The sequence below is a fragment of the Halobacteriovorax vibrionivorans genome (genome assembly GCF_003346865.1).
In the GTDB taxonomy this organism is placed as follows: Bacteria; Bdellovibrionota; Bacteriovoracia; order Bacteriovoracales; family Bacteriovoracaceae; genus Halobacteriovorax_A; species Halobacteriovorax_A vibrionivorans.
Genome location: NZ_QDKL01000003.1, coordinates 749,728 through 791,820, shown reverse-complemented (window position 1 = coordinate 791,820; position 42,093 = coordinate 749,728). Strand labels below are relative to the sequence as shown.

General features: G+C 35.0%; 47 protein-coding genes and 1 tRNA gene (1 of these 48 only partly in view). 26 read left to right on the top strand and 22 right to left on the bottom strand.

The features are described from left to right. Positions 1 to 342: 342 nt before the first annotated feature. Positions 343 to 756: a hypothetical protein gene (locus tag DAY19_RS14485; protein ID WP_115363716.1), complete on the top strand. Its 414-nt coding sequence runs from the start codon at positions 343 to 345 to the stop codon at positions 754 to 756. Between the two features lie 381 nt (positions 757 to 1,137). Here DAY19_RS14485 and DAY19_RS14480 read toward each other — a convergent pair whose 3' ends face one another. The 10 genes from DAY19_RS14480 to DAY19_RS14435 form a co-directional block, all read right to left on the bottom strand. Beyond that, the gene (locus DAY19_RS14480; RefSeq protein ID WP_115363714.1) at positions 1,138 to 2,010 is read right to left on the bottom strand and encodes a hypothetical protein; all 873 of its coding nucleotides are present in this window, start codon (positions 2,008 to 2,010) and stop codon (positions 1,138 to 1,140) included. 13 nt (positions 2,011 to 2,023) lie between these two features. Next, positions 2,024 to 2,209 carry a hypothetical protein gene (locus tag DAY19_RS14475; RefSeq protein WP_115363712.1) on the bottom strand — a complete coding sequence of 62 codons (186 nt, stop codon included), beginning with the start codon at positions 2,207 to 2,209 and terminating at the stop codon, positions 2,024 to 2,026. A gap of 170 nt (positions 2,210 to 2,379) precedes the next feature. Next, positions 2,380 to 3,495 (bottom strand): tyrosine-type recombinase/integrase, encoded by a 1,116-nt coding sequence (locus DAY19_RS14470; protein WP_115363710.1) that lies wholly within the window; start codon positions 3,493 to 3,495, stop codon positions 2,380 to 2,382. A gap of 14 nt (positions 3,496 to 3,509) precedes the next feature. After that, positions 3,510 to 3,773: a helix-turn-helix domain-containing protein gene (locus tag DAY19_RS14465; protein ID WP_158536925.1), complete on the bottom strand. Its 264-nt coding sequence runs from the start codon at positions 3,771 to 3,773 to the stop codon at positions 3,510 to 3,512. A 12-nt stretch (positions 3,774 to 3,785) separates the two neighbouring features. Then, positions 3,786 to 3,989 carry a helix-turn-helix domain-containing protein gene (locus DAY19_RS14460; protein ID WP_115363706.1) on the bottom strand — a complete coding sequence of 68 codons (204 nt, stop codon included), beginning with the start codon at positions 3,987 to 3,989 and terminating at the stop codon, positions 3,786 to 3,788. Then, on the bottom strand, positions 3,982 to 4,341 hold the full coding sequence (locus DAY19_RS14455) for a hypothetical protein (RefSeq protein WP_115363704.1): 360 nt from the start codon (positions 4,339 to 4,341) through the stop codon (positions 3,982 to 3,984). Before DAY19_RS14455 ends, DAY19_RS14460 begins: the two co-directional genes overlap by 8 nt. Before the next feature lie 185 nt (positions 4,342 to 4,526). Next, positions 4,527 to 5,249, bottom strand: coding sequence for a hypothetical protein (locus DAY19_RS14450; protein WP_115363702.1), 723 nt, complete (start codon positions 5,247 to 5,249; stop codon positions 4,527 to 4,529). Positions 5,250 to 5,258: 9 nt separating this feature from the next. Further along, the gene (locus DAY19_RS14445; RefSeq protein WP_115363700.1) at positions 5,259 to 6,677 is read right to left on the bottom strand and encodes a type IV secretory system conjugative DNA transfer family protein; all 1,419 of its coding nucleotides are present in this window, start codon (positions 6,675 to 6,677) and stop codon (positions 5,259 to 5,261) included. Positions 6,678 to 6,731: 54 nt separating this feature from the next. Further along, on the bottom strand, positions 6,732 to 7,292 hold the full coding sequence (locus tag DAY19_RS14440; RefSeq protein WP_115363698.1) for a hypothetical protein: 561 nt from the start codon (positions 7,290 to 7,292) through the stop codon (positions 6,732 to 6,734). After that, on the bottom strand, positions 7,282 to 7,848 hold the full coding sequence (locus tag DAY19_RS14435) for an RNA polymerase sigma factor (RefSeq protein ID WP_133296987.1): 567 nt from the start codon (positions 7,846 to 7,848) through the stop codon (positions 7,282 to 7,284). The genes DAY19_RS14440 and DAY19_RS14435 overlap by 11 nt, the downstream gene beginning before the upstream one ends. A 937-nt stretch (positions 7,849 to 8,785) precedes the next feature. Here DAY19_RS14435 and DAY19_RS14425 point away from each other — a divergent pair. The 6 genes from DAY19_RS14425 (at position 8,786) to DAY19_RS14400 (ending at position 13,491) form a co-directional block, all read left to right on the top strand. After that, positions 8,786 to 9,913: a hypothetical protein gene (locus DAY19_RS14425; protein WP_115363692.1), complete on the top strand. Its 1,128-nt coding sequence runs from the start codon at positions 8,786 to 8,788 to the stop codon at positions 9,911 to 9,913. A gap of 296 nt (positions 9,914 to 10,209) precedes the next feature. Further along, positions 10,210 to 10,482, top strand: coding sequence for a hypothetical protein (locus tag DAY19_RS14420; RefSeq protein WP_133296986.1), 273 nt, complete (start codon positions 10,210 to 10,212; stop codon positions 10,480 to 10,482). A gap of 480 nt (positions 10,483 to 10,962) precedes the next feature. Further along, positions 10,963 to 11,589: a hypothetical protein gene (locus DAY19_RS14415; protein ID WP_115363688.1), complete on the top strand. Its 627-nt coding sequence runs from the start codon at positions 10,963 to 10,965 to the stop codon at positions 11,587 to 11,589. Between the two features lie 8 nt (positions 11,590 to 11,597). Further along, positions 11,598 to 12,248, top strand: a complete 651-nt coding sequence (locus DAY19_RS14410) for an AbiTii domain-containing protein (RefSeq protein WP_115363686.1) — start codon at positions 11,598 to 11,600, stop codon at positions 12,246 to 12,248. 11 nt (positions 12,249 to 12,259) lie between these two features. Next, positions 12,260 to 12,481: a hypothetical protein gene (locus tag DAY19_RS14405; RefSeq protein ID WP_133296985.1), complete on the top strand. Its 222-nt coding sequence runs from the start codon at positions 12,260 to 12,262 to the stop codon at positions 12,479 to 12,481. Positions 12,482 to 12,486: 5 nt separating this feature from the next. Continuing rightward, a complete protein-coding gene (locus tag DAY19_RS14400) occupies positions 12,487 to 13,491 on the top strand; it encodes a hypothetical protein (RefSeq protein ID WP_115363682.1) in 1,005 nt (334 codons plus the stop codon). 22 nt (positions 13,492 to 13,513) lie between these two features. Here DAY19_RS14400 and DAY19_RS14395 read toward each other — a convergent pair whose 3' ends face one another. Together DAY19_RS14395 and DAY19_RS14390 are read right to left on the bottom strand one after the other, a co-directional pair. Continuing rightward, a complete protein-coding gene (locus DAY19_RS14395; RefSeq protein WP_115363680.1) occupies positions 13,514 to 13,948 on the bottom strand; it encodes a hypothetical protein in 435 nt (144 codons plus the stop codon). Beyond that, a complete protein-coding gene (locus DAY19_RS14390) occupies positions 13,945 to 14,424 on the bottom strand; it encodes a hypothetical protein (protein ID WP_133296984.1) in 480 nt (159 codons plus the stop codon). The genes DAY19_RS14395 and DAY19_RS14390 overlap by 4 nt, the downstream gene beginning before the upstream one ends. A 102-nt stretch (positions 14,425 to 14,526) precedes the next feature. Between DAY19_RS14390 and DAY19_RS14385 the strand changes: the two genes are divergently transcribed. From DAY19_RS14385 to DAY19_RS14370, 4 genes are all read left to right on the top strand, one after another. Then, entirely contained in the window at positions 14,527 to 14,895 is a 369-nt protein-coding gene (locus tag DAY19_RS14385; RefSeq protein WP_133296983.1) for a hypothetical protein, read from the top strand. A gap of 82 nt (positions 14,896 to 14,977) precedes the next feature. Beyond that, complete coding sequence (locus tag DAY19_RS14380; RefSeq protein WP_115363674.1) at positions 14,978 to 15,403, top strand: hypothetical protein; 426 nt, start codon at positions 14,978 to 14,980, stop codon at positions 15,401 to 15,403. Positions 15,404 to 15,406: 3 nt separating this feature from the next. Beyond that, the gene (locus DAY19_RS14375; RefSeq protein ID WP_115363672.1) at positions 15,407 to 15,961 is read left to right on the top strand and encodes a hypothetical protein; all 555 of its coding nucleotides are present in this window, start codon (positions 15,407 to 15,409) and stop codon (positions 15,959 to 15,961) included. A gap of 24 nt (positions 15,962 to 15,985) precedes the next feature. Next, positions 15,986 to 16,486, top strand: a complete 501-nt coding sequence (locus DAY19_RS14370) for a hypothetical protein (RefSeq protein WP_115363670.1) — start codon at positions 15,986 to 15,988, stop codon at positions 16,484 to 16,486. A 15-nt stretch (positions 16,487 to 16,501) separates the two neighbouring features. On the opposite strand, the gene DAY19_RS14365 is transcribed toward DAY19_RS14370, so the two are convergent. From DAY19_RS14365 to DAY19_RS14340, 6 genes are all read right to left on the bottom strand, one after another. After that, positions 16,502 to 17,137: a helix-turn-helix transcriptional regulator gene (locus tag DAY19_RS14365; protein WP_115363668.1), complete on the bottom strand. Its 636-nt coding sequence runs from the start codon at positions 17,135 to 17,137 to the stop codon at positions 16,502 to 16,504. A 339-nt stretch (positions 17,138 to 17,476) separates the two neighbouring features. Continuing rightward, positions 17,477 to 17,552 (bottom strand) — tRNA-Ala (locus tag DAY19_RS14360). Between the two features lie 55 nt (positions 17,553 to 17,607). Beyond that, positions 17,608 to 19,809: a hypothetical protein gene (locus DAY19_RS14355; RefSeq protein WP_115363666.1), complete on the bottom strand. Its 2,202-nt coding sequence runs from the start codon at positions 19,807 to 19,809 to the stop codon at positions 17,608 to 17,610. Positions 19,810 to 19,861: 52 nt separating this feature from the next. Then, complete coding sequence (locus tag DAY19_RS14350) at positions 19,862 to 20,473, bottom strand: hypothetical protein (protein WP_115363665.1); 612 nt, start codon at positions 20,471 to 20,473, stop codon at positions 19,862 to 19,864. Between the two features lie 98 nt (positions 20,474 to 20,571). Beyond that, on the bottom strand, positions 20,572 to 21,915 hold the full coding sequence (locus DAY19_RS14345) for a tetratricopeptide repeat protein (protein ID WP_115363663.1): 1,344 nt from the start codon (positions 21,913 to 21,915) through the stop codon (positions 20,572 to 20,574). Next, complete coding sequence (locus DAY19_RS14340; RefSeq protein ID WP_115363660.1) at positions 21,908 to 22,345, bottom strand: hypothetical protein; 438 nt, start codon at positions 22,343 to 22,345, stop codon at positions 21,908 to 21,910. The genes DAY19_RS14345 and DAY19_RS14340 overlap by 8 nt, the downstream gene beginning before the upstream one ends. Positions 22,346 to 22,537: 192 nt before the next feature. Between DAY19_RS14340 and DAY19_RS15350 the strand changes: the two genes are divergently transcribed. Then, the gene (locus DAY19_RS15350; protein WP_199506668.1) at positions 22,538 to 22,795 is read left to right on the top strand and encodes a hypothetical protein; all 258 of its coding nucleotides are present in this window, start codon (positions 22,538 to 22,540) and stop codon (positions 22,793 to 22,795) included. 38 nt (positions 22,796 to 22,833) lie between these two features. On the opposite strand, the gene hisS is transcribed toward DAY19_RS15350, so the two are convergent. Continuing rightward, entirely contained in the window at positions 22,834 to 24,177 is a 1,344-nt protein-coding gene (gene hisS, locus DAY19_RS14330) for a histidine--tRNA ligase (RefSeq protein WP_115363658.1), read from the bottom strand. Positions 24,178 to 24,281: 104 nt separating this feature from the next. Here hisS and DAY19_RS15470 point away from each other — a divergent pair, with 104 nt between their 5' ends. The 7 genes from DAY19_RS15470 to DAY19_RS14295 all read left to right on the top strand — a co-directional run bounded on the left by DAY19_RS15470 (position 24,282) and on the right by DAY19_RS14295 (position 33,011). Continuing rightward, entirely contained in the window at positions 24,282 to 25,241 is a 960-nt protein-coding gene (locus tag DAY19_RS15470) for a M23 family metallopeptidase (protein ID WP_115363656.1), read from the top strand. Then, positions 25,241 to 26,455, top strand: a complete 1,215-nt coding sequence (locus DAY19_RS14320) for a DNA recombination protein RmuC (protein ID WP_115363654.1) — start codon at positions 25,241 to 25,243, stop codon at positions 26,453 to 26,455. Before DAY19_RS15470 ends, DAY19_RS14320 begins: the two co-directional genes overlap by 1 nt. 244 nt (positions 26,456 to 26,699) lie before the next feature. Next, positions 26,700 to 27,164, top strand: a complete 465-nt coding sequence (locus DAY19_RS14315; RefSeq protein ID WP_115363652.1) for a hypothetical protein — start codon at positions 26,700 to 26,702, stop codon at positions 27,162 to 27,164. Between the two features lie 139 nt (positions 27,165 to 27,303). After that, a complete protein-coding gene (locus DAY19_RS14310) occupies positions 27,304 to 28,722 on the top strand; it encodes a hypothetical protein (protein WP_115363650.1) in 1,419 nt (472 codons plus the stop codon). A 28-nt stretch (positions 28,723 to 28,750) separates the two neighbouring features. Further along, the gene (locus DAY19_RS14305; RefSeq protein WP_115363648.1) at positions 28,751 to 31,588 is read left to right on the top strand and encodes a hypothetical protein; all 2,838 of its coding nucleotides are present in this window, start codon (positions 28,751 to 28,753) and stop codon (positions 31,586 to 31,588) included. Next, positions 31,589 to 32,035 carry a hypothetical protein gene (locus DAY19_RS14300; protein ID WP_115363646.1) on the top strand — a complete coding sequence of 149 codons (447 nt, stop codon included), beginning with the start codon at positions 31,589 to 31,591 and terminating at the stop codon, positions 32,033 to 32,035. Position 32,036: 1 nt separating this feature from the next. Further along, entirely contained in the window at positions 32,037 to 33,011 is a 975-nt protein-coding gene (locus tag DAY19_RS14295; protein ID WP_158536924.1) for a PilW family protein, read from the top strand. Here DAY19_RS14295 and DAY19_RS14290 read toward each other — a convergent pair. After that, positions 33,008 to 33,259, bottom strand: coding sequence for a BolA/IbaG family iron-sulfur metabolism protein (locus DAY19_RS14290; protein WP_115363642.1), 252 nt, complete (start codon positions 33,257 to 33,259; stop codon positions 33,008 to 33,010). The genes DAY19_RS14295 and DAY19_RS14290 overlap by 4 nt on opposite strands. Before the next feature lie 13 nt (positions 33,260 to 33,272). Further along, positions 33,273 to 33,671 carry a hypothetical protein gene (locus tag DAY19_RS14285; RefSeq protein ID WP_115363640.1) on the bottom strand — a complete coding sequence of 133 codons (399 nt, stop codon included), beginning with the start codon at positions 33,669 to 33,671 and terminating at the stop codon, positions 33,273 to 33,275. A gap of 111 nt (positions 33,672 to 33,782) precedes the next feature. Here DAY19_RS14285 and DAY19_RS14280 point away from each other — a divergent pair, with 111 nt between their 5' ends. Beyond that, positions 33,783 to 36,683, top strand: coding sequence for a helicase C-terminal domain-containing protein (locus DAY19_RS14280; RefSeq protein ID WP_115363638.1), 2,901 nt, complete (start codon positions 33,783 to 33,785; stop codon positions 36,681 to 36,683). A 6-nt stretch (positions 36,684 to 36,689) separates the two neighbouring features. On the opposite strand, the gene DAY19_RS14275 is transcribed toward DAY19_RS14280, so the two are convergent. Beyond that, positions 36,690 to 37,430: a hypothetical protein gene (locus DAY19_RS14275; RefSeq protein WP_115363636.1), complete on the bottom strand. Its 741-nt coding sequence runs from the start codon at positions 37,428 to 37,430 to the stop codon at positions 36,690 to 36,692. 12 nt (positions 37,431 to 37,442) lie between these two features. Here DAY19_RS14275 and DAY19_RS14270 point away from each other — a divergent pair, with 12 nt between their 5' ends. The 6 genes from DAY19_RS14270 to DAY19_RS14245 all read left to right on the top strand — a co-directional run. Next, positions 37,443 to 37,982 carry a potassium channel family protein gene (locus tag DAY19_RS14270; RefSeq protein ID WP_115363634.1) on the top strand — a complete coding sequence of 180 codons (540 nt, stop codon included), beginning with the start codon at positions 37,443 to 37,445 and terminating at the stop codon, positions 37,980 to 37,982. Next, positions 37,979 to 38,332, top strand: coding sequence for a SirB2 family protein (locus tag DAY19_RS14265; protein WP_115363632.1), 354 nt, complete (start codon positions 37,979 to 37,981; stop codon positions 38,330 to 38,332). The genes DAY19_RS14270 and DAY19_RS14265 overlap by 4 nt, the downstream gene beginning before the upstream one ends. Before the next feature lie 16 nt (positions 38,333 to 38,348). Further along, complete coding sequence (locus DAY19_RS14260) at positions 38,349 to 39,659, top strand: MATE family efflux transporter (RefSeq protein ID WP_115363630.1); 1,311 nt, start codon at positions 38,349 to 38,351, stop codon at positions 39,657 to 39,659. Beyond that, positions 39,656 to 40,318, top strand: coding sequence for a class I SAM-dependent methyltransferase (locus DAY19_RS14255; RefSeq protein WP_115363628.1), 663 nt, complete (start codon positions 39,656 to 39,658; stop codon positions 40,316 to 40,318). Before DAY19_RS14260 ends, DAY19_RS14255 begins: the two co-directional genes overlap by 4 nt. Positions 40,319 to 40,330: 12 nt before the next feature. Beyond that, complete coding sequence (locus tag DAY19_RS14250) at positions 40,331 to 40,813, top strand: YchJ family protein (RefSeq protein ID WP_115363626.1); 483 nt, start codon at positions 40,331 to 40,333, stop codon at positions 40,811 to 40,813. Between the two features lie 172 nt (positions 40,814 to 40,985). Next, positions 40,986 to 42,093, top strand: partial view of a Na(+)-translocating NADH-quinone reductase subunit A gene (locus tag DAY19_RS14245; protein WP_115363624.1) — the 5' portion only. It continues 236 nt past the right edge of the window; only the first 1,108 of its 1,344 coding nucleotides appear in the window; the start codon lies at positions 40,986 to 40,988; its stop codon lies beyond the right edge, outside the window.

Sequence of the window (42,093 nt, the reverse complement as noted above, 5' to 3'; positions counted from 1 at the left end):
ACGCAAGGTCAACGAAAAGTGACCTGGAGCTAAATATTGAAAAGGGGATTTGTTAATATTTTCTGCAAAAATGATACATCGGGGCTTATATGGAAAAAACAGGCTAGCTTTTGATGTTATTTTTTGTAAACCAGACCCTGAAATACTCTGTTTTGCTGACATATATTGCTATTCAGTACAGGGAGAACTTAAGAATTTAGATAATGAGTCTATTTTCAAAAGGCTTTTCGAATTAGTCATAAAATAAAGCACCTAAAACAATTATAAAGTAGTTGCTGTGCACAATAATTGACCAATTAATCTTAATTTCTGATAATAGTTTAAATATTCTTAGGGGGAAAAATGAAAACTATTTTAGTATTACTCATGGCCACTGCAATATATGCATGTCCACAATTTGAATCTCAATATCACTGCGAGAATAACTTTGCCGACTTTAATGTAAACATTGAGGAAGTTATCGTTGACGGTACTCATGCATTCGATGTTCACTTCTCATTTTATACTGATCGAGTTTTCACTGATGGACTAAAGAGAGAATTTTTAACGAATAACTATGTTAATGCTTACACTATGGGAAGTTGTTCTCAGGATACTCTTAGTGAGGTCTTCGCTGGAAAATATAAGAATAAGTATTTTATTGAGATCGTAAGAGATTATATAAAAACTGAAGACGGACTTAAAATTGTAGTTACAAATCTTAAAGATAATGAGCTTATATCAGAAAAAAAGTTTCACTGTCTAACAGTAAAGTAAAAGCGTCAAAAAGCGCTACTAAACACAAACATAAAAAGTTCCAGATGCTTTTCTTAATACAAGATCAACGGAAAGTGACCTAGAGCCATATATTAAAGCGAAATTGTTTTTTGGGAAGTTAGTTAAGAATGTTGGCAAGTTTGCATGGGAGTCGCTCTCGGCCATCCATGGCCTCCGCGACATACCTACATCCTGTAGGCAACCGCCAAGAGCAATTAGATCGCTTACTAATATCCATAAAAACAAAAAAGCCCACTCGTTGAGTGGGCTTTTTTATTTTGGTGGATTTATCTTGGTTTAAGTTAATCCAACAAGTTAAGTAAGGATCATTAACAACAGAGCGAACGTGAGTCACGTCCGGTCATATTGAGAAGAAAAAAGCTATGTATCCTTGTTAAATGCATTTTTTATTGCTTGAGCAACGTTTACTTCTGGCGTTGCTGAGCTCTTTGCTTTGTTAAGCTCTTTTTTTAATTTTTTAAAAGTATCTGAATCAAAGTCTGTGAACTTTTTAGATAAACCAAATACTTTATTTTCAACTATTGTAAAGATATCAGAACTTATTTTTTTTATCTCTACGGAAGAATAGTCTTTTGTTCCAACTCTTCCGTATAGACTCGCAAGTTTCCATGCAAGTTTATCTGAAAATTCACCACTTAATTGGAACTCTGCTAGATCTAAAATAGACTCATAATGAGTGACCTTGACTGGCAGTATCTTTGTTAAGTTTGCAAAAAAGTATTGCTTTTTACTTTTAGGGGGGAGAGAAACGAAGAATGCCCAAGGATGGTTATTTTGCAACAATCTTTCGACCTCCTTCTCAATTGTAACTAAGGCTCTTTCTTTAGAAAAAATATCTACATTAAAGGTACTAGATAGACCGTCGATGTAATCATCTAGATCAATTATGAAGTCATCCTTATTTATTGTTGTAAATCGATCTATAAATTTATCAATAGGCTCAAGCAAACAGAATGTTAAGTGTGGTACCTTTGTGGTTCTATATTTATACTTTTGCGGGAAAGGGCCTTTGTCTAGCTTTCCACCTTTCTTTTCAAACACAAGGTCATTAACTAGGTCACATGATTGTGTAAGTAAAACTGCATATTTTATATTTTTAAAATTAACTTCTGGATAGATTGTTCTAATCGCTCTTTTTCTACCATTTATCTCTAATCTCAGCTTTGAAATTTCAAATATAGTACCCTGTGATAAGTTGTACTTTTCAACCTTTTTTAGTTTATGAGCTTGCATGATCTTGCTCTATTTAAGAATTTATTTGCTGAGCAATTGTATTGATAAATGATTGTTTTTGTTTTTTTGAAAAACTTTGAGTTTCGTTACTGGAAGCTTTTACAAGAATCTTTAAAACATCATTTAAAGCTTCATTATTATGAAACTTCTTAGACTTAGATGCATTTTTTGACTTGTTTTTAACAGACTTTGTCGCCATTTAAACCTCACTGTTTATTAACCTATCGGATTTTCAATAAGTTAACTTTAATTAGTATAGCAGAAATTGACAAAATGGCAATTTCTACATGTAAGTGCTTGAAAATATAAAATGACAGGAAAGAGATTCTTCTCCTTCCTGTATATTTAACCTATTTTAATGAAAGGACGTTAGTTTTTAATCCCTTTTTTAGGAGTCACCCTGAAGTCGTCTGTCACTCCCTTCACATCAACACCCGCCATACGGACGTAGATTTGAAAGGTCTTAAAATCTGACCAGCCTCCCATTTTCATAACCTGAGTAGGTTCAGCTCCAGAGGCCAATACGTGAGTCGCAAAGCAAGCTCTTAGAGTGTGAAAAGTGATGTGCTTTTCAATTCCAATGCGATGTAGGAAGTCTCTTATAACTTTGCCTGCGTTTCCACATCTCCAGCCCGCAGCTCGTGGGAGAACATTTTCAGAATTTGGATCAAGCTTTCTTATCTTTAGAAGGACTTCTTTTAAGTCTTCTGAGATATGTGCGTTTCTCCATTCTGAGTTCTTGGTCGATTTCACACCCTTGATTCGTGAGCTATAGGATTTTGTGATTCGGATAATGTTGTTATCGAAATCAACGTCCTCCCATGTAAGGGCGTATAATTCACCTGATCGCATTCCGGTGAGGAGAGCAACCGCCCAAATGTGACGCCAAGGGTGTTTTCTTATCTCTGCTTCATAAAGAAGTTTTCTAACTTCCTCAAGGGTGAGGATAGGTTTGTACTTATTTTTTTCACTTTCGATAACCAGTCCGTGAACTGGGCTTTTTACAACGTCGGTGATTAAGCCTTCTTCAACTCCCCAAGTCCAAATCTTATTAATCGATCCTTTGATCGCTTTGATTCGACTGAGGCTGTAATTTTCAGAGATAAGATTATTAATGACATAACGGCCATCAGCTCGTCCTAAGTCTTTAATACGTTTATCAAGCCAAGTGTCTGTGTGAATGTAGAGAGTGTTGACGTGATGGATAATTACTGGCCTTGTATATTTCTTTCCGGCCAGTCCATTTCGTGCACTCATTTCCCAGCGATGGGCCAACTCTTTCCAAGTTATGCCTTTCGCCTCGATACTCGCTACAAGTTCAAACACTCGCTTGGTTAGCTTTTTTTCTTCTCGTCTTGCCTGAGCTAATGATTCGATTCCTGCTTTTGATCGCTGGACTCTGACGGTGCAATCCTTACTGCTTCGTTCTTGAATATAAACTCTGTAATAAGTCTTGCCGTCTTTTTCATAACTAGTAATTGCCATATATACCTCCGTTTTTAATAAAAAGAGGTATCCAGTGCTTGATCTAGTTCTACTTTGCGAAAGTAAAGACGACGATGAAATTTACGGGCCCGTAATTGTCCACGGCACACCATCTGTCTAATCGCATCTTTTGACTTTCTTAAGTAGTAAGCTGCTTCGGCCGTTGTTAACCATTCTAAATTGTCAAAGAGCATGGTTGATAGGGGATTATCCCTATCAACTTGCTCAGTATAGCGTTTATAATTATCTTTGTAACCAGCATATTCAAAACTATCCATCATACCCCCTAACTACTTTAAATCTTTCTTTTGTTTCGTTTTACTTTGAAAGTATTCGATGACTTCCTCATAATTAAAGCGGTTATGCTTGCCAAGTTTCACATAAGGAATGTCACTCTTACTTACCCAATAGTAGATTGTATTAATAGGAACACCTAACTTTACTGCCAGCTCTTTACTATTTAACAACGTCACTTCTTTGCCAGAGTTAAGCATCAACAGAAGCTCCCCATGATGTATTACAATATTCTTTCTTAGAAAATTTCATTGAGACACTTAACAGAAGATCATCCAATGATTGATCTTTCCAATTCATATGTTCAAACCATTTAATATTTTTCGGGTGGATATTCGTTAAGAACTTCTCCTTAATTGCTGTTGCAAAGTGCTCAAAGTGATTCGATACTGATCGACCTGTGTAGTTTTCAGCATCGGGGCCAGATAGTACGACGTGATAATGACTAGTATTGTTAAGCTCGAATATTTTGCATGTGCAGGTTGCATTTTGTGCTCGTCCTTTTGTTGTGAATTGCTCTTCTACGATTAGTTTCTTATTTTGTTTTTTCATTTTTTCTCCATGATTCGCGTTTGGAGTCTCGACTTGGTGACCTCTTCCTTCAAGTTTACGTAGTGAGGGAGAGGTCAACAATCGAGACGAAAATAAGCGAATAATTTTAATGTGTTAAATAGGTTTGGAAAAATGCCCTCGACTATATTGGAAGAGCATTACCCATACATTACCTTGAAGCTACCTCATGCTGTTCCAAATAATTCTTTAAGCGTTGTGACCTTATCTTTAAAAAGAACAGGGGAATTCATAATCTCTACTTTGCCTTTGGCCATATCCTTCATGTACATAATGAGGATCTTCTCTTTAGATATTTCTTCTCCTAGTTCATTTAAATACTTTTGGTAGGCATTTAAGATGGACTTCTTATCAGTAATATATAGAACTTGATTAACCAATTTAGAGGATGAGTAGGTTCTAATAATTTCCTTCACTCGATCACTGCTTTTTTGTGTTAACTCAACTTCAATTGCAATATTGAATGATCTTCCAAGTTTTCCTATTAAGAGACTATCGGGAACTCTTTCTAGCAAAGGAAACTTCTCTCTTGTTTGAAAATCAAGGAAGACTTCTTCAATAAAGGGATATGTATTAAACTCTCTTGTGATACTTGTCACAATTGAATCGTGAAACCTGATGTCACGATTTATATTAAGTGTAGATATATTTTTTCCAAGGGCCTTGATAGCTGAAGGCATGAGGTAGATATATTTCTTATTCGTCCAAGTATTAATAAAGCTATCAATAAGAAGATTCTTTTCTAACTTTGAAATAATCTTATAAAAGCCAGAAAGACTTCCGTTGTACTCAGCTTCTTCTTTTAAATCCTTAATACTAAGTATTTTCCACTTCGTTAGAGGATAGAGAACTTCAAAGTAGCTTGGGTTTATATTTTCTAAGTAATTCATAAGTAGCCTTTAGTTAAAGATTGCTCCTGCAAGTTGTGCCTGATCTTTTGTGTCAGGGACTCTTGCTTGAGCTTTAAAGTAGCGAACATTAATTAGATCAATCCTTTTTGGTATTCTTTGAAATAGGACACATTGTCCAACTCTTAGATTTCTTAAAATATTACTATGAACAATAAATTCTTCGACTTCTCTAACTGATCCAGTATTCTGCCGTTGATCATTTTCAACGACGTGAGTTAGTTTATCTTTTCTGATTGTTCCAAAAATACGAGCAAAGAACTCTGTATGAGTAGGGACGACCTGATTAAAGACAAAGATATTATTGGTATTTTCAAATATCTGGGCCGTTAGAATAGGTGATATACGATCAATATCAGCAGGGCCTTGAGTCGCATAAGTAATTTCCATACCAGCTTGGCGACACTTATTCTGTAGATCAATAAAGCCTTCATGTATTGTGCTAGAAAGTTCATCAAAGACAATTGACATTGGATTCCTAAGAGGATCTTTTAGCCCTCTAACCTTATTAGTAAGTGAGTCCTTAGCATGAGTTAAGAGTGCACCAAAGAAGACTTTATTTAAGATATGTCCACTTGAGCTATGTCCCATAGAAGAAATTCCAATATAGATACAAGCATTCTCTACACGAAGCTTATTAAATGTTAGGACATCACTTGATTCATTATTTAAAAGCTCGCCATAAGGTGAGTTATTAATCTTTGTTAATTGATTAATGAGCCCTTTGATATTCTTCTTGTTTTGGTGCTTATTTAACTCAATAACGATGTTCTTAAAAGTTATCGTCGTTTGTGATTTATAAAGAGCTTGCAGGACGTGATCAAGTGCCTCAATTGATTCATTCTTGTAAAATGGTTCTGACCAATCAAGTGCATTGATAATCCTGTCGCTGATGTCATCAAGACTGCCATCAAGTAGGGGATTAAAATAAGACGTCTCATCAGAGATATCTGTGAAGAGATAGAGCTTCTTATCTTGATTTGCACACATATTTCTAAAGTCTCGAATAGATTCAATACTGGCCTTAGGATCAAAGTAAGTGACTGGCTTGCCCGTGGTCAATGCATGATCAATTAATAATTGTAAACATACAGTCTTCCCTGAACCTGTAGAGCCAATTACAGCGGTATGCTTTCCTGTATTAATGTCATTAAGAGGGTAGAGTCTTCTATTATTTATCGAATACCCTAGAAATCTTGAATCATCGGTTGATTTCTTCTTTTTGAGATGTTTTTGATTAATGGGGTTTGATAGGTTGTGACCTAGATACTTTACTCTAATAAATTTAACGGCTTCATTAACTAAAAACGTCATGAGCTTTGTTAATTGTTCAACAAGTATCACCAAAATATCGGCTAATGGCGATACTAGATCAAGTCCTGAATCGTTATTGTTGGAATTTTTAGACAAAGATATCCCTCCTAGTAGAAACTAAGTTTTATTCTGCAAGTTAAATGATTTGATTTACTTTAGTGCTTTAAGCTTTCTCTTATAGTCTTTAATCGATCCCTCAATGTTCTTTGTGACAAGCACCATTAATACTAAAATATAAATAATGCCAGCAACTCTAAAGCCTAAGTGTTCTTCATTAAGCATAAAGACGATGTTGTTTATAACGATTCCTAGAAGTATAGGGTAGAAGAGATAGCGAGAGATTCTAAGCTGTCTTATCCACTCTTTAAGCATTAGTCTTCTCTGGTTTAAGTAGTCATCTAGTGTATTACCGATATCTTGTTTCTTTAACTTTTCTTGAAATCTTATTTCCATTGCTGAAATTAGAGCCACAACAAGTAGTACGGAAACAATTAAAATCGCTTCTAATGTATTCTTGGCAATTAGTATGAAAAAGAATGAGAAACCAACTAATGCTAGAAATCTTAAAATAATAATGTATTTAGACGATTTCTTTCTCTTCTCTTCTTTTTTTACTAAATCATTCAGCATTTCTTCATTGATATTAAGTTCATCTACGTGATTTCTTTCAAAAATATCAATTATGTCATCAAAGCTTTTATTAGTTTTCATCTTCATTTCCTTTTAAAAACTTTTGAACTTCTTTTCTTAGCTTACTTACTGTGTTTGCGATACTTGTTGATTTCATTCCAACAATATCTCCGATCTTCTCGTACTCTTCTCTTAATAGGACTAGATTCATGATTTCTTGATCTCTTGTTGAAAAATTATCAAACATAAACTTTTGAACTGATTTTATTAAGTACTTATCTTCATTATCGACATGCTTGTTCTTTATGAGATGTGTGTCTTCATTAAATTCATCAAAATCTGGAATGGAGGCCTCTTCACGTCGATAAGTACTAATTGCTCTACTGACTACCGTTTTAACCCATCCATTAGGTGATCTAATCTCATTGTTCCAAAAGCGATCGTTTGTAGCTAAAACCTTTAACATGATAGACTGATGAAGGTCTCTTCTCTTCTCTGGATCGTATTCGGAATTATAACAACGATAAGAGATCCATCTGGAGTTCTCTATCATCGCTTTAGTCAAATCCTCATGAACCGGTAATGTCATCTCATCTCCAATAGGTGGTGCTAAGTATATAGACGCAGAAAATCTCATTATATCATCGAAAAGTTACAGAAAACTTTGAATATCTAAGAATATCAATAAGAAGACGCTTGGCGTATTTTATGGAAATAGCTCGTTTGAAAAAATATATAACTCTTTTCTATAGGGTACTTGAAGCTATCGGTCGTAAGGTATTCATATCATTTATCTATTATATTGAGGTGTGTGCATCTGCCCGAAATTATGACGGAGTTTGTTTAAGTTTACTCAACTTTAGGACGAATAGAGCACTACAGAAAAGGAAATTAGAATATGAGACCCCATCCAAGTCCGATAAATGATTTATTGTATAACCCTGATGGTTCAGTTGCCCTCTTGATAGATTTTTTAATTCTATTTGTTATAACACTTCTATATTTTGGACTAGAGTGGCTTTTGGATAAGTTCGAGCAGTTAAATCTTAGATTTAGGTGGATACTATGTATTCCAACTTTTGTTGTGCTAATGATCGCTTCTGGAATGTCTATAAATTTATTCACAAGAGTAAGTCTTTTACTAATATTTAGAGCATTTGAAAATGCTTTTGAAATTTCAAATCTTGCTTCACCTATAATTACAACATTGATTTGTGTGCCTTTTTGTTTCTATTTATTATTTCGTTTAATTCCTAAAGGAAAAATATACTTTTTGGGGGGGATGGAGTATTCTTTCTTCTGCTTTTATTTTACTTTTAAATTTTCAACTCATGAGAAAGGGAGAAGTCGGGGCTCAAGGTATACTTCAAGGAATTGTTTTATTAATTAGTATATTTTTGGGGTTCAGATATTACTATATGCATTTAATAAAAGGGAGTAAGTTTAAGAAGGGCCCTTTGAATTATTATATAGCGCTAGTTAAAAAATAATTTTTTAAGTTTCTTATTATCTATCATGCAGTTATAGCTGTTCATAATACTTATAAATTTTAAATTTAATCGAGGAATTGTAATATGAAGTTAAAGTTAGATTTATTTAAAGGTGAGCCTGTTCCAATTTCTTTATTGCGAGCGAGTGATACAACGATACCAGTTACAGAGATTAATATTGATCACAAGAAGCTAAGTCATTATTTATATTTTGATGAATTTAATTTACTTATTGCAAAAGATCATCAAACTCTTGAAATGCTAGATAGTAATAACAAACAATTTCGTTTTATTGATGGAGGCCTCGGAGACTCGTCTGAAATTCGGAGGGGAAAGTCGAACGCTCTTGGACGTGCTTTTTGTAAAATGATGCTCTCTGAGCATTGGGGAATTAAGTATTACTGGGATGTTGATCGATCCTTGAAGAGTTCTAATTTGCAGCATTCATTTAATATTACTATCAGAAAAAACGGACAAGGTGATAAACCTGATTTCTTTTGTGCACGTGATGTGAAAAGCTTCTTCTTAGCAGAAGCTAAAGGAAGAGGAGTCAAGAATGCAGTCAATTTTACAAATGGCTCATATCGTTCTTGGTTAGAACAGTTTACGAGAATATCAATTCACGATTTGGATAAAAATAAAGATGTCGAAGTAAAGGGATATATCGTTGCGACACGACTACTTTGTAAAAGTGAAAAAACAAATGTGATACCAAATATTCTAGTTAAAGATCCTAAAACTTTTGGTGAAATTAATATGGAGGACTGGGATAAATGTCAAATGTTCTCATCGTATATAATGCGTATGCATTATGTATCGATCTTAAAAATCCTTGGTTTTGAAGATATGGCAAACCTTTTGCAAAGTGAAAGAGTAAACTCAGGCTTAGATGTTGTGTATTATGAAGGTGAAGTTGACGGAATTAATTATATATACACAAAAGTAGAAGCGAATGAATCTGGACAAGATATTATACATGGTATTTTAAGAGATGTATTTCATATGCTTTTAAATACTGTAAAGGGTAATTATAAATCAATAGAGTTTCTTGATAATTTAGATTTTTATAAAGAGGCTACTGATGATATTTTTATTGGATTAGATGGAACAGTATCAGTAGTTATTGAAAATAACTCGAAGGGGAGAGACTATGTTAAACAATCCAAAAGTATACAAACGAAAATAATAAAACGTGAGTTAGCTTATGAATAGACACTACTATTTTGGGCTATGATGTTTTATTTATTGCAGGTTGACTTTTTCACGAGACTTGTATCTAAATGATTCTTTTATGCAAGATAAACGAAAAGGGACATTAGACACATTTTTTTGATCTCTTTGATAGAGTGAATATATATGAAATATAAACTATATCCAGATATTCTTAGCTCAGGTGACTATTATAGATATTTTCTCTCTTATGTTCTTAGATGCTTGCTTGGTATATAATCACTTTTGTTATTTTCTTTCTCGTTATGTGGAGTATGGGAAAACAAGAGTTTTATACTATGAAACTGAAGGAATGGCTTATTATTTATAGTTTTCTTCTGCCAATACTTTTTACTTTAGCATTCTTAGGTCGTAGAAATGTAAAAGAAGGGTTTGTTGAACTAGAAGTGGATAATAGAATCCTTTATAATGGTACACTCTACGAAATAACCTCAATTAAAGAAAGCTTCTTAATGGGATATTATATCATAAGTGTTACAAGTGAAGATGGAGTAGAGAGTAGTATACCATTTAGGAATAAGGAATTAGCTGATGTGTTATTCAACATTTGAAAAAGTTGCGCTAGTAGCTTGAGTCTAGACTGGAAATTAATTTTGGGAATTACTACAACGATAAGATATCCAACGGAGTTCTCTACCATCGCTTTAGTTAAATCCTCATGAGTCGGTAATTTTACCTCATCTCCAATGGGTGTTGCTAAGTATATAGACGCAGAAAATCTCATGATATCATTGAAAAATTACAGAAAACTTTGATTATCCTACAATAATAAGGAGAGGACGCACCGCAGGGAGGGAGTGAAGAGTAACTACCCATATTTAATAACTTTTAGCTATAGTTCTTAATTGGTGCATCTGTTTTTTTGATTATCTTATCTGCCAGAATTTTTTACTTAAACATTTCGAATCGTAAGTACTTATTTTTCTTGTTTTATAAAAGAAAATTTATTTTAAAGGGTTGCTATATATCAATTCGCTACCAATTTATAGAAGTAGAGATGAGTATTATGAGTTAGTCGATCTGGAGGGACGATGGAACAAACAAAGAGTAAGAAAGAAATGCGATTTTTAGTTTTAGAAGAGATTTATAAAACTGCAGATGGCGATACAACTTGTTTTATTAAGTTAAATGATATAGCTGACAAAGTTAATTTATGTAATAGAGAAGTTGATACAATTGGAAGATTTCTCTCTGATGAAGGTTTAATTGAGTTTAGGGCCCTTGGGGGTATCGTTTCAATAACACATTTAGGAGTAAAAGAGATCGAAGAATTCTATGAAGATCCAAAAAATTCAACTGAGAATTTTCCTCCGATGAGCAGAAGTTATATATATGTAGAAAATATGTCTAATTCACAAATTCAACAAGGAACAATTAATAGTTCTCAGACTTATGGAAATTCAAGTGTGAATATTTCTGGGGTACTTGAGAATCTGATGAATTCGATAATGAAAGAGGATGTTCCTAATATTGATAAAGAAGCCTCATTAGCAAACGTAAAACTACTAAAGTCGCAGGTTGCTCTACCTGCTGAACACAGAGATAAGTCATTGATGCAAGATGCATGGAGTTTTTTATCTAATACTTCGTCTTTAATTTCAGTTAGTTCTTTTATTGCAAATCATTCAAAAGATATTTTAAATTTTTTAGGAATCTAGGAGGTGCCATGAGTTCAATTGTGAGAGAATTACAATTAGATGCTGTATCGAACAAAGTTTCTATTTCTGAGCTATTAAGAAAAGCCCTTCTCGTTGCTACAAAGTTGAAGCAAGTGGAATTTATAGAGTGGCTGAATCATGAATTAAATGGTTATCCCATTGACAGTCGTGAAGGCTTCCCGATGTATAGACAAGTAAGAGGCGTTGTAAAAGCATTTAATCCTTATCATGGCGCACAGCAAGTATTTTTTGAGAATGAAAAGGAAGGAGAGCTTTATTCTACTCGGTTTTGTTCGCAATCTGTTCCGGAGCTTGATCATCTTTTGTCGAATGCTGAACCTAATGGGGTTTTTGAAATGAAGTTTTCGGATACAACAGTTAAAATGTTGATGGAAAAAATAGGTTTTGATTTAGTTTCTTCACTCCATGTTGAATCTTCAGCTTTGTTTAAAATTCTAGATTCAATAAGAAATACAATACTCCGTTGGTCGTTAAAGCTTGAAGAAGATGGAGTTCTAGGAGAAAATTTATCATTTTCCAAAGACGATCAGCGAAAAGTTGAAACAGCTAGTTATAATATTACGAACTTTTTAGGTCCAATTATGGGCTCCCAAATTCAGCAAGGAACTCACTCTTCTTCTCAAAGTAGAGATTTTTAAACATGATAAAAATGAAATTAAGTGTATCTAATTTTGATTTTACGAGAACGTGGATTAATGTACCATGTCCTGCTTGTAAATTAGATAGTCGTATTCAGTTAAGAGATGTTGTTTACAAAAGAGCTGCTATTTGTAGAGGTTGTAAAAGTAATCTCAAATTAAAAGATACTTATGATTCAACAAAACTAGGTTTAAGAAAAATAACTAAGCAAATTAATAATATTTTTAGGTAGAGATTATGGACTTACAAATTAGTCAAAGAACGAGATATTTACTTCAAACAAGAACGAGGAGGGTTAAGACTGCTCTAATTAATCAATATGGTGAAAGGTTATCCTTTTTTCTACAGTTTATTGAAGAAAATATTGCTTTTAAAAATATCCTAAATGAAGTGCTTGTTAAATCTAATATAGCGGATGAAGATGTCTGTCATGCTTTAGATCGTGGACAAGTTTCAAACTTTAAATCGGAAACAGACTATGTTGCTGGAGTATTTTATAGTCTCAAGTATTTAATTAATCATTTCGAAAATGATCATGATAACAATCACCTAGTAAGAGTATCTTATTATTTCACAGGTTCTCATTCTGGTGGAGTGGAACAGTATATCGAAAATATAAATGACTCATGTGTTGAATTTTTAGCTGATCATTTAGATGAGCAGCTAGACTCTTCTCAGACCTTAATGCTTCTTTTATATAAATATAAGCACTCAGCAGAATGGTTTAATCGAAAGAAGCTGTGTTTAATAGCTAGGGGAGAAATTGAATATTGTGATGACAAAGAAAAAGGATTAGCAAATCACTTATATCAATATTTATTTGACCAAGGGATTGAATTTAATATCGAGCCTTCTTCTTCATCGGGGAGAGCTGATCTTGTTACTTCTCAGTCCAATGAAGCCCGTATCATTTTAGATGCAAAGTACATTAGTATAGATTCTTCTAATTCTTCAATTAAGAAAAAGGTTCAAGATGGCTTTGGTCAAGTTCACCATTATTGCTGTGATTATAATTCAGAATTTGGTTACTTAGTTATATTTAAAGATAGTGATAATGTAATTGAGATTGAGTCCGAGAAGCTGGGTACATTTAATTATGTAAATATAAATGGCAAAGTTATTTTCTTTTTAGTTATTGATATTTATGAATATAAAGAGAGCGCTAGCAAACGTGGAGCACCAAAAATAATATCAGTATCAAAAGAAGATTTAAGAAAAGAGCTTAGTATTGGTAATGATTAAGTTAGTATCGTCTTTAATAATACTACCTTTTAGATTGCTGTGTATTAACATTGTCATTTATTTGTTTATTAATATTAAATAGCCCAAAATTTATTAAGCCGAGACAGTATATTAAACCTAGCAACACTACTGCTGTGAATCCATCTAGTGCTTGAATCAGATTATCGTAGAATGATATGAATGTTACGTCAGAACTTTCTCTATAAAATAACCAGCTCATAACAAACCAATCAATAATGAAGTATATGTTCAGTAGCCACAACTGTTTCGATTTTTTTAAGTCCTGATGATTGACTAATTTTTTTGAAAATATAATAAATGGTAAAAAAAGAGATAATATAATACCGATAACAGTAAAGTTTACTTTTACCTGATCTGAAATAAAACCAGTAATTAGTATTGAAATTAGAATTGTAATTGGTAATATAAAAGCTGCTTGAAATTTGTTTAACTTCATTTATTGTCACCATTTAAGGTTTTACACCAGAATTCGAGATCTTCTTTATCCGATTTACTCGTTTTAACTTCACCTGCCATAACCGGCAACATTTTTGTTCCATTCAGCAAAGCGTTAGTAAAAGCATCAATATTCTGAACTCCAATAGGATATGTATATGCTTTCGTTGGATCTGTAGTATCAGCCTTTATACCTCCAACTTGATCTGGAAAAAGAGCTCTGAATCCAACATATAGAAAACACTTATCTTTTTCACGTTGAAGAATAGGAGCATATAAAGGGCCTATTCTGTTATTGTTTTTGAAATATTGATATGATGAAAGTCTTACACAATTCCAATCAGGCATTTCACTTAATTCAACTCTGCTCGCATTCGTCCCATTGTGAAGTGGTAGAATGTACTCGAGAGGAGGACATTGGTTTAGTTCGTATTTTTTATATACGTATCCACCTTCTTTGATACAGCTCGTACCCATAAGGCCGAGGCACATTAATGTGAGTAATATGAACTTTATAATTGTATTGAGTCTCATAATTTCGCTTTAATTCAATCTGTTATTGCAATACAATAATTGTATATGAAATTCATTTATATTTCACTACTTACTTTTCTGTTGGCATCTTGCTCGCATCATCCTCCTTTAACAAAAGGAGGAGCAAACTCTATTGGTGGTGAAGATGTTGTGTTGATGAAGCCTAATTTAAAATACTGTAAGTTTATAAAGGAAGTTGAAGAGCTTTTCTTTTTTCATCAAAAAAATGCTCTTAATGTTGAAAATCATTTTAAGAATAGTGTTGCTAAAGCAGGTGGTAACGTAGGAGAGCCAATTCAAGTAAAGGTGCATCAGCCTTATATAATCGGCAACGCTTACAAATGTGATTCTGACTATATACTAGATTATAAAAAGGACTTGTATTCGGATGTTTATTTACAGCGGTCAAATTAATATATTAAAGTCAGTTTTAATTTTCTACAGCTGTCTTCCAAGTACTGACGGTGAAATATCTTTAGGAGTAAAGTTATAATCTATGAACGAAAGAAAGGTATATAAATTTAAGCGTCCATTAAGTGAAATCCTGTCGGTATTAGTAATCCCAGAAATTATTATAATGTTAGTTACAGCAGTTATATTACTTTTTAAATTTCGTTTGAATCCTATCCATTTATTTAAAATTATTCCATTAGAGTTTGTTGTTTTGGTGATTTTTTTATCTGTGATTCTGACTTGGGTGTATCATACACCCTCCTTAGTTGTTGAGGATGGTGTTCTTAAAATTAATATGGGGATTAGAAAGAGAGATTTAATTCCATTAGATCGAATTTTTAAAATTGATTATGATAAATCTTTTTATATCTATTACATGAATGACAATGGCCAAAAAGACGGTCGCTATCTGAGTCTAAGGAAGTCTGACTATGAGAAACTACATGCTTTGCTTGTAAACAAGGGGTAGCCATTGAAAAAACCAGTTACCTTTTTTCAATTTCTTGTTTATTTATATATAGGAGTATTAATTATATGCTCATATACCTATCCAGCTATTTTATGGGGGAAGGGGAAAGGGTCTAATATCAGTCTTGAAGGGTTTTTCTTGGCGCATTCTATAATATATATTTCCTTTATTATCCTATTTATATATGAATTAAATAAAAGTAATGCCGATGTTTATAAGTATTCCTGTTATGGGAGTCTTATTTTGGAGCCAATTAAATTGGAGGCTTTAGAGAAGGTGTTTGCATCGAATGATATGGTTGAGTGTTTGTATAGTAAATATAATAATATTGAATCTTTAAACATGAAATTAAACGCAGATAAATTATTAAATGTTTCCAATAAGAAACTAACCATTTCAATTGAAAAAATTGAGAATGAACTCATTTTAAATTATGAATTACAGTCTTATATTCGATTAGGATTAAATTCATCATTACATCGATATGTTCATGAAGCTCTCACTAGTAATAATATAAAATTTAAAGAACATATTTACTGTGATGAAAGTGCAAAATAGTTCTTTCTTAATACTGGAGTAATAATGAAAGTGAATTTCAGCAATATTTCAAAATCTAGCCTAGAAAAAACGTTATTTTTATACTTAGTTTTAAATGACAATCCTCTTCTTAGTGGAGAACTAAGCTTATTAGAGTTTTGCTATTATTTAGTTGTCCTAGATGAAAAGCTACTGATAGATGAAACCATAGAGCTTGAAAGTCTAATTCATTATAAAAATATCCAACAATTTATAAAAGTAACTAAAGGCCATCGTAAGAGCTTTCTTACTAAATTAGTAAATAGTGACCATCTTGAAATGAGAGTAAATAGAAAACTATTTTTTTTCAAAAAGGTGGATTATTTAATTCAAAATATTGGTGAAGTGAAAGTTGAGAATGATATTATCTTAGAGTTCGTTAATGCAGTTAAAAATAATGAAACTATCAATAATCAATATTCTAAGTATTTGTATGACTATTATCGTTATAATATTTTAGATGATACAGACTATACTGATTGGATGGATACAACATTTGTTGATTAAGTAGAAGAAGCCCCCTCAGAGGCTCCCTAACAAGTTCTTAACAACCTCAAGCTTAGTATCATCAAGCTGATCAATCTTCTCCAAACAAGAGTCCACAATAGTATCTCGAAGCTCTACTTTCTCCATTGCATCCTTGAAGTCTGAAAATTTATAGCCGTAGGACTTCACAATATGGCGTATACGCTCCTCACTAAGCTCAATCCTACCATTTTCAATATGCCCGATAGTTGGCCTTGAATAGCCACACATAGCCGATGCTTGATCTTGGGAGATTTTCTTAATACGTCTAAGAGATCGTAAAACTTTGCACTCTTTTGTGACAATTTTTTGATAGCTACGACGATCTGAGTTTTTAAGGACAGTTTTTACAAATGTTCTCTTAGGCCTTCTTTTTGCTCCCTTCTCAATTAATCGCTTGGCTTTCACAAAATCTAAGTAGGTGAGACCATAAGAGTTGGTGATGGCATCAATCTTTTCATGGTTAAGGCTCACACGTCCATTTTCGATTGCTCCCATGCCTTTTGAAGTCAGGCCATACTTTGCACCAGCTTCTTTAAGCGTCATGCCACACTCAAGCCTCAGCTCTCTAAGGGCGAGGTGATCAGTAGTAATTGCTTTTTTAACGTTTTGTTTTGATTTAGGTTTTGTCATTTTAGTTCTCCTTAAAGTTGTTAAGGCGATTTGCTGGATTAGCCTAGCTAGCCAGCGGGTCGCCAGTGAAATTGCTCAAGGAATTTAGATGGTTACAAACCAAAGGCTAATTTTGTGACAGTGCATGAAGGGGAGGCTAATCGGCGTAGCCAGATTTTTGGCTACGAATAGCCAACCTCAGTCATTTTGAGTCACAATGGTTAGTTTTGGAACAACGGAAGAAGAGATCAAACACCAGATACCAAGTAATTGATTTCATAAGTGTTTAGAATGTTGTTAACGATGCCTTTTTAGATTTTGGACAAAAAAAAGGCCTTCTAAAAAAAGCCTTACGAAAAATGGTGGACCTTAGCGGGATCGAACCGCTGACCTCTTCGCTGCCAGCGAAGCGCTCTCCCAGCTGAGCTAAAGGCCCTCAATTGAGATATTTTCAAGAAAGATAATAGCCAAACCGTGAGGGCTTGGCAATATTATAATTCTGGAAGATCTCCATTTTGATCAAGTTCTCGAGCAAGTTCGGCCTTCTTTACACTTACGGCCTCTTCGTAGTTTCGATAGAAGCACTGTGACTCATAGGCCTCATTTTTCGTTGAGAAGCGCTCGCTTCCATTGACTAGGTAGGGAATACCACCGCTGTCATCAAGAATCTCAGCACATCTCTTTGCTAAGAATTTTGCTCTTAGCCCCATGCCTTTTTTCTTAAGCATTGGGTAGTAGATAGCACATGAATGGAGAGTGTCGCGATAGCTATCGTGTCTTTTTCCCTTCTTAAGAACTTTCTTTGCATTCTTATTTAGGATCTTAATAATCGACTTTCCAAAAACTTTCTCAAAGCTTTCTCTTGCCGTATTCATGAGAGGAATATTACTTGCTCCAACATTATCTCCTCTTAGTAGATTTTGTTGAATTCCGCGATAGATTGGGATTAAAAAAGTATATTTCGAATAATTTAAGCTATCCTCATATGTTAGCTGTGGGCTTTCTGCATATGGAAGTCCATAGAGGAAGTATTCTTCAACTGCACGGATGTAGTTATAGAAGGTCGCATCGATTGTCTCAACTGAAAGAACATCACCATCTGATAAATTATTTGCTAAATAAGTATAAGCTGCTTGTGATAGGTCCTTAAAGCTATTGCACTGGCAATTTGGAGCGTCGATATCACAGTCTTCTGGTGTCAGACTTGGAACATTGACAACAACCTTCTCAAAATTAACAAGGGCCTTAAGTGCTTTTAAAGCGTTTCTCATACGAACTGAAAATAGGGCAGTTGCTTGTGGCCTCGTTCCCGTTTTTGTTAAGTCCTCTTCAAAGATTTCGATGACTTCTGAGATTGAAAAATCTTTCTTATTATCTCGCCAATTATCTTCTGCTTCGATGATTTTATACAATCTTTCAACGTTAACTGAATTTCTAAGCTTCTCTGAAAGTCTTTCTTTGTCGGCCGCAAGATCAGCTAAAGCTGGTTTAATTACTTCTTGAATATACTGTGTACGATCTTCATTTCGAGCAATTTGGTTTTCCTGGCAATCACTATTCTGATTTACCCAGTACTTACCGTCTTGGAATTCACGACAATAGACATTTAACTTTGCATTTACATTAGCAAACCAGGTTAAAGTTTGTGACCACGTTCCCCAAGTTTTTATATTTTGATATTCATCATTCCACTCTTCGATTTGATATGGATCAGGCTGTTGCAGTCTAAGCTTTGCTTGCTCCTTTTGAAGAGTTGCAATGGTTACAATTGTATCTTGTTGATTTGCAGTTTCATAAATATCTCTTAATTCACTTAGAATTCTTTGGATACGAGGGTAGTGCTTTCTTAAATTTTTAATTCTTTGAAAGTCTTTGTCTGGAGTGTCTAGCCTTTGAATGTAGTCATATAACCACTTAGCTTCTTCTCTTGTTGCATTCTTACGACGTAGGTTACAAGTCATGGCATTGATATTCTTATATGCACACTTATAAGATACGTAGTAATTTCGATCATTATATAAGTCTTCTAACGCTTGATAAGCATCACTTCCTTTATAACTTACGTAAGAGACAAGACTATCAACCATATTGGCAAGTCCTGTAGAAGCTGCAGAAGTGAATAGGGAAGAGCCTGGGTATAGAGCACCGGCAACTTGTCCCATTAACATAACTGCAGGGCGAAGCATTTTTGGACCTAAGTCATCATCACATTCTGGCGCATCTCTTAGGTCATCTAAGATTGTTGTGGCCATTGTGAGACTATCAACAACGCCATTTTCTTTACGGTAATCTGAATCGAGGATCTCATTTCTTCTTCTTTGTAGAGAGAGGATCTCATCATCGTATTCACCGTTATAATTACTATTTGCCACAAGTTGATAAACCTCACTTGCAATCGTCTCTAAGTTTGAATCGATAATAGAAACTTCATTGGCATTGCCCTTATATTGCTCACTTAGTGAAGAAAGGAAGGCCTTTGAGTTTGCATAGATTGATTGGCAACGATAGCGCTCATCTTTGATGTCTTTAATTGCTATTGTTAGGGAGTCAACAACTTCTAGGACAGCTTGATCGCTTACAAATTCACATGAATTCGCTAGTCGACCACTAAAGAGAATTGAACGGTTAAAGTCTGCTTGTGTAAAAGTGGCCACCATCGTGATGGCCATTATTTTAAAAAGAATTTTCGTCATTAAAAACCTAATTGTGTGTGTTGTGTTTCTTGTGTGTTTTATATTTCGTTATTTATAGACGACGACGGTCTTGTAGACTAGGTCCACTTATACATTTTCTTAAAGCATTCACTACTTCATTTTGATCATTACATGCGAAGTGTCCATCACATTCATTTTCAAAGCAGGCAACATTAAATGTTCCTACACATTGTGACATAACTCTTCTGATGTCTTCTTGGCTATCAAAGTCTCTTCTGCTTAATCTTGAAAGCGCACTGTTAAGACATGAATTTTGTACTAACCAAAGTTGTGAATTTAAGCTTGTTACTTCATTAAGATCATTACGATCGTAGCGACTTAAATTTGCCATTACTGTTGCTTGAACATTTCCTGTTACGTATTGGCAAGAACGAGCAATTGCATAAAGCTCATTGTGATCATTTTGATCAAAACGTGAAAGAAGTCTCATTGAATTGTTAATACAACCTAAGTCCAGTTGTCTTGTACACGCATCGTAAATTCTTCTTAGTTCATAATTAGATGAACATTCTCTTTCGTTACCTGAACACAATTTTTCAACACATGCAGATTGTGTATAGTTCGGTATTTGTGGTGCTCTAAATTGTGCCATTGTGCTTGTTAGATAAACAATGGCCACTAGCAATATAACTGCTCTAAACATAATAAACCCCTCCCTAATATTTCCCATTTTTATATAATTTAAGAAAAATTCTGCAAAGGAATTTATTTTTCAAAAGTGCGTAAGTGACTGGAATTTCGTTAAGCGTTATAAAATTTATTCAGACGAGACTTCATATGGGGATAGATTTTGATGGCCTGCTCATACCACTCCTGAATACTCTCTTCTTTACGATTCATATCGACAGAGCGTTTGATGATAATTTCAAATAATTCTTCTGATTTGAATCCACTATTTAATGTGTCGATGGCCATCTTTAAAGACTGGGAAGCAGTAGAGTCTTTATCTGCGACGAGGGCATCCATGAGTGGAGCATTCTCATACTTTGGAAATTTTTCTTTTTGCTTAACTTGCACGAATTTGGTGGTCTTATTATCTGGTGTTTGAGTCAGGATAATAATCATTTTTTCTAAAATTGCAGGCTTTGTTGCGCAAATGATTGAAGCTTCCTCAATTAGCTTTAATGCCTTTAAGTATTTCTTATTTTTTTGTAAGTCTTGAATAGATGATTTATCAAATTCAATTTTTTCAAGTTCACATCGAGCATAGATGACAATGGCCGCAGAAATGGCATCTTTGATTTCATCTGAAGGCTCATTTACTTTCTTATAAGCATCATAATAATTTAAAATTAATTCATGCTTACCAGCTGCAACTGCAACCATTGATAAGTCTTTCAACATATCAGGTGAAATAGGGTAGTCCGCATGTAGTTTAAGTGAATACTGCAAGGCCATATAGTAATTTTTCTGATGTTTATAAGTTTTAAAAAATAGCTTTAGAGTATTAAAGTCTTTTGGGTTTATTGTATAAGACTTCTCAAGTGCTTTAAGGGACTCTTCAAAATTCTTATCTTTGAAATGACAAAGTCCTTCCAGATAATATGTTTCATATGGCCCTTTTGATAACTCTCTGGCCTTCTCTACAATCTCAAAAACTTTTGCATGATCTTTTCCTACTTGTTCATAAGCGGCATTGATAAGTTTTCGATAATCACTTGGAGATGACTTCATCTCGTATAACTTATCCATTAAGGCTTTTATACTATCTACAGTGAATGGGATCGGTAGAACGAGATCCACTTGTTGTTGAGCAATTTTTGAAATCGCATCAATGGAATCGTTTTGAGTCAGTAGAATGAAGCTGTTGTTGATTCGATTTGGCTGAAGCTTTAAGTGCTTCTTTAAAACGTCGTTATAGCGACCTTGATCAAGTACTTCGTAGCTAAAAACAAGATTGGGCTCAAAAGAGTCGAGCTCTTTAAGGGCATCATGAAAAGTCTTAGCAAAACGTACATTCTTACGTTCAATACCAAGTGACTTGAATGCATTCTCGTATGCAACACGGGCATTCCCGAGAGACTCAACCACTAAGACTTCTAAGTCTTTAAAGAATGTTTGTTTTCTTGAATCTTCGTTACTCATCGACTGGTACTTTCCTAAATTTATCTAATAAATTATTTGTCTTCTCTAATCGATTCAAAATTACATTTTCAATCTTCTCGTGCATCTCCTTACTCTCTTCCAGAACTTTAAAAGTTACGTGGTTCTGCTCGTCGTTATATGCACCAATATCCATGACTTCACTTGTTAGCTTTATGGCCTGCTCATGCTTTGTTAAATCGGCTGAATTGGCCTTTGTTACAAGTGAATTTTGGACAATATATAATTCAATCCTATGCCCTAGGGCACAGCTATTTTTCGGTAATAGAGCCGTTAGTTTTTGCGGAGACACAAGCATAACAAGATGGCACTTATTTATCTCAAGCACACTAGTGTGACTAGTAAGATTCTTAATTACTAAAATGAACCTGTTGCTTTTTTGGCTTGCAATTTTAAACACTTGCTTTTCCATCTCTAAAGACTATCTCAAGGAATGATTTTATGCAAAATGACGTATTTTACCCAGTTATTTAGGATAATTAAGCCTAATTTTCGGCGATTATAGGAGGCGATCGGTTTTTTTTATTGACGTAATAAATGCTAGGTACTTAAAATTACTATATTACATATTTTTCTACTAAAACAACTAAACAAGAGGTTTAAAATGGCTAAAAAGAAAAAAGCAGCAACTAAGAAGAAAGCAGCTCCAAAGAAAAAAGCAGCTAAGAAATCAACTAAGAAAAAGGAAATGCTACTAGTTGGTTCAAAAACTAAAGAAGCACTAAAGGGTAAAGGATACAACGTATCTTCAGACGCTCTTGAAGCAATGAACGAGTACGTATACTGGCTAGTTGATCAAGCTCAAAAGAGATGTACAGCTAACGGTAGAAAGACAATTCGTCCATACGATATCCTAGGATAATCAAACGAATTCATTTCGTTAGAAATAAAGAAGCCTCGCTATGCGAGGCTTTCTTGTTTCTCTTGACCTGTTTCCATGTCTTTTATTTTTAAAATTCTTTGTTCTTTTTCCTGATCCCCATAGAAGATTACATTCTTAACCCCACGCTTGTTGGCGTAAGTCATCTGCTTCTTCATCTTGGCCGAAGTAGGGTAGATCTCAATTGAACGGCCTTGTGCTCTAAAGTTGCGAGCAATTTGGAGGTATTCTTTTTGGTCGTCATCACTCATATTGATGATCATAAAATCTACGCTTGCGCTGATATCTTCAAAGAGTCCACGATCAAGCATGACATCATAAATTCTTTCAGCTCCAAATGAGATTCCAACACCTGAGAGCTTCTCTTTTTGACCAAACATACTCGTTAGATCGTCATAGCGTCCACCGCCACCGATACTTCCCATTGAACCATCAACAAGTTTTACTTCAAAAATGCAACCTGTGTAGTAATCAAGTCCTCTTGCTAGAGTCGGATCAAAGACAAGGTTTTCAATTCCTAGCTCACGCACATTTGAGAGAACGAATTCAAGTTCTTCAAGGCCAAGTTTTCCAACTTCGTCTTCTCCTAGAAATTCTTTGATTGTTGAAAGCTTCTCATCAGAGCTTCCTTCTAAGGTAAGAAGTGTTGAGAGTCTTGCTACTTGCTCTTCACTAAAGTCGCGTTTTAAAAGTTCTTCTCCAACTTTCTCAGCTCCAATCTTATCGAGCTTATCAATGGCAATAGTCATATCGGTAAGCTTATCGCTGACGCCGAGAACACTAGCAATACCTTGAAGGATCTTTCTGTTGTTGATGACGATTTCAACACCATCAAGCTTTAGGTCGTTAAAAACATCGTGATAGACTTCAACTAGGGAAACTTCACTTAGAAGTGATTCTGTTCCAATAATATCTCCATCACATTGATAGAATTCGCGATAACGGCCTTTTTGAGGACGATCCGCACGCCAAACTGGCTGAATTTGATAGCGTTTAAATGGGAGGGCCAGTTCATTTAAATTGGCACACACATAGCGAGCAAATGGGATGGTAAGGTCATAGCGCAGACCTCGATCACACATCTTTGCTGAAATTGCTCCAAGATTCTTCTCTTCTAAATCTTCTGGCTTTACCTTCTTTAGAAAGTCTCCTGAGTTTAGAACGCGAAAAAGAAGCTTATCTCCTTCTTCTCCATATTTACCAGTGAGGACGTTCAGGTTCTCAACGGCAGGTGTCTCTAGCGGCATAAAGCCATGTGATTGAAACCTTTTTTTAATTGTATCAAATATATAATTTCGTCTTGATGATTCAAGTGGACCAAAGTCACGTGTCCCTTTTGCATTTTGTGGCCTAATCGTCGCCATTTAATTACCCCTTCGAAATAAATATATTTGTTTATACCCTTATTTTTAGCACTTTTAAAGCAATAGGCCTTTAAAAATCGCAACTTATTTGCCATAATTTCCTTATGAGACACAATACAACATTTTTCCTATTTTCATTTTTACTCTTTCTCTGTTCATGTGCAGGCCTTAAGCCTCTACCAAAGCTTGGAACTTATGACGTTGAACAACGTATAGCCTACCCAGGTAAGGTGAATAAGATTATTTTAGACCTGCCAAGTCTCGGGGAAGAATTTCATATTCTCTGTGGAGATAAGAGGCTATCTCACGAAATTAAAAATGGAAAAATAACGGCATTCTATGCTCCGAGATATTGGTACTTTGAAACAAAAGATGGTGAGAAAACAGATGCGCCAAGTAATGTTCATTGCTACTTAAAGTCTAAGGTCTACGGAAGTGAAGTTCAGTATCACTTTACGACATTTAATATAAGGCCATTTGATTATAAGAAATCTTATATCAAGGTGGCAAAGAAGCACGTTGATCTTTCTCCTGAAGCGGTTGAGCGCTGGAAAAGAGAAGTAAAACTACAAAGTGAAGCTTATGCAAGTGCTGTTACAGATCGTTCATTAACAGATAAAGAATTTATCCGCCCGCTAAATAGTAAGATCACCGCTGTTTATGGTAATCGTCGTGTATTTAACGATAAGAAAAATAGCTGGCATTCTGGTACGGATATGCGAGCAAGAAGGCCAACGCCAATCAAAGCATCAAACGATGGGAAAGTAATCCTTGTTGAAGATCTCTTCTTTAATGGAAAGGCTGTCTTTATTGATCACGGTGCTGGTGTCATCACAATGTATTGCCACTTGTCAGAATTTAAAGTTAAAACTGGCGATACAGTTAAACGTGGTCAAATTATAGCTTTAAGTGGTAATACTGGACGCTCGAGTGCTCCACATCTTCATTGGGGAGTGAGAGTGCAAGGTAATTGGGTCGATGGCCTACAATTTTTAAAAGAGCAAAAGAAGCAGTTGAATCCACAGGCATATAAAATGCCTAGTGAAAAAGAAGGAATGAATTAATGGCCTTAACGATAGTAGTTATTGTTCTTCAAATTGTAATTATTGGATTCCTCTTTTTAATTTTTAAAAAAGAGCAAGTTGTTAACTTTGACGAAGTTAATAATTTAATTCGTTCTCAAAAGAATGAAATGACGGATACTTTATTCAAAAATAATAATCAGCTAGCAGAAAACTTCTCTAATCTAAGAGAACTTGTTGCTGAAAGATTGATGGAGACAAAAGGTGCTCTAAATAAGGATCTCTTCACTTTTAAAGATCAGCTTGGAAAAGATCTTGAGGCGAAGTTTGATAAAACGAATAAGTCAATCCAAGATAAACTGCAAAATATTGATAATAAAGTTCAAGAAAACCTCAACGAGAATTTCAAGAAGACTAATGAAACCTTTACTGGAATTATTGCTCGTCTTGCTAAAATTGATGAGGCCCAAAAGAAAATCGAATCACTTTCGACAAATGTTGTAAGCCTTCAAGAAGTTCTAACTGATAAAAAATCACGTGGGATCTTTGGTGAGGTTCAGCTAACTTCACTTTTAAAGTCAGTATTTGGTGAGGGTGATAAGTATTATAAGCTTCAGTACAAATTAAGTAATGACAAGCTCGTGGATGCAATGGTTGATCTTCCTGATCCAATTGGAAAGCTTTGTGTGGATTCAAAGTTTCCATTAGAAAACTTCAAAAGAATGTTTGAAGGATCATTGGAAGAGAAGGCGAGTGCACGTAAAGAATTCGTACGAAATGTAAAAAAACATATCGATGATATTTCGAGTAAATATATTATTAAGGGTGAGACTGCTGAGCAGGCCGTTCTCTTTCTTCCGGCCGAGGCCATCTTTGCTGAAATTCACGCATATCATGAAGATATTATTTCTTATTCTCAAAAGCATAATGTTTGGATCGCATCACCGACAACTTTTATGGCAACTTTAACAACTGTTCAAAGTGTTATGATGAATATGGAGCGTTCAAAGTATATGTCTATTCTTCACGAAGAAATCAATAAATTAGGTAAAGACTTTAATCTCTATGAGAAGAGATGGACTGATCTAACAAAGCATCTTGCAACAGTTACTAAAGACGTTAATAATATCAATATAACTACAGGTAAAATCTCTAAGAGATTCCAAAAAATTATGGAAGTAGAGATTGATAAGGCACAGTTGGCCAACGTGGCAGAAGTTGAATTTACTAGTCAGGAACCGTCAAATGACTTATAATAGTCTTTGATTCTTATAAAATTTTATCTATCGAAGGAATATATATGAGTTTAGAAGTATTTGTTGCATTGTGTTTAGTAGGGTTTTGGGCACTTTTACCAGCATCTCTAGCGATTGCATGTAAAGACTTTGATGATGCGATGATGGATGATCATCACTAAGAAACAGGTTAACTTTTTCCATGTTTCAATAACTTAAGTGAGCTCCTATAATAAATTAAACACTTATTATAGGAGTCTCATAAATGGCAAAAAATCGCCGACGCCTCAAACAAATCTGGATTAACCCAGAATTTCAAAAACACTTTCTCGTTAAATTTGGATTTTTAAATCTTATCTCGTGTGGACTTTTTGTTGCCACAATTTTGTCGTTTCTTGTAAATGTCAGAGAGATGGCAGAGGAGAGTGGCTTCTTTCAAAGTGCTGCCTTTCAAGGCTTTTGGGATGTTCAAGTTCAAATCATAAGCTTTTCTCTTCTTATTGCAGTCTTAGTTTCTTTCTTTCTATTTCTATATTTAGGTTTAACAATGTCCCACAAGATTGCGGGCCCTTTATATCGTTTAAACAATCACTTTAAGAAGCTTGCTAAGTCTGAAGAGGATGAAGAACATTTCCTAGAGAAAGTAACATTTCGAAAAGGAGATTACTTCAGAGAGATCGAGGATTCTTTTAATGATTTAGTCGATAAGCAGAACTCATCTCATGAGTAATGCCAAGAAAAGTTCTCATGTATTTTTAGTAAGATACGTTGGGACCAAATTGAGTTGAAGTAAAATCAGTAAGTTGTAAGTAGTTAAAAAACCTATGTTAATCTAAAGAAAATTACTTGCAAATAAGGGGATCTCAGAAGTGTTAGTACTAATATTTTTAACAATCTTTAGTAGTCATCAAGTCTTTGCTCAAGGAATTTCTGTTATTCCAAATAACACGGCCCTTGGAGTTAGGTTAAACCAAGTGGGAAATGTTATTAAGAAGAACTCGTGTGATCAATTTCGCTCAAAACATTTAAATATTACGCTAACTCCTACTTGTTATGGTGCAAACCTAAGGCATGCTAAGAGTACGATTGATCCTCGTGGTGGTGATATTAGAATGAATGTGAAGTTATCAAATGGTGGACAACACTTTGAGAGTAATACGGTCTTCTCTCCTCAGGTAACTTGGCCAAATACTTATGGGCAATCATGTACGTGGAATGCTGAATCAAATGATGTTAATTGTTTAATAAAAAGTGGAAACTCTTCACGTGATGTTAAATATAAATGTGCTTACAAGAGGGCAAAGTTCTTTTTAAACGATGCTCTTGATTGTCGTCGTCAAGGAGACCCTCTCGCTCAAGCAGCTCTCAATTCAAATATTAAATGTAAATTCTTCTATAATTGGAAGGGAACTGGCTACGCTGCCAAGTCTTCATATACGAAAAAGCCTGGGCTTGCCAATTGTGGTATCCGAGGTAAGGAAGCAATGGATGTTTCAACTGAAATTGTATCAGGTGCTCAGGAAGATACTGAAAGTGAAATTCATGAAGGTGAAGTTAATGTTTCAATTGCGCAATTAAGTATTCCAAAAAGAGTTGGAGCACGTGATCTAAGTACTGGCCGTGTAATTTTCTCTGGCTCTTCTAGTGATGTACGTGTGGAATTCTTTCAACATAATGAAAAAGAAGATAAGTGGGTTAAGCTCGACTATAAGGGAAGTATTGGCCTTAATGACTTTGAAGACTGCCTAAATGTAAAAGCGGCGTTTCTTGGAAGAAATCAATTCTGTGGCTCTTATTATTCACCACTAATGTTATTCTTCGATGCGAATCTCCCTGACTTCTTAGGAAGAAGTTCATTTCCACTAATAAATGATGTACCAGTCGTAAACTGGGTAGAGCCTAATTCGAAAGGTTATTTCCTTGCCATTGATCGAAACGGTGATGGAAAAATTAATAGTGCCCTTGAGTTATTCGGTGATCAAAATACATATGAAAATGGCTTTAGAGCTTTAGCTAAGTATGATTCTAATAATGACGGTGTAATCGATATTAATGACGAAGTATATTCAAATTTAATTCTATGGAATGATCTCAATGGTAACGGGATCAGTGAAAGTTCTGAAATGACGACATTACCAAAGAAAGGTGTTACTTCAATAAACTTAGAATATAAAAGAGGACATATCGCTTTTGAAGGGCGAGCAGAGGCCAGAGAGAAGTCGACTTTTACGACTGAAGATGGACGCATTGGAAGCGTTTACGATATTTGGTTTTCTCCTGCAATATAGTAATTGAATTGATTAAAAATGGATTTTTATGAAGTTGTTAAGAAATGAACGCGGTGGTGCTGCTCTAGCATTTATAATTTTTGCTTCGGTGGCCGCAGCGTATCTCACAATGAACCTAAATCAGGTTCTCGACGTTGTCTCAAAAAAGAAAAAAGATGGCCGCATAAATGCTGAAATGGATACCTTTACTCGCGGTATTATTTCATACACGACTCATGCTTTAAAAAATCGTTGGTGTATGGATGATAAGTGGGCCAGAAGCGAAAGCTGTTCTGGAGATATGCATGAAGTAATTAGTAATAAGTTAAATCTTGAAAGGCTTCTATGGTCTAGCGCTTCTCTAACTGCGATTAAGCAAGCCTATAAAAATGAATATAATAAAGAAATTGGCTTTGAACCTGCTCTTGATGAGGTCTCGACAACAATAAATATAAAGTCTCTAGGGGAGTTAAGTCAGTCCCATCCAATTAACCTTTCTCTAACTAATACGCTTAGAAATTGTATGGATGAAGTTTCAATTTCTTTAAAGAAAGCTGAAAATAGTGCTCTTTATAAATCAGGGGATGATCGCTATATCGAAATCTTTGTTGAAGCAAAAATGAAGGATATCGATAGATGCTCCGATTATAATAGTAGACCCTACGGGAGAAGTTTAGTTGGTCTATTTCCAAGAACCCTAAATCAATTTGCAATCATTAAAGGTGGGGATCTAGACTTATCTAAATATACTGGATCGGAGAGCTCAAAGGGCTTAAATATTCACGCACCAATTTATGTTGATAATGACCTTATTCTACCGTCGAGCTCTTATGCACCAGTTGGGATTTATTCCAATATTCATTTAGGAAGAGGTGCTGTCAAAAGTGGTTCTGGTAATTTTGTGCCAAAGAGTTTTGGTGGACAGGATGATCAACTTTATTCGACTTATGCTAATGTAAAAACGATAAAACGAGGCGTTGTCTTTGAAGACGAAGTCGATGAGGGGATTGCCGCCTTATTTGGTAATGAATATTATGTTGATACAAGTCTGGCAAAGAAGTGTGATATTTGGCGCGAGCTAGAAGAGAACTTATCTGAAACTAGAGATTCTAGATTATTTGGTAAATTAAGTGGTAGTGGCTTTAGTGTCGGACTTTCAAAAACAAATCTTCCGATATCAAATGAATTTAAAGAATATGCCTTCCCAAGTGAATTAGTTAGCTCAACGAAGGGCTATACTGTTATTTTAAAAAATGACAAAAATACAGTCTCTTATATAGATGTAGGTAAATCTGAAAAGCCAATCATGAAAATGGACGTTTCTGTTCCTGCTAATGGTGAAACTGCAGAGTTGTTACTAGCACGTGATACAGAATTCAAAATTAACTTAAACTCTAGCATTAACTTTATTAAATCTAAGGAAGTTCTTACTAAAGAAACAGTAACAGATGAAGAATTTGATGACACTTATAAGGAAAATGACTTTCAAAGAGTTGTTAGAAATATTTCAAGTAAATGTAGTGATCTCAACTCTAAAGATCCTAAGGTAAGATCAGATAAATGTAGCCTTGTTGATTCTAATTTCAATGAATCAAAAAGTAGTAGTTGTGCAAGTGTATACAACGATGATCCTGGTGCTAAGGCCAGCTGCGAGTCTCGTGTTAACGCAATCGAAACTGCTTCTAATGAATATGCTGAAATGAAGGATGAATCACTTGAAGAAATTGAAGAGTATTTAAAAAAGCAGCCTAGTATTGATTTTAGTCTTTCGGCCTCAACAACAAATATCACAAACTTTAAAGTTGATATAAGTAATAAGGATCAACTCAATAGTGATGCGTATAAGAATATATCTGATATTACATTATCGTTAACAGCTTTTGATTTTGCCATTGAGAATAGTTCTAATTACACAACAGGACGTCGTAATAATGAGGCCCATAAACCAGGACCTAATGAATTAGGTAATCCAAACCTCATTAATATAAAACTCATTCGAAATAAAGAAGGAGTGGTTGAATCTATTAAGTATACAAATGCCGGAGATGAAGAGCTTAAGGGCTGGACAATGTTAAAGCGCGATAATGGATTTAATGAACCTCCTCGCAAGCCGATGCCGGGACTATTTGAAAAACTTAGTAAGGAATTATTTATGCCTGAAGGTGGCTTAAGTATTTCTGAAAGTAAAGAGTTAAAAGAAAAGTGCTCTGGCATACCTGTTAATGACAATTATTCTTGGGATATCTCTTTTACAAAGAATACGCTGCATTCTTGGATGTATGATGTTGGTGGAAATGGAATTACATTGACTGAGACGATGGAAATGCAAGATCGTTACTTATTTAATCAAAGTAATATGTATCCAGGTGATGCTGGTGGGATACCTAATCAATCGGTCACTAAGAAATGCATTATTCCAAGTGATGTGAGTTTTATCTTTGGTTTCTACGCTTGTCTTGAGCTAGAGATTGAACCTCGTTCAACGCCTTTAACTTTTGTGGGAACACTACTAGTAAATGAGTTAGAAATATCAAGTGGTGCTCTTACCAGTGGTGTGAATTTCTATAGTATTTGGCATCCGGCCGCTATCGAAAAGCTAAGAGAGTATAAATGGCTTGCCCGTCGAGATGAAAATGGAGAGTTACTAGAATGTGATTCTAATATTACTGTTTGGAATAAAAATATTTCAAGACAGGAGCAATATGATTTAAGAACTTGCTCCCCAATTCATTTTGTCTTAGAGGGGCCAAATAATTATAACTGGACGACTGTTGATCCAGAAATAGGGCTTCCTGAAAGTGGGGGACTTGTCACAAAATCAAAAATACCAAATCGTTACCGCCGATTTAATATCCAAACATATTGGGTTGAAACTGGGAGTTTATAGTTGAAGTTGGATAATAAAGGTTTATCTTTAGCAGAGATTGTTGTCACAGCTGGCCTACTAGGTGTTCTAATATATGCCTTTGTCGGTGGACAAAATATTTTTAGAAGTGCAAATAAGAAATCGAGAAGTCAGGTCGTTCAACATAATCTTGTTAATTCTTTGTATCGTAAAATATCATCAAATAGTGCTGTTTTTCAGGTTAATATGAATAGTGATGAATTCTTATCAATGACAAGTGTACAAGATCTCAATGAAAAGCTTCCTCTTGCTTGGAATGATAAGTTGGTAACATCTGTTGAAGAGTGTCCTAGTTGCCCAGGCCGTATGGGCTATATTCTAACACCTCACCCGACATATCGTGGGCTTTTAAAGCTTGTTATTCGCGTAACACATAAGTCTTATATTGAAGGCTTTAAGGATTATGAATTTGTTATTTCAGGGGAATAGAATGTTTAAGTTTATAAAAAAGAGTAATGGTTTCTCCCTTGTCGAATTATTAGTTGCTTCAGGACTTGCAGGAGTAGTCTTATTGTCAGCAACGTCATTCTTTAGTCGTTATAAAAGAGATAATAAAAAAGTAACAGAAGAGATTTTAGAAACAATTAATTTAACGCAATTTGAACAGGTCTTAAGTAAGGACCTATCTCTTGCAAAATTCTCTCTGGGCTCACTTGAGTTAATGGATGATAACGATAGGAACTTTTTCGATTTTTATTTTGATGTTACTTGTGAAGAAAATTGTCAAAGAGAGTTCGTTCTTAAAACTCCATCGGGAGTAGGCTCATTTTCTCGCCCAATTTATTTTCTTATTCAAGACCCTTTCTTTTCTAAAGAAGTTATTTTAAATCCAAGTGAAGCTTATAACTCAAGTACAGAGTTTCAAAGTTTAAACTTTAATAATAATTTGAATAATAAATTATATCAGCCTTCTTTGCCTGATGAGCAACAAGATATTATATGGAGAAAGGGGGCGCTGATTTATGCCTATGCAAACCTTCCTGTTCGTAAAGATAGTAGTGAGCCAGGAAAGAATGCACCTACTAAATATAACTATCTTGGTTGGGTGAAGTCAAAAGGTGCATCTAAATTAGAAAAAGAAGATATTGAGCCTGATTTATTTATAAATTGGGATGTGAGATCGATGAATTATTATAATAGTGAAGATGACTTTTTAAGAAATATTCCCTTTGTTTATGGGCTTGCAAACTCTGTGTATGTAGCAAGAGCTCGAATCATTCGTTACCGTTTAAAAGCCTATAAAGATAATGACCAAGTACTTGGCCGTTTATATCGCGGTGTAAAGCGCTCAGATGGAACTTATAGAGAGTTTGTTATTGGAGACGGTTTTAAAGAGTTAAGCTTCTCTCGTAAAGATGTCTCGTTACCATTTATTAATGTTCGATTTGATGTTGTTGAAAACTAAATCAAACCTTGGTTTTGGGCCTGCTCAACAGTTAGTGTTTTAAGCTGTACTGCGTGAAGGTCCTCACTTAGTTTTTGCTTTAGAATATCCATAACCATACGGTGTTGTGCTAGAAGCATCTTTCCTTTGAATTCATCACTAATAATTGTGATTCCAAGATGATCACCGCCACCAGTTAAGTCATAAACTTGAACTTGTGAGTCTTTGATATTTTCTTCGATTATTGTTTTTACTTGTTCAAATAACATTTAGTGAATCCTCTTAATTTATAATTGGTTTTGCAGCAGCATAGAAGCTCGTTATAAAAGTTAGGATACGAAATGCTAATGTCGTAATTCCTAGGTAACGATGCTTTGGAATGAATGAGCGATCTCCTGCAAGAACCTTTCTACCTGAGATGATCATTGCGAAATAGAGTACAACACTCGATACTGCAAAGAATAAGTGTATTTTTAAAGCAGTTTGTGATTGAAAGACTTCCAGGGCCTTATCTATCGCACTGCGATTTAATTCAATTTGTAAAATTAGTAGGATATCCCAGATAATTGCGCTCGACATAATTTTAATATGCTTTTTGCGTTTCTTACTCTGCGTCACCCCGTAAACCATAAGAGCTAGGATGATAAATGACTGAATTTGAAAAAAAGTCGCTGAAGACATGTAATGGCCTTATAAAAATACCCAATTAATAATATATACCTAGAATATGACATAAAAAGTTGATTATCAATATGATTCAACAGTGCTAACTTATCTTTAGAGGAAGATGATATGAGCGAAGACAATAACACACTGGGTAAATGGGCATTATTAGATATTGAGACATCGGGCGCTGATGCAAGCGTTGATGAGATCATTGATGTTGGATTTCTTCAATTTGAAGGAACAAAACTTATTCATAAGTATGAATCACTATGCCGTCCAGAATTTGAAATTTCTAAATTTATTCAAAAGCTAACGGGAATCGATAATAAGATGCTTAAGAAGGCACCAATGCTTGATGATGTAATTGGTGAGGTTCTTGAATTAGATGGCCATGATATTTTGGCCCACAATGCTGACTTTGAAGCGGGTTTTCTTGATCATCATTTTGAAACTTTGGACTTCAGAGAAGGACATCGCTGGCAAGACTCCCTTTATTTCTTATCATTACTATTTCCACATATGTCTTCTCTTAAACTTGAAAACTTTATTGTGGGAATGGGACTTGCAGATAAAGAGCTACATCGTGGTTTACAAGACTCTATTGATCTATTGAAAGTTGTTATTGTGGCAACACTTATGACGAAAAAAAATGCTGGAAAGTATAATTTCATGATGTCTTTAATGCATAAGTATTCATTAGATAAATATTGGTTCTTTAAATTCCTAAGTCTCTATGAAGAAGACGTTTTAGAGATTGCAAATCAAATTGATTTTGATCCTATCCCACATATTGAAACAGCTCTTGAATGGGCATATCCAAAGACTTTAGAGGATAAGCAAGAATATCATCAAAACTTTGATATGACCTTTAATGGTGCCAATGTAAAAGAAATATTTAGTAATGAAGAAAAAGTCTCAAAATTATTTAATGGTTATCGTTATCGAAAGTCACAAGAAGACTTGGCCTTAAAAGTTGGGCAGTCTTTTAAAAATCATATTCATTCAATGGTTCAAGCTCCTACTGGAACAGGTAAGACTTTGGGCTACTTAGTACCATCTGCATTATTTGCTTTAAGTGAACAAAAACAGGTCCTCGTTGCAACAGGAACAAAGACACTTCAGGCCCAGGCCATGAATAAAGACGTTCCAGCACTTCATAAGCTTTTAGGTGTCTCACCAAAGGACTTAAAGATTCGCCAACTTGTTGGCTCTAGTAACCACTTTTGCGAGTTACTTTTTACACAAAGACAAAATGAAACAGATTTATTCACTGACACAAAAGACTTCAAAGAAAAATTTAGTGATATTTATTTTGAATCACTTTTCTTTCATAATTCAAATAGTGCACTTGAGCATATGATCTCTCGAAATGATCTTCCTTTCGTTTTGAAAATGAAATTAGAAGACTTTTCACAAGCAGAAAAAGACTTGGCCGTAGATTATAGGGCCTGCTCAAATAAGCAATGTCCATACTATGCAAATTGTACATATATTCGTGGACTTCGAGATGCAAAAGAAGCTGATATCATTGTTGGAAATCACGCCTTGATGTTTTCTTGGACAAAGTCATTTCCACGTCCTCCATACGTCGTTGTAGATGAGGCACATAAGATTGAAGGTGAGGCAACAAAGGCATTTTCTGCTGAAGTAGGGCAGTCTGATCTTGAAAGTCTACAAAAACAATTACAAAACCTACAAGGTCTTGGCTCTCTTTTTTATTTAATTGGAAACCTTATTGAAGGTAATCAGGAAGAAGAGATCTCGGCACTTCGTATGCTTTCAATTGATAGTGCAACAATGTTACGTGATCATTTATTTGAATTACCTGATAAGTTTGAAATGATCTTTAAAAAGATGCCTCGCTATACAGATAAATTCTGGAATGAGCTTCCAATGATTATGCCAACTGAAAAAGAAGGCCTAAGGCTGAGTGTTTTCCATCATCTTGAAAGTATTTACCATCTTCTTAAATCAATTTATGAGAAGGTCTATCCTTATACTGTTCGTTGGCAAGCAAGTGATATGCAAGGGCCGCCTGAGATTACAGCGTGGACTCGCTTTGAATCTTTTGTCGGAACACTTGAAGATATTATGAATGCCTTAGCGCTTCTTTTAAAAATTGAAACGTCAACGCAGCCGTATTCTCTTTCAATGAAGTATCATGAGCAGCAGGGATTTCTTTTAACGGCCGGCCCAATTAATACGGGGAAAATACTTCACGATCAACTTCTTCAGACATCTTCTTCAGTTGTCTATACTTCCGCAACATTAGGCAATGAACATGGAGATCAAGGAAGTCGTGGTATGGAGTGGTCAACAGGTTATCTCTATAGTGAGCCAGAAAGACGCTTCCGCTCAGGACTATTTCTTCCTTCTGTATACGATTATAAGAATAAGACTCGTGTCTTCTTATGCGATGATACACCATCTTTATATGATAAGGATTTTGTAAAAACAGTTTGTGATCGTCTGGTTCCATTTATTGAAGATATTGGTGGAAGAACGCTTCTACTTTTCTCTGCTCGTGCCAGGTTTGAAAAAGCTGTCGAGTATATGTTGGATAAATTTGAAGGTAAACTTCCTGTCTTTGTTCAAGGTATGGGCGCCAATGTCGTTGAAGAGTTTAAGGATTCTGGAAATGGAATTCTAATTGGAATGGAGTCTTTTGGTGAGGGGATTGATGTACCTGGTGACGCTTTAAGATTTGTCTTTATTGATAAAATTCCAGATCTTTCAATGGATCAGGTTATTCGATTAAGACGTGATTATTACGATACAAATATTGGTAATGAATTTGAAGATTATTATCTAGCACACCGTACGCGTAATCTTCATCAAAAGCTTGGCCGACTCCTGAGAACTGAGAATGATGCAGGAGCAGTTGTTGTTATTGATTCACGAATTAAAAAGTGGAAGAATTCAACGATGGCAAAGCTTACAAAGCAAATGGAGCCTTATCAAATTAATCGTACAAACTTTAAGCAAGCGCTAGAAGCTTCTAAAGAATTCGTCCAAACATTAGAATAGGCTATCTTAAATAGTATCCAGATTATTGAGATACTTAATTGTGATATTTGTGCCTTTATTATCCTTAATAATGTAGGGAATTGTTTGGTGTTGAGATAGCCAGATATTTAACATTTCTGGAGTCTCTTTCAATTCTTTTGGATCATTAGATTCAATTTTTTCAAATAGCTTATACTGAACGGCAGTAACGGTACTGCCGTCAATTTTGATATTTTCTGAAGTCTGGGCAACTCTTTCAACAACAATATTATTATTGATAATCGGTCCAGAATACGTCCATTGATTATTTGTTGAAAAGAAAGAGTAAAAATTCTTTCCTACGGAATCAAACTTCTTTGACCATAAGAAAAGCATTGAGCAACAACTTAGGGGAGTTGTGACAAAGAACTTAGGCGAGGTTGCAATTGATTCAGTCTTAACGATATCACCACATTCAAATTGATACTTAAGTTCACTATTGGAGTGATCAAAGAGAAAGATTTCTTTTGAAACTTGTTCACCAAGTGACTTCACAATATTAACTTTTATTGGAGTGTATTCCTTATCAACTGTATAGGCCACGTGGACCTTTAAAAGTTCCCCAGTCATTACACGCGCTAGCATTTCACCCTCAAAATAGATCTGATGGAATTTTGGCCTGCGATAGACTTCAAATGTTTCTTCAGCATAAAGGTTATCTTTACGGTAGTAGTTGTACGCACCGCGATATATCTTTTCACCCTTATTACTATTCCCAAAGTAGCTCATATTCAATATTATATGTTAAATCCTAAATTTATAATAGAGGTCAATTTGCGCTCAAGCATCAACATATTCTTTGAACGATTTATCTACTTGTTCAAGACTGTTCCTTTCTGGGTTATTACTTTCCTAGGTAATAGTGGTGTTTTAATTTTTGCCTATACTTTCTTTCATTTCGAAAAGGGTCATAATCCTAACGTGACAACTATTAGTGACTCAATTTGGTGGGCATTTACTACTATCACAACCGTTGGATATGGAGATGTTACACCTGTGACATTTTCGGGAAGGGTGGTTGCAGTTTTTCTAATGATTCTTGGTACAGGATTATTTGCTACATATACTGCCATCTTTGCCAATGTTATGCTTGGAAGAGAATTTCTAACTATTGGCCACCGCGTAAAGGTGTTAAAGAAAAATGTTGAGGGAATGCAAACAAGCTTACACCGTGAAGATTTAATGATAGAAAGAGAATTAGCTAGAATCAATAAGACTTTAAACTGTATTAACGACAGACTGACAAGTTTAGAAGAAGAGAATAATGGAGAAGAAGAATGAGTTATGAATTTTACAAAGTACTTCACGTTTTTATGTTAGTACTAATGGTTGCAGCTTTTGCACCGCAATTTGTTGGCCCTCAAGGTAATAACTCGAAGTTGCTAAAAATAACTTCAGGTATTGCAAGTTTCCTACTATTTGTAGGTGGTATGGGGCTTTTAGCTCGTATTGGTGTAAGCCACGGTGAAGGTTGGCCAATGTGGGTAAAAGTAAAAGTTGGTTTATGGGTAGCTGTTTCAGCACTTGGACCAATTTTAGCTAAGAGAATGAAGAATAATAGACTTGCTGGTCTAGGTCTTATCTTAGCACTTATCTTTGTTGCAATTTTTTCTGCTGTAACAAAGTACTAATCAAGTAATTCAATCTATGAATCGAGATTGGTTATCTTATAAGGGCCTATGGGCCCTTTCTTTGCCTTCTATTCTAGCATCAATGCTAGAGCCCTTAAGTTCAATTGTTGATACGGCCTTAGTTGGAAATTATGATACACAGATGCTTGCGGCAATGGCCGTAGGAGTATCAATCATCTCATCATTAACTTGGATGTTTAACTTCTTAGTTCATGCACCAATTCAAGCAATTTCACAAAAGCTCGGCAAAAAAGACTTTCCTCGAGTGGTCTCTCTTATTAAAGTTACTTTCTTAATTGCTCTGGCCCTAGGACTTATTTTAAGTATTTTTCTTGCACCATTTAGAGATTATATTTACCAATTTCTTTCAGTAGACCCTAAACTTTATAAACAATGTGATGAGTACTTCTTAACTCGAATATATGGCCATACATTTATCCTACTTTTTATGTCTGCACTATCCATATTAAGAGGCATGGCCGAGGTCAGAACAGTTCTCTATATTATTGGCTTCACAACACTTACTAATATTATTCTATCCTACTTAGGTCTTTATATCTTTGATGGTGGACTGGCATCAGTTGCAGCAGCTACTATTATTGCAAATGCACTTGGTCTTCTTATTGCCCTTTTCCTCGTTCTTAATCAGAAGTCTTTAAAAGGCCTTTTTATTAAAAGCAAGATTGCTCTAGAAGACGCATTTCATATGGGCAAGAATTCATTGAATGTATTTATGCGCTCAGCTTTCTTAACCACAAGTTTCTTTCTTGCTACAAAAGTTGCAAGTTCAATCTCAATTAAGGCGCTTGCTGCCCATCAAGTGATATTGAATTTATGGCTTTTTGCATCTTTTTTTACCGATGGCATTGCTACATCGGGAAATATTATTGGTGGTAGTTTGTATGGAAATAAGGGACATGAGAATCTTAAAGAAATCTTTAGAAAACTCTTAATAATGGGTGCTGTTGTTGGAGTTATTTTTTGCATTCTTTTCTTAACAGCTAACCGCTTTCTCATTGGACTATTTACTTATGATCAGTCGATTTATGAGATGATTAAAGGGGTCATTGTTTTCTTGGCCATCGTCCAAATTCCTGCTTCCATTGCGTATGTCTATGACGGACTGGTGTTTGGAATTAATCGCTTTGATTTCTTAGGCAAGCATATGGTCATTGCTTTCTTTACTTGTTTTCTGCCTCTTATTTATTTAAGTTTTACTTATCAGTCGTTTCTATTGCTATGGTCAGCTATTTTTTCTGTAGGAATCTATCGATTGATATCAAATGCCTATTTAATTAATAAAACACTAAAGGTGAGTGAGTTGTGAAAGAGTTGGGAGCTAAAGGCTTTTCCAAAGATTATTGGGACGTAAATTACGAAGATGCCGATGATATGGATGGTATTGGAAATGCCAAAGAGCACGTTGGTTATATTAAGTATCTATTTGGTATGGAGTATATTGATATAAGTTCAATAATTGATCTCGGCTTTGGCCTGGGACACTTATTTGAGGCACTTCTCGATGAGTTTAAACCATATAAGGCCCATGGAATTGAACCCAGTGAACATGCTTACAATATTGTTAAGAAGCGTGACATCAATAAAATTCCATCAACTAAATTTAAGCTAGAAAAAACAGATTTAGTTTCATGGTGTGAACGCAATAAAGACAAAAAGAAGTCCTTTGATTTGGCCGTTTGTACTTCTGTTTTTCAATACCTCACAGATGAAGAGCTAGAGTATTGTTTGCCAATTTTAGCAAATCGAGCAAAGTATCTTTATTTGACTGTACCTACCGATAAGGAACTCGATCGCCAAATAGAAGATCTTGAGTTCAAAGATGAATATGCCATAAGACGAAGTCGTACAAAGTATCAAAAGATGCTCAAGCCGCACTTCACATTTATTTCTAGTCGACTACTAGAAAGCAAGGTATATTTTGATGAAACAAACACTAATTTTACCGACTTATTATATCGATTTTAAATGGAGTTTATTATGAGTTGTCCATGTGGACTTGGAGAGAGTTTAGAAAAATGTTGTTTACCAATTATTAAAGGTGAAACAAAAGCAAAGACGGCCGCACTTCTAATGCGCGCACGTTATTCTTCTTACACAACTGGGGATATCGACTTTATTGTTGATTCAACGCACCCAGATCATCGTGAAGATATGGATGTAAACGAAATTAAGGCTTGGTCATCACAATCTGAGTGGAAAGGACTTGAAATAGTCGACACTGCAGAGGGAACAGAAAGAGATGATTGGGGAATGGTTGAGTTTAAAGCAACTTTTGGCCTAGGTGGACAAGACCATGTGCATTATGAGCGTTCTGAGTTCGTAAAAATTGACGGAGATTGGTTCTTCGTAGACGGAGAGCCCATTGTAGCGCAGGTTAAAAGAGACGGAGCTAAAGTTGGACGAAATGATCCATGTCCATGTGGCTCAGGGAAGAAATACAAGAAGTGTTGCGGTAAATAAATCGTAACTAAATAGCCTTCGTTTTGACGCATGATGGTCTCGTAATAAAGGCCAATCTTAATGGTTAAACTAGTTAAAATTAGGGTTACAACTTTATGTATTTCTGTTAAAAAATTAATAATTTCAAATTTTATTTTATTGTTAACAAACCAAAATAACGGGATTTGTCGCTATGATTCACATTAAGAGAGGATTGGATCTTCCTATCAGTGGGAAGCCATCACAAAAGATTGAGGCAGGACCTCAAGTGACTAAAGTTGCCCTTACTGGACCAGACTATGTTGGAATGAAACCAACAATGATTGTTCAAGTTGGCGACGAAGTAAAGAAAGGACAAGCGTTATTTTCTTGTAAGAAAGTTGAAGGTGTACTTTATACAGCACCAATCAGCGGTAAGGTTATTGAAATTAACCGTGGGGCAAGAAGAGCGTTTGAAACTTTAGTAATTGAAGTTTCAGGTAATGAGCAAGTTACTTTTGAAAACTACAAAGGAACAGGAGTTAAGGATTTATCTAGAGAAGACGTTCAGTCTCTTTTAGTTGAGTCGGGACTGTGGCCAACATTTAAAACAAGGCCATTTTCAAAAGCTCCAGATCTTGGATCAGAGCCAAGTTCTATTTTCATTACAGCTATGGATACAAATCCACTTGCTGCTGATCCTGCAGTTGTTATCGCACAAGCAGGTGAAGACTTCACAAACGGTATTGAAATTATCTCAAAACTTACTGATGGAAAGACTTATGTTTGTAAGGCAGCTGGAAGTAATATTCCAAAACCTACTACGACAAAAGTTGAAACAAAGGAATTTGCTGGTGTTCACCCTGCAGGTAATGCTGGTACTCACATTCACTTTGTAGATCCTGTAAGTAATAAAAAGACGGTATGGTCAATTAATTATCAAGATGTAATTGCTATCGGTAAGCTATTTACAACAGGTGAGCTTTCAACAGAGAGAATTATCTCTATTGCAGGACCAGCTTCTGTAAACCCAACTCTTGTTAAGACAATCCCAGGAGCTCACTTAGGTGAAGTAACTTCAGGTAAAGTTGGACAAGGTGAGGTAAGAGTTGTTTCAGGTTCAGTTTTCAGTGGACGTGCAATGGCCGGTTCATTTGCTTATCTTGGTCGTTTTCATAACCAAATTACTCTTCTAGCTGAAGGGCGTGAAAGAGAGTTCTTAGGATGGCACAAGCCAGGTCTTAATAAATTCTCTGTTAAGCGTACATTCCTTCACTGGTTAAAGCCTGGGCAAATTTTCAATTTCACAACTGCTACTCATG

Coding starts and splice junctions, on each gene's coding strand:
- DAY19_RS14400 (WP_115363682.1), top strand. CDS start 12,487: ATGGACTTACAAATTAGTCAAAGAACGAGATATTTACTTCAAACAAGA.
- DAY19_RS14450 (WP_115363702.1), bottom strand. CDS start 5,249: ATGAATTACTTAGAAAATATAAACCCAAGCTACTTTGAAGTTCTCTAT.
- DAY19_RS14270 (WP_115363634.1), top strand. CDS start 37,443: ATGTTAAATCCTAAATTTATAATAGAGGTCAATTTGCGCTCAAGCATC.
- DAY19_RS14370 (WP_115363670.1), top strand. CDS start 15,986: ATGAAAGTGAATTTCAGCAATATTTCAAAATCTAGCCTAGAAAAAACG.
- DAY19_RS14390 (WP_133296984.1), bottom strand. CDS start 14,424: ATGGGTACGAGCTGTATCAAAGAAGGTGGATACGTATATAAAAAATAC.
- DAY19_RS14290 (WP_115363642.1), bottom strand. CDS start 33,259: ATGTTATTTGAACAAGTAAAAACAATAATCGAAGAAAATATCAAAGAC.
- DAY19_RS14280 (WP_115363638.1), top strand. CDS start 33,783: ATGAGCGAAGACAATAACACACTGGGTAAATGGGCATTATTAGATATT.
- DAY19_RS14250 (WP_115363626.1), top strand. CDS start 40,331: ATGAGTTGTCCATGTGGACTTGGAGAGAGTTTAGAAAAATGTTGTTTA.
- DAY19_RS14470 (WP_115363710.1), bottom strand. CDS start 3,495: ATGGCAATTACTAGTTATGAAAAAGACGGCAAGACTTATTACAGAGTT.
- DAY19_RS14485 (WP_115363716.1), top strand. CDS start 343: ATGAAAACTATTTTAGTATTACTCATGGCCACTGCAATATATGCATGT.
- DAY19_RS14410 (WP_115363686.1), top strand. CDS start 11,598: ATGAGTTCAATTGTGAGAGAATTACAATTAGATGCTGTATCGAACAAA.
- DAY19_RS14440 (WP_115363698.1), bottom strand. CDS start 7,292: ATGAAAACTAATAAAAGCTTTGATGACATAATTGATATTTTTGAAAGA.
- DAY19_RS14465 (WP_158536925.1), bottom strand. CDS start 3,773: ATGGATAGTTTTGAATATGCTGGTTACAAAGATAATTATAAACGCTAT.
- DAY19_RS14320 (WP_115363654.1), top strand. CDS start 25,241: ATGGCCTTAACGATAGTAGTTATTGTTCTTCAAATTGTAATTATTGGA.
- DAY19_RS14415 (WP_115363688.1), top strand. CDS start 10,963: ATGGAACAAACAAAGAGTAAGAAAGAAATGCGATTTTTAGTTTTAGAA.
- DAY19_RS14340 (WP_115363660.1), bottom strand. CDS start 22,345: ATGGAAAAGCAAGTGTTTAAAATTGCAAGCCAAAAAAGCAACAGGTTC.
- DAY19_RS14455 (WP_115363704.1), bottom strand. CDS start 4,341: ATGAAAAAACAAAATAAGAAACTAATCGTAGAAGAGCAATTCACAACA.
- DAY19_RS14365 (WP_115363668.1), bottom strand. CDS start 17,137: ATGACAAAACCTAAATCAAAACAAAACGTTAAAAAAGCAATTACTACT.
- DAY19_RS14265 (WP_115363632.1), top strand. CDS start 37,979: ATGAGTTATGAATTTTACAAAGTACTTCACGTTTTTATGTTAGTACTA.
- DAY19_RS14480 (WP_115363714.1), bottom strand. CDS start 2,010: ATGCAAGCTCATAAACTAAAAAAGGTTGAAAAGTACAACTTATCACAG.
- DAY19_RS14260 (WP_115363630.1), top strand. CDS start 38,349: ATGAATCGAGATTGGTTATCTTATAAGGGCCTATGGGCCCTTTCTTTG.
- DAY19_RS14315 (WP_115363652.1), top strand. CDS start 26,700: ATGGCAAAAAATCGCCGACGCCTCAAACAAATCTGGATTAACCCAGAA.
- DAY19_RS15350 (WP_199506668.1), top strand. CDS start 22,538: ATGGCTAAAAAGAAAAAAGCAGCAACTAAGAAGAAAGCAGCTCCAAAG.
- DAY19_RS15470 (WP_115363656.1), top strand. CDS start 24,282: ATGAGACACAATACAACATTTTTCCTATTTTCATTTTTACTCTTTCTC.
- DAY19_RS14475 (WP_115363712.1), bottom strand. CDS start 2,209: ATGGCGACAAAGTCTGTTAAAAACAAGTCAAAAAATGCATCTAAGTCT.
- DAY19_RS14275 (WP_115363636.1), bottom strand. CDS start 37,430: ATGAGCTACTTTGGGAATAGTAATAAGGGTGAAAAGATATATCGCGGT.
- DAY19_RS14380 (WP_115363674.1), top strand. CDS start 14,978: ATGAACGAAAGAAAGGTATATAAATTTAAGCGTCCATTAAGTGAAATC.
- DAY19_RS14425 (WP_115363692.1), top strand. CDS start 8,786: ATGAAGTTAAAGTTAGATTTATTTAAAGGTGAGCCTGTTCCAATTTCT.
- DAY19_RS14350 (WP_115363665.1), bottom strand. CDS start 20,473: ATGTTTAGAGCAGTTATATTGCTAGTGGCCATTGTTTATCTAACAAGC.
- DAY19_RS14285 (WP_115363640.1), bottom strand. CDS start 33,671: ATGTCTTCAGCGACTTTTTTTCAAATTCAGTCATTTATCATCCTAGCT.
- hisS (WP_115363658.1), bottom strand. CDS start 24,177: ATGGCGACGATTAGGCCACAAAATGCAAAAGGGACACGTGACTTTGGT.
- DAY19_RS14405 (WP_133296985.1), top strand. CDS start 12,260: ATGAAATTAAGTGTATCTAATTTTGATTTTACGAGAACGTGGATTAAT.
- DAY19_RS14460 (WP_115363706.1), bottom strand. CDS start 3,989: ATGCTTAACTCTGGCAAAGAAGTGACGTTGTTAAATAGTAAAGAGCTG.
- DAY19_RS14345 (WP_115363663.1), bottom strand. CDS start 21,915: ATGAGTAACGAAGATTCAAGAAAACAAACATTCTTTAAAGACTTAGAA.
- DAY19_RS14385 (WP_133296983.1), top strand. CDS start 14,527: ATGAAATTCATTTATATTTCACTACTTACTTTTCTGTTGGCATCTTGC.
- DAY19_RS14420 (WP_133296986.1), top strand. CDS start 10,210: ATGAAACTGAAGGAATGGCTTATTATTTATAGTTTTCTTCTGCCAATA.
- DAY19_RS14355 (WP_115363666.1), bottom strand. CDS start 19,809: ATGACGAAAATTCTTTTTAAAATAATGGCCATCACGATGGTGGCCACT.
- DAY19_RS14295 (WP_158536924.1), top strand. CDS start 32,037: ATGTTTAAGTTTATAAAAAAGAGTAATGGTTTCTCCCTTGTCGAATTA.
- DAY19_RS14435 (WP_133296987.1), bottom strand. CDS start 7,848: ATGAGATTTTCTGCGTCTATATACTTAGCACCACCTATTGGAGATGAG.
- DAY19_RS14395 (WP_115363680.1), bottom strand. CDS start 13,948: ATGAAGTTAAACAAATTTCAAGCAGCTTTTATATTACCAATTACAATT.
- DAY19_RS14305 (WP_115363648.1), top strand. CDS start 28,751: ATGAAGTTGTTAAGAAATGAACGCGGTGGTGCTGCTCTAGCATTTATA.